Annotated in this window: 45 protein-coding genes (1 of these 45 running past the window's edge); 34 read left to right on the plus strand and 11 right to left on the minus strand. The window is 72.7% G+C overall.

Annotated elements, in window-relative coordinates; translation table 11 throughout:
- The 5 genes from ACFXMF_RS01750 to ACFXMF_RS01770 all read right to left on the minus strand — a co-directional run.
- Positions 1–1164: RNA polymerase sigma factor (locus tag ACFXMF_RS01750; protein WP_380020485.1), on the minus strand; the 1164-nt coding region annotated here is incomplete at its 3' end.
- A gap of 242 nt (positions 1165–1406) precedes the next feature.
- Complete coding sequence (locus ACFXMF_RS01755; RefSeq protein WP_360306317.1) at positions 1407–2135, minus strand: hypothetical protein; 729 nt, start codon at positions 2133–2135, stop codon at positions 1407–1409.
- A 151-nt stretch (positions 2136–2286) separates the two neighbouring features.
- Positions 2287–3228: a 5'-3' exonuclease gene (locus tag ACFXMF_RS01760; RefSeq protein ID WP_360306315.1), complete on the minus strand. Its 942-nt coding sequence runs from the start codon at positions 3226–3228 to the stop codon at positions 2287–2289.
- Positions 3229–3268: 40 nt separating this feature from the next.
- The gene (locus tag ACFXMF_RS01765) at positions 3269–3643 is read right to left on the minus strand and encodes an STAS domain-containing protein (protein ID WP_360306313.1); all 375 of its coding nucleotides are present in this window, start codon (positions 3641–3643) and stop codon (positions 3269–3271) included.
- 197 nt (positions 3644–3840) lie between these two features.
- The gene (locus ACFXMF_RS01770; RefSeq protein ID WP_379992270.1) at positions 3841–5091 is read right to left on the minus strand and encodes an amino acid deaminase/aldolase; all 1251 of its coding nucleotides are present in this window, start codon (positions 5089–5091) and stop codon (positions 3841–3843) included.
- Between the two features lie 145 nt (positions 5092–5236).
- Between ACFXMF_RS01770 and ACFXMF_RS01775 the strand changes: the two genes are divergently transcribed.
- The gene (locus ACFXMF_RS01775) at positions 5237–6811 is read left to right on the plus strand and encodes a carboxyl transferase domain-containing protein (protein ID WP_360306309.1); all 1575 of its coding nucleotides are present in this window, start codon (positions 5237–5239) and stop codon (positions 6809–6811) included.
- Positions 6812–7491: 680 nt separating this feature from the next.
- Positions 7492–8229 (plus strand): SseB family protein, encoded by a 738-nt coding sequence (locus tag ACFXMF_RS01780; RefSeq protein WP_380018050.1) that lies wholly within the window; start codon positions 7492–7494, stop codon positions 8227–8229.
- A gap of 548 nt (positions 8230–8777) precedes the next feature.
- Here the strand turns inward: ACFXMF_RS01780 and ACFXMF_RS01785 are convergent.
- Entirely contained in the window at positions 8778–9158 is a 381-nt protein-coding gene (locus tag ACFXMF_RS01785; RefSeq protein ID WP_379992087.1) for a DUF1844 domain-containing protein, read from the minus strand.
- Between the two features lie 372 nt (positions 9159–9530).
- On the opposite strand from ACFXMF_RS01785, the gene infC reads away from it, so the two are divergent.
- From infC to pheT, 7 genes are all read left to right on the plus strand, one after another.
- Complete coding sequence (gene infC, locus ACFXMF_RS01790; RefSeq protein WP_360306464.1) at positions 9531–10244, plus strand: translation initiation factor IF-3; 714 nt, start codon at positions 9531–9533, stop codon at positions 10242–10244.
- A gap of 96 nt (positions 10245–10340) precedes the next feature.
- Complete coding sequence (gene rpmI / locus ACFXMF_RS01795; protein WP_360306305.1) at positions 10341–10535, plus strand: 50S ribosomal protein L35; 195 nt, start codon at positions 10341–10343, stop codon at positions 10533–10535.
- Positions 10536–10655: 120 nt separating this feature from the next.
- Positions 10656–11048 (plus strand): 50S ribosomal protein L20, encoded by a 393-nt coding sequence (gene rplT, locus ACFXMF_RS01800; protein WP_020552013.1) that lies wholly within the window; start codon positions 10656–10658, stop codon positions 11046–11048.
- 73 nt (positions 11049–11121) lie between these two features.
- Positions 11122–11970, plus strand: a complete 849-nt coding sequence (locus ACFXMF_RS01805) for an RNA methyltransferase (RefSeq protein WP_360306303.1) — start codon at positions 11122–11124, stop codon at positions 11968–11970.
- Between the two features lie 136 nt (positions 11971–12106).
- Positions 12107–13156 carry an ATP-binding protein gene (locus ACFXMF_RS01810; protein ID WP_360306301.1) on the plus strand — a complete coding sequence of 350 codons (1050 nt, stop codon included), beginning with the start codon at positions 12107–12109 and terminating at the stop codon, positions 13154–13156.
- Between the two features lie 163 nt (positions 13157–13319).
- On the plus strand, positions 13320–14441 hold the full coding sequence (pheS, locus tag ACFXMF_RS01815; protein WP_360306299.1) for a phenylalanine--tRNA ligase subunit alpha: 1122 nt from the start codon (positions 13320–13322) through the stop codon (positions 14439–14441).
- Positions 14441–16948: a phenylalanine--tRNA ligase subunit beta gene (pheT, locus tag ACFXMF_RS01820; RefSeq protein WP_360306297.1), complete on the plus strand. Its 2508-nt coding sequence runs from the start codon at positions 14441–14443 to the stop codon at positions 16946–16948. Before pheS ends, pheT begins: the two co-directional genes overlap by 1 nt.
- A gap of 61 nt (positions 16949–17009) precedes the next feature.
- Here pheT and ACFXMF_RS01825 read toward each other — a convergent pair whose 3' ends face one another.
- Positions 17010–18872, minus strand: coding sequence for a hypothetical protein (locus ACFXMF_RS01825; protein ID WP_379989039.1), 1863 nt, complete (start codon positions 18870–18872; stop codon positions 17010–17012).
- A 91-nt stretch (positions 18873–18963) separates the two neighbouring features.
- Here ACFXMF_RS01825 and ACFXMF_RS01830 point away from each other — a divergent pair, with 91 nt between their 5' ends.
- Complete coding sequence (locus tag ACFXMF_RS01830; protein ID WP_360306293.1) at positions 18964–19638, plus strand: SDR family oxidoreductase; 675 nt, start codon at positions 18964–18966, stop codon at positions 19636–19638.
- Between the two features lie 33 nt (positions 19639–19671).
- On the opposite strand, the gene ACFXMF_RS01835 is transcribed toward ACFXMF_RS01830, so the two are convergent.
- Positions 19672–21531 carry a hypothetical protein gene (locus ACFXMF_RS01835; protein ID WP_360306291.1) on the minus strand — a complete coding sequence of 620 codons (1860 nt, stop codon included), beginning with the start codon at positions 21529–21531 and terminating at the stop codon, positions 19672–19674.
- Positions 21532–21610: 79 nt separating this feature from the next.
- Positions 21611–23497, minus strand: a complete 1887-nt coding sequence (locus ACFXMF_RS01840; protein ID WP_379989038.1) for a hypothetical protein — start codon at positions 23495–23497, stop codon at positions 21611–21613.
- Between the two features lie 261 nt (positions 23498–23758).
- Here ACFXMF_RS01840 and argC point away from each other — a divergent pair, with 261 nt between their 5' ends.
- From argC to ACFXMF_RS01955, 23 genes are all read left to right on the plus strand, one after another.
- The gene (gene argC / locus ACFXMF_RS01845) at positions 23759–24787 is read left to right on the plus strand and encodes an N-acetyl-gamma-glutamyl-phosphate reductase (RefSeq protein ID WP_379989037.1); all 1029 of its coding nucleotides are present in this window, start codon (positions 23759–23761) and stop codon (positions 24785–24787) included.
- Positions 24784–25938: a bifunctional glutamate N-acetyltransferase/amino-acid acetyltransferase ArgJ gene (gene argJ, locus ACFXMF_RS01850; protein WP_379989035.1), complete on the plus strand. Its 1155-nt coding sequence runs from the start codon at positions 24784–24786 to the stop codon at positions 25936–25938. The genes argC and argJ overlap by 4 nt, the downstream gene beginning before the upstream one ends.
- A 32-nt stretch (positions 25939–25970) precedes the next feature.
- Positions 25971–26927, plus strand: a complete 957-nt coding sequence (gene argB, locus ACFXMF_RS01855) for an acetylglutamate kinase (RefSeq protein ID WP_379989034.1) — start codon at positions 25971–25973, stop codon at positions 26925–26927.
- Complete coding sequence (locus ACFXMF_RS01860; RefSeq protein ID WP_379989033.1) at positions 26924–28132, plus strand: acetylornithine transaminase; 1209 nt, start codon at positions 26924–26926, stop codon at positions 28130–28132. Before argB ends, ACFXMF_RS01860 begins: the two co-directional genes overlap by 4 nt.
- Before the next feature lie 45 nt (positions 28133–28177).
- Positions 28178–28726 carry an arginine repressor gene (locus ACFXMF_RS01865; RefSeq protein ID WP_360306279.1) on the plus strand — a complete coding sequence of 183 codons (549 nt, stop codon included), beginning with the start codon at positions 28178–28180 and terminating at the stop codon, positions 28724–28726.
- 123 nt (positions 28727–28849) lie between these two features.
- The gene (locus tag ACFXMF_RS01870; RefSeq protein WP_360306277.1) at positions 28850–30049 is read left to right on the plus strand and encodes an argininosuccinate synthase; all 1200 of its coding nucleotides are present in this window, start codon (positions 28850–28852) and stop codon (positions 30047–30049) included.
- Entirely contained in the window at positions 30046–31464 is a 1419-nt protein-coding gene (argH, locus tag ACFXMF_RS01875; RefSeq protein ID WP_360306275.1) for an argininosuccinate lyase, read from the plus strand. Before ACFXMF_RS01870 ends, argH begins: the two co-directional genes overlap by 4 nt.
- 255 nt (positions 31465–31719) lie before the next feature.
- Positions 31720–32958, plus strand: coding sequence for a hypothetical protein (locus tag ACFXMF_RS01880; protein ID WP_360306273.1), 1239 nt, complete (start codon positions 31720–31722; stop codon positions 32956–32958).
- Positions 32955–34616: a wax ester/triacylglycerol synthase family O-acyltransferase gene (locus ACFXMF_RS01885; RefSeq protein WP_379989031.1), complete on the plus strand. Its 1662-nt coding sequence runs from the start codon at positions 32955–32957 to the stop codon at positions 34614–34616. The genes ACFXMF_RS01880 and ACFXMF_RS01885 overlap by 4 nt, the downstream gene beginning before the upstream one ends.
- The gene (locus ACFXMF_RS01890) at positions 34613–35443 is read left to right on the plus strand and encodes an SDR family NAD(P)-dependent oxidoreductase (RefSeq protein ID WP_360306269.1); all 831 of its coding nucleotides are present in this window, start codon (positions 34613–34615) and stop codon (positions 35441–35443) included. The genes ACFXMF_RS01885 and ACFXMF_RS01890 overlap by 4 nt, the downstream gene beginning before the upstream one ends.
- Before the next feature lie 261 nt (positions 35444–35704).
- Entirely contained in the window at positions 35705–36181 is a 477-nt protein-coding gene (locus ACFXMF_RS01895) for a GNAT family N-acetyltransferase (protein WP_360306267.1), read from the plus strand.
- Between the two features lie 391 nt (positions 36182–36572).
- On the plus strand, positions 36573–37634 hold the full coding sequence (locus ACFXMF_RS01900) for an ATP-binding cassette domain-containing protein (RefSeq protein WP_360306265.1): 1062 nt from the start codon (positions 36573–36575) through the stop codon (positions 37632–37634).
- 2 nt (positions 37635–37636) lie between these two features.
- Entirely contained in the window at positions 37637–38293 is a 657-nt protein-coding gene (locus ACFXMF_RS01905) for a methionine ABC transporter permease (protein WP_360306263.1), read from the plus strand.
- Between the two features lie 52 nt (positions 38294–38345).
- Positions 38346–39167 carry a MetQ/NlpA family ABC transporter substrate-binding protein gene (locus ACFXMF_RS01910; protein WP_360306261.1) on the plus strand — a complete coding sequence of 274 codons (822 nt, stop codon included), beginning with the start codon at positions 38346–38348 and terminating at the stop codon, positions 39165–39167.
- A 424-nt stretch (positions 39168–39591) separates the two neighbouring features.
- Complete coding sequence (locus ACFXMF_RS01915; RefSeq protein WP_379989030.1) at positions 39592–41664, plus strand: putative cobaltochelatase; 2073 nt, start codon at positions 39592–39594, stop codon at positions 41662–41664.
- A gap of 87 nt (positions 41665–41751) precedes the next feature.
- Positions 41752–42366, plus strand: a complete 615-nt coding sequence (cobO, locus tag ACFXMF_RS01920; RefSeq protein WP_360306257.1) for a cob(I)yrinic acid a,c-diamide adenosyltransferase — start codon at positions 41752–41754, stop codon at positions 42364–42366.
- Positions 42363–43811, plus strand: coding sequence for a cobyrinate a,c-diamide synthase (locus ACFXMF_RS01925; RefSeq protein WP_379989029.1), 1449 nt, complete (start codon positions 42363–42365; stop codon positions 43809–43811). Before cobO ends, ACFXMF_RS01925 begins: the two co-directional genes overlap by 4 nt.
- A 121-nt stretch (positions 43812–43932) precedes the next feature.
- Entirely contained in the window at positions 43933–45147 is a 1215-nt protein-coding gene (cbiE, locus tag ACFXMF_RS01930; RefSeq protein ID WP_360306253.1) for a precorrin-6y C5,15-methyltransferase (decarboxylating) subunit CbiE, read from the plus strand.
- Positions 45144–45671: a cobalamin biosynthesis protein gene (locus tag ACFXMF_RS01935; RefSeq protein ID WP_379989028.1), complete on the plus strand. Its 528-nt coding sequence runs from the start codon at positions 45144–45146 to the stop codon at positions 45669–45671. Before cbiE ends, ACFXMF_RS01935 begins: the two co-directional genes overlap by 4 nt.
- Positions 45672–45897: 226 nt before the next feature.
- Positions 45898–47001, plus strand: a complete 1104-nt coding sequence (gene cobC / locus ACFXMF_RS01940) for an Rv2231c family pyridoxal phosphate-dependent protein CobC (protein WP_360306249.1) — start codon at positions 45898–45900, stop codon at positions 46999–47001.
- On the plus strand, positions 46998–52061 hold the full coding sequence (gene cobT / locus ACFXMF_RS01945) for a nicotinate-nucleotide--dimethylbenzimidazole phosphoribosyltransferase (RefSeq protein WP_380020488.1): 5064 nt from the start codon (positions 46998–47000) through the stop codon (positions 52059–52061). The genes cobC and cobT overlap by 4 nt, the downstream gene beginning before the upstream one ends.
- 220 nt (positions 52062–52281) lie before the next feature.
- Positions 52282–53505 (plus strand): uroporphyrinogen-III C-methyltransferase, encoded by a 1224-nt coding sequence (gene cobA / locus ACFXMF_RS01950; protein ID WP_379990470.1) that lies wholly within the window; start codon positions 52282–52284, stop codon positions 53503–53505.
- 77 nt (positions 53506–53582) lie between these two features.
- Complete coding sequence (locus tag ACFXMF_RS01955) at positions 53583–54374, plus strand: TrmH family RNA methyltransferase (protein ID WP_379990479.1); 792 nt, start codon at positions 53583–53585, stop codon at positions 54372–54374.
- A gap of 48 nt (positions 54375–54422) precedes the next feature.
- Here ACFXMF_RS01955 and ACFXMF_RS01960 read toward each other — a convergent pair whose 3' ends face one another.
- Positions 54423–55316: a hypothetical protein gene (locus ACFXMF_RS01960; protein WP_379990469.1), complete on the minus strand. Its 894-nt coding sequence runs from the start codon at positions 55314–55316 to the stop codon at positions 54423–54425.
- A 412-nt stretch (positions 55317–55728) separates the two neighbouring features.
- Here ACFXMF_RS01960 and ACFXMF_RS01965 point away from each other — a divergent pair, with 412 nt between their 5' ends.
- Positions 55729–56847: a DUF2637 domain-containing protein gene (locus ACFXMF_RS01965; RefSeq protein WP_379990468.1), complete on the plus strand. Its 1119-nt coding sequence runs from the start codon at positions 55729–55731 to the stop codon at positions 56845–56847.
- A 199-nt stretch (positions 56848–57046) separates the two neighbouring features.
- Here ACFXMF_RS01965 and ACFXMF_RS01970 read toward each other — a convergent pair whose 3' ends face one another.
- Positions 57047–57671, minus strand: partial view of a protein kinase gene (locus ACFXMF_RS01970; RefSeq protein WP_380020490.1) — the final stretch only. The gene runs 1433 nt beyond the window's last position; only the last 625 of its 2058 coding nucleotides appear in the window; its start codon lies beyond the right edge, outside the window — the gene reads right to left on this strand; it ends in the stop codon at positions 57047–57049.

Raw genomic sequence — 57671 nt, forward strand, 5'->3', positions numbered from 1 at the left:
GGCCGCCGCGCTCCCGGCCGCGGCGGCGCCCGCAGCCACACCGCTCGCGACGCCGCTCGCGCCGGTGGCGCCCGCGGCCAGGCCCATGCCGCCGGCCACGGCCGCGGCCGCCGCGGTGGTGCCCGCGGCCACGGCCGTGCCGCTGAGGAAGATCGGCGCGGTGATGCCGATCAGCCCCAGCGCGATCGGCCCGTACCGGTCGCGGACGTCGACCATCTCGGCGTAGGTCTCGTTGCACCGGCTGCACTTCTTCAGGTGCGCGTCGATGCTTTCCCGGCGCTTTTCGGAGTCCATCCGGTTGCGGATGTGCCGGCCGTAGTGCCGGGTGAACTTCTTGCAGTTCTCGTCCTTGACGCCGCCGGTGGCGAACGCCACGAAGTAGTTGTCGCGCAGTTCCTGGCGGGCGCGCTCCAGGATCTTGCGCACGTTGTCCGGGTTCTCGCCGACCAGCGGGGCGACCTGCACGGCCTGCTCGCCCTCGATGTCCACGTGCCACAGCACCGTCCGGGACCGCTCGGGCAAGCCCTGGAAGGCCTGGAGTGCGAGCCGCGCGTCGTCGGCCTTCACGATCCGGTCCTGGTTCTCCCACGCGGACTCGAAGACGGTGAAATCCTCGGTGAGCCATTCGCGGCGGTCGCTCTTGGTCCAGTCGCCAGCGACGTGCCGCACGGTGGTGAGCAGGTAGGCCCGGAACGCCTCCTTCGGCCCCTGGCCCGAGCGCAGCGCCTGGAGCGTGCGGGCGAACGCCTCGGCGCACAGGTCGTCGGCGGCCTCGGGGGTGCGGGTGCAGGTGCGTGCGAAGCGGCGGACCGAGCCGACGTGGCGTTGGTAGAGCGGGCCGTAGGCGTCGCCGTCGCCGGCGCGCACCAGGTCGGCCAGTTCGCCGTCCGCCGGGCCCTCGAACGACACGGCCGCGGCGTCGGTGTGGCCGCCGCCCGGGTCGGTCGCGAAGGGGTGGGGCGTTGCGGTGTCGGGCGACCAGGGCTCGGCCGGTTGGGTTGCGGCCGGCTCGGGCCCGACGTCGCCGTCGCAGAACCGGGGGTGGTGTACGCCGCGTTGGCCGGGGACGAAGGGGGGACATGCGCCGGAGCCGGTCGCCTCGGCGGAGCCGCCGTTCGCGTCGCCGCTGGGGTCCGGGGTCGCCGCGTCGTCCTCGCGTGCCACCGTTTGCCCCCTTGTTCCCGTGCCGTACCCGATCGTTCGGACAGCATCGTGACCATCCGGACACGGTCTGTCCAGAAGCGGTGGGCCCCGGGAAGGCACCCGGAGTGCGCTCCGGCGCGGGTGGTGTGACACGGGCGCGAGGTCGGAACGCCCGCGCCCGTGCCGCGCGGCGGTCGGCGGTGGGCGTGACGCTGGGTCATTCGGGTGACGAGCATGTGTACGAAGAGCCGGTTCATCTCGGGTTACCGACCCGTCGTGCCCGGCGCGGTGGTCAAACGCACGCTCGAACGTGGGATGCGCGGGGCGCCACCGGGGACCCCGCCGGGACCGTCCAGCGGGTCCACGGGCGCCCGGCACAGGCGGTCCAGGCGGTCCGGCAATTCGGGGTCGTCGCCGTCGAGCAGGGCCATCAGTCGGCCGGGCGGCACCGCGTACGCCCGGTCGCCGAGCGCACGTTCCAGGTGGCGGGCGGTCAGCAGCAGGTGGCGCAGGTGGCCCCACATCAACGACTCGGGGACTTCCAGGCGCACCACGACGATCCGCACGTGCTCGCCCGCGGCGGCCCGCCGGCCCAGACCTTGTTGCAGGAGCGCGGCCGAGGGGAGTTCGGTGATCGGGTCGGTGCCGGGCGGCAGGGTGCCGGGCGGGATCGCCCGGGCGCGGGTGCTCAGGTAGGACTGCACGAGCGGGCCGGGCGCGCCCTGTGCGAGGCCGCACAGGAACAGCGCGTCCAGTTCGGCCAGTGCCACGTCCAGCGGGATCTCGGCGGCGGCCCGGTCCCGGGCCAGGGCCGGGCACGCGGACTGCATGTCGCCGTTGCGGACGAAGGCGTCCAGGCATTGCTCGACGGCGTCGCTGTGCCAGGCGACCCGGCCCGGCCAGCCGGCCCGCAAGGTCACCCGTTGCCACTCGCCGCGGAGCCGATCGCGGTCGGGTCGGGTGGTGATCGTGGTGTCACACTCGGTACGCATGCCCGGGGAGACATGGCTTCGCGGTGAACGTGACAGATTCTGCGGAACTTTCCGATGTGACCCGGGTCACATTGTCGCCCGTGCGCCCGGCGCGTTCGGGAGCGACCCTTTCGAGTGGCCGGCCGCCGTCCTCAGGCGAAGATTCCGGGCATCACCGACGGGGGGTGAGCACGTCGAGCAACCGGTGCACCGGACCGGTCAGGCCCCACTGCCGGCGCAGCGCGTCGAGCGCGACCGGATCGGCCGGCTCGGTGGGCAGCGGCCGATCCCACTCGGCCGCCGGCGGCAGCGGTACGTCCCGCACCACCCGCACCACGCCCGGGGCCACGTCCAGGTAGTCGCCCGCCTCCAGGATCCGGGCCCGCCGCGCCGGGGTCAGCCTGGCCGCCGGGTCGGCCGCCGCGGCCCGCACGCCGGCCAGGTCGCCGTACTCGCCGATCAACTGCGCCGCGGTCTTGTCCCCGATGCCCTTGACCCCGGGCAGGCCGTCGCTGGCGTCGCCGCGCAGCGTGGCGAAGTCCGCGTAGGCCGAGGCGGGCACGCCGTAGCGGGCGAGCACGGCGGCCTCGTCGATCACCTCGTGCGCGGCCACGCCCTTGACCGTGTAGAGCACCCGGATCGCGCGTGCGTCGTCGACGAGTTGGAACAGGTCCCGGTCGCCGGTGACGATGTCCACCGCGATGCCGGCCCGCTCGGCCAGGGTGGCGATCACGTCGTCCGCCTCGAAGCCCGGCACGCCCACCCGCGGGATGCCCAACGCGTCCAACACCTGCTCGATCACCGGCACCTGCGGGGCGAGCGTGTCCGGGATCTCCTCCTCGTCCGGCCCGGCCGCCTCGGCGACCCGGTGCGCCTTGTAGGAGGGGATCGCGTCGACCCGGAACTGCGGTCGCCAGTCCGCGTCCATGCATGCCACCAGCCGGGTGGGCCGGCGGTCCTCGACCAGGCGGGTGATGAAGTCGACCAGGCCGCGCACGGCGTTGACCGGCGTGCCGTCGGGAGCCTTGACCGATTCCGGGACGCCGAAGTAGGCGCGGAAGTACAGGGACGCGGTGTCGAGGAGCATCAGACGTTGAGTCACCCGCCCGATCATGCCGCACCGCACCGACGCGGGCCCGCGCGGCGACGCGGACTCAGTCGGAGAACTCGTCGAGTACTTCCTGCAGGGTGTCGCGCACGCCCAGCACGTCGATCAGGCCGGTCATCCGCAACGTCGCGCGGACGTTGCGATCGGGTGCGGCCAGGCGCAGTTCGCCGGAGAACGCGTGCATTGACTTGAACGCGTCTATCAGCACACCCAAACCGACCGAGTCGCAGAAGTTCAGCCCGGTGGCGTCCACGACCACCCGGCGACAACCGCCGTCGATCAGCTCGATCAGCGTGCGATGCAGCAACGGGGCGTTGTGCAGGTCCAGTTCGCCGGCCAGGTGGACCACCGCGCAACCGCGCCAGATCGTTACCCCGGTCACGGGGTGTTCCTGCCCGAGCGTGCCCAAGCGCGCGATCATGGCTGCGACCTTTCAGCGGCCGGACGTACTGCCGCGCCGATACGGCGCCGGCAATGGGCATTGTGGGCCATCCGCAGTGGTGCCGGACAGCCCCTCAACGGGTCGTTTTTTGTCGGGTGGGCCGAACGGGTGGGTCTTGTCCGGTTAACGGCCGGTCGGTTCCCGTCGTCGACGTGATTCGACCGGCCCCGCGGCGGTCACAGGAAGGTGTGTCCCTCGCCCCGATAGGTGGGCACGGTACGCACCACCCGATCGCCGTCCACCAGATGCAGCGCGTCGAAACGCTCGCACAGTTCGCCCGCCTTGGCGTGCCGGAACCACACCGAGTCACCGATCCGCAAGTCGTCCGCCAGCGCGCCGCGCAGCGGCGTCTGCACCTCGCCGGCCGCCTCCTGCGACTGGTACGACAGGCCCGGCGGCAGGTACGGCTGGGGCAGCCGGTCGGCCGCGGGCACCCCCGAGGCCGGATAGCCGCCACCGAGCACGGTCACGCAGCCGTGTCCGTTGCGGCGCACCACGGGCAGCGCGAACAGCGCGGCGGGGCGGCCCCGGAAACAGGTGTAGTGGTCGAACAGGCGCGGTTGGAAGAGCCCGGAGCCGGCCGCGACCTCGGTGATCGAGGATTCCGCGGCGGTGCGCTCCACGCTGCCGGTGCCGCCGCCGTTGACGAACTCCAGCGGGGCGATCGCGCGCACCGCGCGGACGATCTCGGCCCGGCGCCGGCTCAGTTCGGCGCCCGCCCGCGCCTGCATCGCGCGCAGGATCCGGCCGTACAGCGCGCGGCCCTCGGGCGCGTCGCCGACCCCGGCGATGTGCGCCTCGTAGGCCATCAGTCCCACGAGCCGGAAGCCCGGCCGTCGGGTCACCTCCTCGGCGACCGCGACCACCTGCTCCGGTGAGTGCAGCGGCGAGCGGTGCGCGCCGATGTGCACCCGGCCGCCCAGCGGTTGCCACGAGGTGTCGATGTCCACGCACACCCGCAGCTCGGCCCGGGGCCGCACGTCGGCGATCGCCCGCTCGATCAGGTCCAACTGGGCCGGGTCGTCGATCATGATCGTCACCCGTGCCGCTGCCTCGGCGTCCGCCGCCAGCCGGCGGTAGCCCGCCCGGTCCGTCGAGGGGTAGGCCACCAGCACGTCGGTGATCCCCTCGCCCGCCAGCCACAACCCCTCGGGCAGGGTGAACGCCATCACGCCCTGGAAGCCGTCCAGCGCCAACACCTCGTGCAGCAGCGGCAGGCAGCGCACCGACTTGCTCGCCACCCGCAGCGGTGTGCCACCCGCGCGCCGCACCAGGTCCGCCGCGTTGGCCCGGTAGGCGGCCAGGTCCACGATCGCGAACGGTGCGTCCAGGTGCGCGGTGGCCCGGTCGTAGCGGGAACGGTCGGCGCCGAGGGTGGGCGTCGCGGCGGGAGCGGACACGGGCGGGGCGGCGGTGAGAGGAGCCATTCCCGCAGCCTGCCAGATCGGCGTACCGACCGGTAGGACTCATCGCCGGCGACGCACCGGCATCGGTCGGCGGGTGTACGGGCGTCGGGTGGGTCGCACGCCGCGACGGGGTGAACGTTGCCGGGCGTGGCGCTAGCTTGATCGTATGAGTCACCCCGAGCGAGTGCGGGCGCTCGATCTGATCGAACGCGTCCTGGATCCGGGCAGTTTCCGCGCCTGGAACGACCCGCTGCCCACGCTCGCGGAGCCGGATCCGACGTACGCGGCCGAGTTGGCGGCGGCCCGCGCGCGCACCGGCCTGGACGAGGCGCTGGTCACCGGGGAGGGCCGGATCCACGACCGTCGGGTGGCGGTGGCCGCGTGCGAGTTCGACTTCCTGGCCGGCTCGATCGGAGTGGCGGGGGCCGAACGGCTGACCCTCGCGGTGGAGCGGGCCACCGCCGAGGGCCTGCCGCTGGTGGCCTCACCCACCTCCGGGGGCACCCGCATGCAGGAGGGCACCGTCGCGTTCCTGCAGATGGTCAAGATCTCCGCGGCGGTGGCCGCACACCGCGCGGCCGGCCTGCCCTATCTCGTCTATCTGCGACACCCCACCACCGGTGGCGTGTTCGCCTCGTGGGGCTCGCTCGGGCATGTCACGGCGGCCCAGCCCGGCGCGTTGATCGGGTTTCTCGGGCCGCGGGTGTACGAGGCGCTGCACGGGCACCCGTTCCCGACCGGTGTGCAGGTCGCGGAGAACCTGTACGAGCACGGCCTGATCGACGCGGTCGTGCCGCCCGGGGAACTGCGGCAGGTCGCGATCCGGGTCTTCGACGTGCTCGACTCGGGCTTTGCCGGGTCGGGGCCGGCGGCGGGCCCACCGGCCGATCCGGTGGCGGGGGCGCAGGTGGGGTCGCCGACGGGGTCGTCGGGTGTGGGCGAACCGCTGTTCGAGGACGTGCCGGCGTGGACTTCGGTGGAGCGTTCGCGTGATGCGCGCCGCCCGGGGTTGCGCGCGTTGTTGCGGCACGGTGCGCGCTCGGTCACCCCGCTGCGCGGGACCGGCGAGGGGGAGAGCGAGCCGGCGCTGCGCCTGGTGCTGGCCCGGTTCGGGGTCGGCCCGGGGCCCGGCGCGCCGTGCGTGGTGCTGGGCCACGATCGCACCCGGCAGAGCGAGCACGGTCCGTTCGGCCCGGCCGGGTTGCGTCAGGCCCGGCGGGGCATGCGGCTGGCCGCCGAGTTGGGCCTGCCGTTGGTCACGGTGGTGGACACCGCCGGCGCCGCGCTCTCGCGCGAGGCGGAGGAGGGTGGGTTGGCCGGCGAGATCGCCCGCTGCCTGGCCGAGTTGGTGCTGTTGCCCGCTCCGACGGTGTGTCTGTTGCTGGGTCAGGGCTCCGGCGGCGGCGCGCTCGCGCTGTTGCCCGCGGACCGGGTGATCTGTGCGCAGCACGGCTGGTTGTCGCCGCTGCCGCCGGAGGGTGCGGCGGCCATCCTGTTTCGCGGCACCGAGCGCGCCGCCGAGATCGCCGGACGACAGGGCATTCGTTCCGCCGACCTGTATCGGGACCGGATCGTGGACCGGGTGGTGCCCGAGCACCCGGACGCCGCCGAGGAACCCGAGGCGTTCGTGCGCCGGGTGGCGGGTGTGCTCGACCACGAACTCGGCACGCTGCGGGCGCTGGACGCGGAGGAGCGCCTGGCCGCGCGGAAGCTGCGCTATCGGCGCCTCGGCCTCTCCTGAGTGCTTCGGGAGTCACTCGAATGGGTGAGCTTTCTGGGAGTCCCGGACGGCAAATCCCGCCGCTTCCTACGCTGAACCCGGTTCGGGAACCGGACCGGTCACAGCCCACCCGTCCGAGCACGGGCCAGGACGGGCCGGCTCGGCCCGGCGCTCGGCCCGTTCGGACACGACGCCTCGATGATGCCGTCGTGGCTCGATCCGGTTCGAGCGAGCCGGACCTCGGTAGAGGTCGCGGGTCGGCAAGTGGTCGCCGAGCCGCGACCTTTGCCGTGGGCGGCCGGGGGTTTGGGGCGGCGGGGCCCTGTGTCTTGGCCGGGTGTGGGGCCGGGACACGCCCGGAGCTCGACGGATTGCCGGCGGTGGTCGCCGGTGTGGTGCGTCGTTGCCGGCGTTGGGCGGCCCGGACACGCCGATCGTGTCGCGTCGGTGCCGCTTCGTGCGGTGCGGGAGGGGCGCGGTCGTGCGGTGTCCTTTGCCGTACGGATCGTGCCGGGTGTCGTGGCGATGGGGGGGTGGGGCCGGGGTCGGGTGCCGCGTTCGGGGGTGGCGGACGGGGCGGCCGTTCGGGGCGTGGGGCGGGTCCGGTGCTCGGGGCGTGGGGTGTTTCGGGGGCGCGGACGGGGCCGGGGTGGGCGCCGTGCCGGGATGAGCTTCGTCGGGCACGGGACTAGAGTCGACGGGTGGATTTCAGCGGCAAGAGCATTCCCGACACCGGTTTTCCCGACGACGACGGCAGCGCGCATCCGGCTCTGGCCGAGGCCCTGGCGGCTCGGGAGGTGGACGACGAGGCGGTCTCGCTGGCGTTGCGCGAGGCGCGGCTGCTGGTACCGGTGGTGGCGATCCTGACCGAGGAGGAGGACGTCGCGCCGGGCGAATTGCGCCGGGAGAAGTCCAGTGACATGGCCGTGCCCACGATCCAGGGGCCGGACGGGCGCCGGGCGCTGCCCGCGTTCACCTCGGTGGCGGCGCTGGCCCGCTGGCGCGCGGACGCGCGGCCGATTCCGGTCGAGGCCGCGCGTGCCGCGCACGCCGCGTACGCGGAGGAGGCGGACACGCTGCTGCTGGACCTGGCCGGGCCGCACCCGTACGAGCTCAGCGGGAGCCGGTTGCGGGCGGTGGCCGAAGGGCGGGCGCACCTGGCGCCGCACCGGGATCCGGAGATCCTGGGCGCGGTCCGGGCGGCGGTGCTGCCGGAGGGGGCGGTCTCGGCGGTCTACCTGACCGAGGGCGGCGAGCAGGAGCTGACGCTGAGCCTGGTCGCGGCGGCGTCGCCGACCGAGGTCACCGAGGCCGCGCGGCGGATCGTGGGACGGCTGGCCGAGGACGACGTGGTGCGGGCGCGGTTGGATCGTGGCCTGGATCTGGCGATGTTGCCGCCCGGCAGCGCGCTCGACGTGGACCCGCTGTACGTGCGCTGAGCGCGGGCGGGTGAGGTCGCGCCGACCCACCTTGTTCTCGGACGCCGGACGGGCTGGATGGCCGACCGGGCCGGGGCGGCGCGAGCCGGACGGGCTTGCCGGGTCGGGGTGGGCCGGCCTGCGGCCCGCTCGTCCTCAAGCGCCGGACAGGCTGGATGGCTTGGGGAGGCCGGGACCGAGTCGGGTGGGGCTTGCCGGGTCGGGGTGGGCCGGCTTGCGGCCCGCTTGTCCTCAAGCGCCGGACAGGCTGGATGGCTTGGGCGGGCAAGGTGGGGCCGGCCGGGGCGGTGCGAGCCGGGTGGGGTCGGCCGGGAGGGGGTGGGCCGGCCTGCGGCCCGCTTGTCCTCAAGCGCCGGACGGGCTGGATGGCTTGGGGAGGCCGGGACCGAGTCGGGTGGGGCCGGGCGGGTCGGGGTGGGCCGGCGTGCGGCCTACTTGTGCTCAAGCGCCGGACGGGCTGGATCGTCGACCGGGGCGGGCGGTGGCTGCTTGGCTTCGGGTGCCGGGTGGCCGGGCGGGCCGGGGCGGCCCGGCCGGCCGGGGTGGGGTCAGGCGTGGACGGGGCCGGTGAGCTTTTCGCCGGGGCCCTTGCCGACCTGGTCGGGGTGTGTGGAGGCTTCGCGGAAGGCGAGTTGCAGGGTCTTGAGGCCGTCGCGCAGCGGGCCCGCGTGATAGGAGCCCACCTCGGGAGCCGCGGCGGTGACCAGGCCCGCGAGGGCGGTGATCAGCTTGCGGGCCTCGTCCAGGTCCTTGTGCGCCTCGCCGTCCTCGGCCAGACCCAGCTTGACCGCCGCCGCGCTCATCAGGTGCACGGACAAGGTGGTGATGACCTCGACCGCCGGCACGTCGGCGATGTCGCGGGTCATGGTCTCGACCCCGTCGAGGTCGTCGGAGGGGGCGGGTGACATAAGTGGGGCGCTCTCGCTCATGTGCCCAGTCTCGGGTATGCCCCGGAATCGGGGAACAACGGGGCCCTTCGGCATGTTCGAGCCAGTGGTAGAGTGGTGTATCGACCGACCGGGCATCTGCATGCCCGGCCTGCAAGCGGAGGCTCCGTCTCCCACCCGATCGACCTCACGGACGACGGGTACCGGTCCGGCGTGTCGCACCTCGCGTGCGTTCGTTTCGCGTTCGTCGCCCCCTGGGCGGCTTCGTTGCCGGTGGTGGAGCCTCGCATGCAACCGTGCGAGGCTTTTTCGCGTTGCCTGGATGGCTTCGCGCGGAACCTGGCTCGGGGGGAAGTTACACCGAGACACATGTGGCCGCTTCGCCCGCGGCCGCTTCAGGTATGAGGAGGCCCCATCAGCGCCGAGCCCCGCATCAACGACCGGATTCGCGTCCCCGAGGTGCGACTCGTTGGTCCTGGCGGCGAGCAGGTCGGAATCGTCCCGCTGGCCAAGGCCATGGAACTTGCCCAGGAGTACGACCTCGACCTCGTCGAGGTCGCGGCCAACGCCCGGCCGCCGGTCTGCAAGCTCATGGACTACGGCAAGTTCAAGTACGAGTCGGCCATGAAGGCCCGTGAAGCGCGCAAGAACCAGGCGCACACGGTCATCAAGGAGATGAAGCTCCGGCCGAAGATCGACCCGCACGACTATGACACCAAGAAGGGTCACGTCGAGCGGTTCCTGAAGCAGGGCGACAAGGTCAAGATCACGATCATGTTCCGTGGTCGCGAGCAGTCCCGGCCCGAGTTGGGCTACCGACTGCTGCAGCGTCTCGCGACGGACGTCCAGGATCTCGGGTTCATCGAGTCGAACCCGAAGCAGGACGGCCGCAACATGATCATGGTTCTGGGCCCGCACAAGAAGAAGACCGAGGCCATGGCCGAGGCCCGCGAGGCCCAGGCGGCTCGCAAGGACGCGCGCCGTGTGGCCGTCGAGGCCGGGGACGACCACCCCGACGAGACGGACGCCCCCGAGGCTCAGGCCGAGGCGGCCCCGGCCGAGGCCGCTCCGGCCGCCGAGGCACCCGTCGCGAGCGACGCGGAGCCGAAGGCCGAAGAGCAGGTCTGACCCGGAACGGGTCGCCCCGCGCCCGATATGCACACACATCTGTGCCTGCCCGGTGACCACCGGGCGGGTACGGCACGACGAGGAGACTGCGGCGACATGCCGAAGAACAAGACCCACAGCGGTGCCAGCAAGCGCTTCCGTATCACCGGCTCCGGCAAGGTGCTGCGTCAGCGTGCGGGTCGCCGTCACCTTCTCGAACACAAGCCCTCGACCGTGACCCGGCGCCTCGCCGGCACCGTCGAGGTGTCCCCGGCCGACGTCAAGAAGATCAAGAAGCTGCTCAAGAAGTAGTAGCAGCGAGCACGTCGTCGCACCGGCTGACGAGAACCCACCGGTCGGCGACAGGCGTCGGTCCCAGACTTACCCGGGTCGCGGTCGCACACCGCGGTCTGACATCAAGGAGTTCATCAAGTGGCACGCGTCAAGCGGTCAGTCAACGCCCACAAGAAGCGCCGCGTCATCCTCGAGCGGGCGTCCGGCTACCGCGGCCAGCGGTCCCGTCTGTACAGGAAGGCCAAGGAGCAGGTCACCCACTCCATGGTCTACAACTACAACGACCGCAAGAAGCGGAAGGGGGACTTCCGTCAGCTGTGGATCCAGCGCATCAACGCCGCTGCCCGCCTGAACGGGATGACCTACAACCGCTTCGTGCAGGGCCTCAAGGCCGCCGGTGTGGAGATCGACCGCAAGATGCTCGCCGAGCTCGCGGTCAACGACGCCCCGGCGTTCGCCGCCCTCGTCGAGGTAGCGCAGAAGGCCCTGCCGGCCGATGTCAACGCGAAGAAGGAAGACGCCGCGGCCTGATCGTCGACTCACGTCGTCGATGTCGCAGCATTTCCTACGTCGTTACAGGCCGAGAGCAGAGAACGGTAACGCGATGGCGAGCCCCGAGCTGACGTCCACCCGATCACCACGAGTGGCGGCGGCCCGGCGGCTCGCCAAACGCGCTTTCCGGGCCCGTGAACGGTTGTTCCTGGCCGAGGGCCCGCAGGCGGTGCGCGAGGCGGTGGCGCTGCCCGGGACGTTGCGCGAGTTGTACATCACCCCCGAGGTGGCCGAGCGCTACCCCGATCTGGTCACGGGCGCGGCAGCGGCCCGGGTTCCGGTGTTCACCGCCACCGACGAGGTGGTCGGGGCGATCAGCCAGACCGTGACGCCGCAGGGCGTGGTCGCGCTGTGCCGGTTCGTGGACGTACCGCTGGAGCAGGCGATGGCCGCGCGGCCGGACCTGGTGGCGGTGCTCGCGAACGTGCGCGACCCCGGCAACGCTGGCACCGTGCTGCGCGCGGCGGACGCGGCCGGCGCCGAGGCGGTCGTGCTCACCGACGCGTCGGTGGACCCGTACAACCCCAAGGCCGTGCGTGCCTCGGTGGGCAGCCTCTTCCACCTGCCGGTGGTGACCGGGTCCCGGATCGAGGACACCGTCGCCGCGCTGCGCGCCGCCGGGATGCGCGTCCTGGCCGCCGACGGCGCCGGGGACGCGGATCTGGACGGGGAGTTGGACGCGGGCGGGCTCGGCGGACCCACCGCGTGGATATTCGGCAACGAGGCGTGGGGGCTGCCCGAGGAGACCCGGGCGCTGGCCGACGCCGTGGTGCGCGTGCCGATCCACGGACGGGCCGAGAGTTTGAACCTGGCGACCGCCGCAGCCGTGTGTCTGTACGCGTCCGCTCGTGCGCAACGCGGGCCGGGGGGCTGTCGCTCGGGTGCGCGAAGCGAGCGATGACCCCGACGTACTCGGCTTGACGACCGGTGGTGGGGGAACGAGTCCGTTGCGTCCGGCGCATCCGGACGGCAGGTCGCGCGTTGGGATAGTGTGTCCGGCCCGGAACTCCCTCGGGCCCGAAACGGGAAGGGGGCCGATGGACGCCGACATGCTGCCCGACGGCCTGGTGATCGCGGACGAGAACGGCACGGTGGTCACGTTCAACACCGCCGCCGCCCGAATCACCGGGACGCGTCCCGAGGACGCGCTCGGCAAACACATCGCGGACGCGCTGCCGCTGGAGGATCTCGAGGGCAGGCGCTGGTGGGTGTGCACCGACCCGTACGGCGGCCTGGGCACCCGGACCCGGCAGCCGGAGCGCAATCTGCTCCTGGCCGGTCGGGAGATCCTGGTCACGGCGTCCTTCGTGCACGCGGACGGGCCGCACAGCCCGCTGGACAAGCTGGTGGTGTCGCTGCGCTGTACCGACGCGCGTCGGCGGATTGAGCGCGGCCACTCCGACCTGATCGCCACCGTCGCGCACGAGCTGCGCTCGCCGCTGACCTCGGTCAAGGGCTTCACCGCGACCCTGCTGGCCAAGTGGGAGCGGTTCACCGACGAGCAGAAGCGGCTGATGCTGGAGACGGTCGACGCGGACGCCGACCGGGTCACCCGGCTGATCACCGAACTCCTGGACATCTCCCGGATCGACGCGGGCCGGCTGCAACTCAACCGGCAGGTCGTCGACATGGAGGAGGCGGTGCACCGGCATCTGCGCGCGATGGAATGCAACGGATGGCCCGACGAGCGGTTCGTGGTCGCCGTGGACGGGCCGCTGCCGAGCATGTGGCTGGACGCCGACAAGCTCGACCAGATCCTCGGCAACCTGCTGGAAAACGCGGTGCGCCACGGCGCCGGAACCGTCACCATCGAGATGCGCGCGGTCTCCATCGGGTCCGCGCCCGGTGCGCAGGGGACGGAGATCACGGTGAGCGACGAGGGCCCGGGCATCCCGGACGAACTCCTCGACCGCGTCTTCACCCGTTTCTGGCGCGGCAACCGCCGCGGCGGCACCGGCCTGGGGCTGTACATCGTCAAGGGCCTGGTGCAGGCCCACGCGGGCAGCATCGGCGTGGATCGTGCCGAGTCCGGCGGAGCCCGATTTCGATTCACCCTGCCGGCCGCGATGCCGGACGTCCTGATGTAGCTCGCCGTCGACGCGGCAAGCCGGGACGCTCCACCGCAGTTCGTCGCGGTCCGGCCGACACACGCACGCCCATGCGGCGTCAGTAAACTCGGAGCGCGGACGTCGCAGGACGTCGTTGCCGCCTCCACCACCGGCGGATCCCCCACAGGAGCACTGGACACAGATGTCGGCACCGAACAAGTCGTACGACCCGGTCGAGGTCGAGGCGTTGAAACCAGAGGAAGTCGAGCGGGCCCGCGACGCGGCGCTCGCGGCGGTGGCCGCCGCGAGCGACCTGGCCGAGTTGCAGGAGGCGAAGGTCGCGCACACCGGCGACCGGTCGCCGCTTGCGCTCGCCAACCGCGAGATCGGCGCGCTCCCGCCGCAGGCCAAGGCCGAGGCCGGCAAGCGGGTCGGGCAGGCCCGCGGCGCGGTCAGGCAGGCCCTGGAGCGGCGCCAGGTCGAGCTGGAGGCCGAGCGCGACGCGCGCGTGCTGGTCGAGGAGGCCGTGGACGTCACGCTGCCGTGGGACCGCGCTCCGCGCGGCGCGCGGCACCCGCTGACCACGCTGTCCGAGCGGATCGAGGACCTCTTCGTCGCGATGGGCTACGAAGTCGCCGAGGGCCCGCAGGTCGAGGCGGAGTGGTACAACTTCGACGCCCTCAACATCCTGCCGGACCACCCCGCGCGGACCATGCAGGACACCTTCTTCGTGCGCGCCGAGGACGGCTCGGCGGACTCCGGCGTGGTGCTGCGCACGCACACCTCGCCCGTGCAGATCCGCACCATGCTGACCCGGACCCCGCCGATCTACGTGATCTGTCCGGGCCGGGTGTACCGCACCGACGAGCTGGACGCCACGCACACCCCGGTCTTCGGCCAGATCGAGGGTCTGGCCGTGGACAAGGGCCTGACCATGGGCGACCTCAAGGGCACCCTGGACCACTTCGTCCAGGCGATGTTCGGCGAGGGCATCGTCACCCGGTTGCGCCCGTCGTACTTCCCCTTCACCGAGCCCTCCGCCGAGCTCGACCTCAAGTGCTTCGTGTGTCGTGGCGCCTCGGTGGGCGACCCGGAGCATCCGTGCCGGACCTGCCGGTCCGAGGGCTGGATCGAGTGGGGCGGCTGCGGCATGGTCAACCCGCGCGTGCTGATCGCGTGCGGCATCGACCCCGAGGTGTACAGCGGTTTCGCGTTCGGCGTGGGCCTGGAGCGTGCGCTGATGTTCCGGCACAACGTCGAGGACATGCGAGACATGGTCGAGGGTGACGTTCGGTTCACCCTTCCGTTCGGGATGGAGATCTGATGCGGGTCCCGCTTTCCTGGCTGCGGGAGTACGTCGACCTCCCCGCCGGCGAGTCCGGGCGCGACGTCGCCGACAAGCTCGTGGCGCTGGGCCTGGAGGTCGAGACGGTCGAGCAGCTCGGCGCGGACCTCAAGGGTCCGCTCGTGGTCGGCCGGGTGTTGGAGATCGAGGAGCTGGAGGGCTTCAAGAAGCCGATCCGGTTCTGCAAGGTCGACGTCGGCGATGCCAACGGCACCGGTGAGCCGCAGGAGATCGTCTGTGGCGCGCGCAACTTCGAGGTCGACGACAAGGTCGTGGTGATCCTGCCGGGCGGCGTGTTGCCCGGCCCGTTCGAGATCGCCGAGCGCAAGACCTACGGCCGTGTCTCGCGCGGGATGATCTGCTCGGCCCGCGAGTTGGGCATGGGCGACGACCACGACGGCATCATCGTGCTGCCGATCGAGGCGCAGGTCGGTGCGGACGCGATCGAACTGCTCGGTCTGGTCGACGAGGTGCTCGACATCGCGGTGACCCCGGACCGGGGCTACTGCCTGTCGATGCGCGGCGTCGCCCGGGAGGCGGCGATCGCCTACGGGCAGCCGCTGCGCGACCCGGCGCTGCTGGACGTGCCGGACGCGAACTCGTACGGCTATCCGATCCTGGTCGAGGACGCGGCCGGGTGCGACCGGTTCGTGGCGCGCACCGTGGTCGGCATCGACCCCGAGGCGCCGTCCCCGCTGTGGTTGCAGCGCCGGGTGCAGATGGCCGGCATGCGGCCGATCTCGCTCGTCGTGGACGTCACCAACTACGTGATGCTCGAACTGGGCCAGCCGCTGCACGCCTACGACCGGGCCCGGTTGCAGGGTCCGATCGTGGTGCGCCGCGCGCACGAGGGCGAGACGCTGACCACGCTGGACGACGTGGAGCGCAGGCTCGACCGCGAGGATCTGCTGATCTGCGACAACCGCGGGCCGATCGGCCTGGCGGGGGTGATGGGCGGCGAGAGCACCGAGATCGGCGCGGAGACCGCCGACATCGTGATCGAGGCGGCGCACTTCGACCCGGTGGCGATCGCGCGCACCGCGCGCCGGCACAAGCTGGGTTCGGAGGCGTCGCGCCGGTTCGAGCGCGGTGTGGACCCGGAGGCGGCCCGGGCCGCGGCGCAGCGTGCGGTGGACCTGCTGGCCGTGCTCGGCGGCGAGCGGGCCCAGGCCGAGGCGGGCGTGACCGAGGTGGACGCGCCGCGCGAGGCGGTGCGGATCGTGCTCGCGGCGGACCACGCGGCGAAGGTCGCGGGCGTGCCGTACACCCGCGAGACGGTGGCCCAGCGGCTGCAGGAGGTGGGCTGCTCGGTCGAGGGCATCGACGAGCTGACCGTGCTGCCGCCGACCTGGCGGCCCGACCTGACCGACCCGAACGACCTGGCCGAAGAGGTCATCCGGTTGGAGGGCTACGAGCAGGTGCCCTCCACGCTGCCGCAGGTGCCGGCCGGTCGTGGGCTGACCGCGGACCAGCGGCGTCGGCGGCGGATCGGGCGGGCGCTCGCGGGCGCGGGCTTCGCCGAGGTGCTCGACTATCCGTTCGTGGGGCAGAGCGCGTTCGACGACCTCGGGCTGGCCGAGGACGACGCGCGGCGACGCACCGTCGTGTTGGTCAACCCGATCTCCGAGGAGGAGCCGGCGCTGCGCACGACGTTGCTGCCGGGGCTGCTCGGGACGCTGCGCCGCAACCTGGGGCGCGGTAACGGGGACCTGGCGCTGTTCGAGTCGGGAGTGGTCTTCCTGCCGAACGCGTCGACCCCGCGCGCGCCGCAGCTCGCCGTGGACCGGCGGCCGACCGACGCGGAACTGGCCCAGTTGGCCGCGGCGTTGCCGAACCAGCCGCAGCGGGTCGCGGTGGTGCTGGCCGGCGAGTGGGAGCACTCCGGCTGGTGGGGCAAGGGCCGGCCGCAGCTCTGGGCGGACGCGGTCGAGGCCGCGCGGGTGGTCGCGGATGCCGTCGGCGTCGAGCTGACGGTGCGTCAGGACCAGTACGAGCCGTGGCATCCCGGGCGCTGCGCGGCGCTCGTGGCGACCGCGCCGGACGGGACCGAGCGGGTCGTGGGGCACGCGGGCGAGCTGCACCCCCGGGTACTCAAGACGCTGCACCTGCCCGAGCGGGTGGCCGCGATGGAACTGGACCTGGATCTGCTGACCGCGGACCTGGACGGGGAACACCTGCCGCAGGCGGGCCACATCTCCTCGTACCCGGTGGCCACGCAGGACGTCGCGCTGGTCGTGGACGCCTCGGTGCCGGCCGCGAGCGTGGAGGCGGCGCTGGTCGAGGGCGCGGGCGCGTTGTTGGAGTCGGTGCGACTGTTCGACGTGTACACCGGTGCGCAGATCGCCGAGGGCGGCAAGTCGCTGGCCTACGCGCTGCGTTTCCGGGCGACGGACCGCACGCTGACGGTCGAGGAGGCGACGGCCGCGCGCGACGCGGCGGTGGCGCTGGCGACCGAGCGGACCGGGGCGGTACTGCGCGGGGCGTGACGCGCTCGTGGACGGTCGGATGCGGCCCGCACTCCTTCTGGGGTGCGGGCCGCCTCCGGGTTCAGGGCGGGGTCGTGGTCGCGGTCGGGGGTGGCGGGGTGGGGAGGACGCCCGGTTTCAGGACGTCGACGCCGCAGATGCGGCGGGCGGCGGCGATCGGGTCGTCGGGGAAGCGGAAGGCCGTGCGGTCCACCGCGCCGATCAGGTTGATGGTGAAGCGCCGCCAGGTCATCGGGGCGTGCACCGAGTCGCGCAGTCCCTTGAGTCGGCCGCGGTCGGTCGGGCCGCAGGTGAGGGTGTAGCGGGCGGCGGCGATCCGGATCGGGTCGATGCCCGGGGGTGCGGGCGCGGCCGGGTCGGCGTATTCGGCCAGCACCCATGCCGGGTCGATCCGCTTCTCGTGTCCGGGTCGGCCCCGGGTGGTCAGTCGGATGTGTGCGCCGAGCGGATAGGCCAGGCCGAGGTCGTCGAGCGCGATGCCGGTCACGGGGGTGGCGGCGCCGTTCATGCCCAGCGAGGGCCATATCGCCACGATCGACGCGCGCAGGTCCGGGCGCAGCGGGACCACGAAGGAGTGGGTCGGCGATCGGTCGACCAGGGTGTGTCGATATTCCGGATGCGGGCCTTGGATCATCGTCGGGAAGCCGGGGAAGCCGTTGACGAACGCGTCGGCGGTGACCGGGTTGGCGACGCCCAGGACGGACGTGTAGAAGCCGCGTTCGTCGGCGATGCCGCTCGGGCCGATGCCGGCGTAGGGCACCCGGAAGACGGTCGCGGTCAGCAGGGACCAGGCCAGCAGGGCGCCGACTGCGGGTGCCGCGAGTCGGCTCGCAGGGACCAGCAGGATCGGCAGGAGCAGCAGGAACAGGCCCGGGAGCAACATCCGGGCGTGCATGAAGTCGCCGCCGACGCGGACCACGTAGAGCAGCATCACCAGGCCGCACAACACGGGTGTGGCGTACAGGATGCGTCGGCTGCGATCGGCGGGTCGGTCGGGTCCGACGGGGCGCGGTCGGCCGACGGCGGCGGCTGCGGCGAGGCCGGCCAGTACCAGCGCGGGCAGCCACAGGTGGTACGGGTCGGTCAGGTCGCGGACGTAGGCCCAGCCCCGGGGCCAATCGGCGGCGGCGGCCTCCTTGGTGATCGCGGGGAGGGGGAGCAGGACGCCGTAGTAGCCCATCCGGAAGATCTCGTAGGCCAGTGGGAGCGCGCCGGCGGTGCCGAGCAGGGCGAGTGCGCGGCCTGCCCGGGGACGGTGCAGGAGGGCGAGCGCGATCAGGAAGCCGGCGCCGGCGACGGCCAGGTCGGGGCGGACCAGCGGGCCCAGGCCGGCGAGCAGGGCCAGGGCGTACGCGGTGCGGGCGCGGGGGTCGTGGGGGAGGCGGACCAGGAGCCACCAGCAGCCGGCGGTCCACAGGGTGGTCAGGCCGGTTTCCAGGCCGGAGGTGGCGAAGTCCCACACCGGCGGCAGCGCGAGCAGGATCAGCGCGCCGCACGGGAGCAGGAAGGCGCTGCCGGGCCTGGTCCGGTGCAGTCGGCGGGCGGCGTCGGCGGCCAGGAACCAGCCGATCACGCTGCACAGCAGGCCCAGCCGCACGGCCAGCGGCGCGGGGTCCTGGCCGGTGAGTCGGGTGCCGGCCACCAGCAGCCACTGCCACAGCGTGCCGGTGGCCGCCTCGGCGCGCTCGCCGGGATTGAACACGGGGCCGTTGCCGGCCAGGATCTGCCGGACCGGTCGGGTGAAGATCAGGCCGTCGTCGCACAGCCAACTGCGTCGGCCGCCCACCACGGCGACGAACACGGCGGGCAGCAGCACCATCGCGAGGTTCCAGCGGGTGGCCGCGGGTGCCGGCCGGTCGGGGTGCGGGGCGGCCGGATCGGCGGGGGGTGGGCCGTGTCCGGGGAGGGTGGTGGTCAGGGTCATCGGTCGGCGGGCTCCAGTCGGGCGGGTGAGGCCGCACGAGACCGGACGAGAACGTCGGTCCCGGTGCTCGCGCACCTCGTAGGGTGGCGGGATGAGTACTTACGTGATCACCGGTGCAGGCAGTGGTATCGGCGCGGAGATCGCCCGCCTGTTGCGGGAGGGCGGCCACGACCTGGTCGCGATCGTGCGGTCGCAGCGGCGGGCCGCGGAGTTGGCCGGGCCCGGGGTGCGGACCGTGGTCGCGGACCTGGAGCGTCCCGAGACGATCGCGGACGCGCTTGCGCCGCTTGCCGAGGAGACGTTCGCGGGCCTGGTGCACAGTGCGGGTATCGCGGAACTGGGCACGGTGGCGGAGACGGCCGCGGACGTGTGGTCGCGCACACTGACCGTCAACGTGGTCGCGGTGGCGGAGGTTACGCGGGTGTTGTTGCCGGCGTTGCGGCGCGGGCGGGCCGGCGTGGTTTTGCTCAACAGCGGGGCGGGGCTGCGGACGAACGCGGGCTGGGCGGCGTATTCGGCGAGCAAGCACGCGCTGAAGGCGTTGGCCGACGGGCTGCGGGAGGAGGAGCCGGCGCTGCGGGTGACCAGCGTGTATCCGGGGCGGACGGCGACGGCGATGCAGCGTGCGGTGCGGGAGCAGGAGGGCGCGGTGTTCGAGCGCGAGCGTTACAGCGATCCGGTGACGGTGGCCGGTGTCGTGTTGTCGACACTGATGTTGCCGGTGGATTCGCGGGTCGACGACGTGACGGTGCGGTCTCGGGGGTGAGCGGGGGGTGAGGCCGGCGCCGCGCGGGTGGGGTCAGCGGTTGGGGTTGTCCGCGGGGAGCACGTCCTTGGCGAGGACGTCGATGCCGCAGATTTCCTTGGCGGCATCGACCGGGTTGCTCGGGAAGCGGAACGAGGTGCGGTCGAGGGCGCCGGTGAAGTTCTTCTTGAAGCGGCTCCAGGACATCGGCTCGTGGACCGAGTCCTGGAGTTCCTTGAGCTTGCCCCGGTTGGCGTCGCCGCAGGTGAGGGCGTAGCGGGCGGCCTTGACCCGGATCGGGTCGATGCCCGGGGGCAGGATCGCGTCGGGGGCGGCGTACTGGGCGAAGACCCAGGCGATGTCGAGCGACTTCTCGTGGCCGGGGCGGCCGCGGGTGGTGAGTTCGACGTGTGCGGCGAGCGGATAGGCCAGGCCCAGGATGTCCACGGAGACGCCGTCGAGCGGGGTGTTGGCGCCGTTCATGCCCAGGTTGGACCACACGGTGGCGACCGGGGCGGGCAGGTTCGGGTCGAGCGCGGTGACGTAGAAGCCGTCGTACCAGGGGTAGACGATCACGTGCGTGTGGTCGGTGCGGGCGGCGTTCGCGGCGGCCGGGAAGCGCGGGTAGTTGGCCACGTAGGAGTACGCGGTGACCGGGTTGGCGACCTTGAGCGCGCTGACGTAGAAGGCGCGTTCGTCGGCGATGCCGCGGGGGCCGATGCCCTCGTAGGGCACCCGGAAGCTGATCGCGCAGACCGCGGCCCAGCCCACCAGGACGGTGGCCGCCGGGATCGCGAGCCGGTTCGCGGGGACCAGCAGGATCGGCAGGAGCAGCATGAACAGTCCCGGCAGCAACATCCGGGCGTGCATGAAGTCGCCGCCGACGCGGACCACGTAGAGCAGCATCGCCAGACCGCACAGCACGGGTACCGCGAACACGGTGATCCGGGCCCGGCCCGCGCGGTCGATCGCCCGCAGCCGGGCGCCCACGCCGGCGGGGTCGCGCAGGCGGGGCAGCGATCGGCCGATCGCCACGGCCACGAGCACGACCAGCGGGATCCACAGGTGGTACGGGTCGGTCAGGTCGCGGACGTAGTTCCAGCCGCGGGACCAGTCGGCCGCGGATGCCTCCTTGGTCACGGCGGGCAGCGGGAGCAGCACGCCGTAGTAGCCCATGCGGAAGATCTCGTACAGCAGCGGCACGGTGAACGCGGTGCCGAGCAGGCCCAGGGTGTGCGGGACGCGCGGGCGGCGGACGATGGCGAGCGCGATCAGGAAGCCGAGCGTGGCGATCGCCAGGTCGGGCCGCACCATCGGGCCCAGCCCGGCCAGGAAGGCCAGACCGTAGGTGACGCGGGCGCGGGGGTCGTGGGGGAGGCGGACCAGGAGCCACCAGCAGCCGGCGGTCCACAGGGTGGTCAGGCCGGTTTCCAGGCCGGAGGTGGCGAAGTCCCACACCGGCGGCAGCGCGAGCAGGGCGATCACGCCGAGCGGGACCAGCGGGACCGTCCGGGTGCTGCGGGTGTGCAGCCGGCGGGTGGTGTGCAGGGCCAGCGCGTAGCCGGCGGTGGTGCACAGCAGGCCCAGGTGGACCGCGAGCCGCCCCACGTCCATCTGGGTGATCCACGAGGTCAGGACCAGGAGCCACTGCCACAGCGTGCTCGTGGACGCCTCGGCGCGTTCGCCGACGTTGAACACGGGGCCGTGGCCGGCCAGGATCTGCCGGACCGTGCGGGTGAAGATCAGGCCGTCGTCGCTGATCCAGCGTCGATGCCAGCCCAGGACCAGCAGGATCAGCGTGGGCACCAGCACCATCGCGGTGTTCCAGCGGGTGATGCCGCGGGGCTGCGGGCCGTCCGTCGCGGGATCGGCCCGCGGCCCGGAGCGCCCGGACAGCACACTCACGAGGCTCATGGTTCGTTGACTCCAGACGGGGCGGGCGGGCCGACCACACCATAACCACTGTTGAACGCCCGCCGTGCCGATGGCGGGCTCAGGAGGACGCGCAGAATTTCTTCTCGGCCTCGATCGGGTCGGCCGGAATCCGCAGGTCGGTGCGGCCCGCGGCGCCGGTCAGGTTCTTCCAGAAGCGCGACGCGGACATCGGCTCGCTGACCGAGTCGACGAGCTCCGCCAGGTCGCCGCACCGCAACGCGGCCCGGGCGGCCCGGATCTGCTCGGCGGTCGCGGCCTTCTCCGGGACCAGCGCGTCGCCCGAGGGGTCGACGTAGAGCGCGACGTTCCAGGCGAACGGCAGCAGCTTCTTGTGACCCGCGGCGGTGTGTTGGGTCTCGGTGATGTGCGCGCCGACCGTGTTGGACAGACCCCACACGTCGACCACGACACCTCCGAGCGGGGTGATCGAGCCGCCCACGCCCAGGCGACCGATGACCAGGCCCTTGTCGAACGGCAGATTGCGACGCAGCGGCAGCGGTGGGATCTGCATGTAGTTCGGGTCCACGAACAACAGACGCTCTCCGGTCGCCTTCTCGTTGCGGAACGCCTCTTCTATCGTCGGCAGCGTCCGGATGTGCGCTTCCTCGGTGGTGGGGTTGTCGGTCCGGGTCCAGGCCGCGTAGGTGTCGCGTTCGTTCCAGACCTGGTTGCCGTGGCCGTTGGGGGCGGGCGTGGTGATCACGCCCGAGCGCAGTGTGGTGCCGCAGACCACGGCCCAGGCCGCGACGAGCACGATCGCCGGGGTGACCAGCCGGTCCAGCGGGGCGAGCAGGAACGGGAGCAGCACCAGGAGCAGGATCGGCAGCCACATCCGGCCGTGCATGAAGTCGCCGCCGACCTTGAGCACGTAGACGGTCTGGCCCAGGGCCGCGACCAGCGGGGTGGCGACGACGATCCAGGTGCGGCGGTCGGCGGGGCGGCGCCGGGTGAGGGCGAGGCCGACGGCGGCCAGGATCAGGATCATCGGGATCCACAGGTGGTACGGCCGCATGTAGTCGGTCAGGTAGTCCCAGCCGCGACCCCACAGCGAGCCCGACGCCTCCTTGGTGAGCGCGGGCATCGGGAAGATCAGGCCGTAGTAGCCCATCCGGAAGATCTCGTACGCGGCGGGCAGGAAGCCGGCGCACGCCAGCATCGCCAGGCCCTTGGGCCAGCGCGCGCCGATCAGCAGGAACTGGGCGACGAGCAGGATCACCATGGTCAGGCCCAGGTCGGGGCGGACCAGCGGGCCCAGGCCGAACCACAGGGACAGGGCCAGGGTGCGGCGGGTGGTGTGGGTGTCGACCGGGCGCAGCCAGGTGCCGATCAGGAACCACCAGGACAGGCCGATCCAGAACAGGATCAGGCCGGTCTCCATGCCCGCGGTGGCGAAGTCCCACACCGAGGGGACGGCGATGAACACGAGCACGCCGGCGGGCAGCAGCAGGCGGGTGACGGCCATGCCGCGGAAGAGTCGGCGGGTGCCGTCCAGGGACAGCCACAGGCCGGCGACGGCCAGGATCAGACCGGCGTAGACGGCGGTGGGGGCGTAGTCGAACGGGGTGAGCCGGCCGAGCAGCGCGAGCAGCCATTGCCACAGGGTGCTGGTGGACGTCTCGATGCGTTCGCCCGAGCTGTACACGGGGCCGTTGCCGGCCAGGATCTCGCGGACCGCGCGGGTGAAGATCAGGCCGTCGTCGGTGATCCAGCGCTGGTGCCATCCCATGATCGCGAACACCAGCGTGGGCAGTCCCAGCGCGAGCAGGTCCGGCAACGGGACGCGGGCGAGTCGAGGGCGCGCCGGGGACGTCTCGACCGAGCCGTCCGGGGATTGCGCCGGGTCCGCCTCGGGAGCCGATCGCGGCTCGCCGGTCGAGGACTGTAGGTCCGAGCCGGTGGCGCTGGCGGCGCCGGCGGGCCCGGAGGTGCCGGGGGGAGGGGTCACGTGGTCTCGTTCGTTTCCTGGGCGGGGGCGCCCGCCGTCTGCTGCGCGTCGCTGCCGTCCCGCCGGCGGTCGACTGCCCACTGGGGGGCGCGTATCCGAAGTCGGCTGATCCTAACGCACCGGCCTACGCCCTACTGGGGTGGCGCGACCGGCGGCAGGCTTGCCGGAACGACGCGGGGTGGGTCCGGCCGGGCGGTCACCCACCGTACTTGCATAGAGATTCGTAGTTCCGTATAGTCATGCTCCTCACGAGGAGGCGGTATGGGGGCCAAGGCGGCACTGGCCGGGGCGAGTGGCTACGCGGGCGGAGAAATCCTGCGCCTGTTGCTCGCGCACCCGGAGATCGAGATCGGCACGCTCACGGCGGGATCCAACGCGGGCCGACGCCTGGGCGAGTTGCAACCACACCTGCTGCCGCTGGCCGACCGCGTGCTCGCCGAGACCACCGCCGAGAACCTCGCCGGGCACGACGTGGTCTTCCTGGCCCTGCCGCACGGACAGTCCGGCGCGCTGGCCGCGCAACTGGGCGCGGACGTGCTCGTGGTGGACTGCGGTGCGGACTACCGCCTGCGGGAGGCGACGGACTGGGAAGAATTCTACGGATCCTCCCATGCCGGGACATGGCCGTACGGACTGCCCGAGCTGCCGGGCGGCCGGGCCGCGCTGGCGAACACCAAACGCATCGCGGTGCCGGGCTGCTACCCGACCGTGTCGCTGCTGTGCACGGTGCCCGCGCTGGCCGCCGACCTGGTCGAACCCGACTGGGTCGTGGTGGCCGCCTCGGGCACCTCCGGAGCGGGCAAGGCGCCCAAGACGCACCTGCTCGGCAGCGAGGTGATGGGCTCCGCGAGCGCCTACGGCGTGGGCGGCGTGCACCGGCACACCCCGGAGATCATCCAGGGCCTGCGCGCGGTCACCGACGCGGACGTCACGGTGTCCTTCACCCCGACCCTGGTGCCGATGCCGCGCGGCATCCTGGCCACCTGCACCGCCCGGCTCAAGCCCGGCGTGAGCGCCGAGGCGGTGCGCGCGGCGTACCGCGCGGCCTACGCCGACGAGCCCTTCGTACACCTGCTGGCCGAGGGACAGTGGCCGGCGACCGCGATGGTCTACGGCGCGAACACCGCCGTGTTGCAGGTCACCGTCGACGAGCGGGCCGGCCGGCTGGTCGTGGTCGGCGCGATCGACAACCTCGCCAAGGGCACCGCCGGCGGCGCGATTCAAAGCACCAACATCGCCCTCGGACTGGCCGAGGACCTGGGACTGACCAAGACGGGGGTAGCGCCGTGAGCGTCACCGCAGCAAAGGGCTTCCGGGCCTCGGGCGTGGCCGCGGGCCTCAAGAGCACCGGCCTGCCGGACGTGGCCCTGGTCGTCAACGACGGCCCCTCGATCGCCGGCGCGGCCGTGTTCACCTCGAACCGGGTCAAGGCCGCACCGGTGGTGTGGTCGGAGCAGGTGGTCAAGGCCGGCCAGGTGCAGGCGGTGGTGCTCAACTCCGGCGGCGCCAACGCGTGCACCGGCACCGAGGGCTTTCGCAACACGCACGCCACCGCCGAACGGGTCGCCGAGCTGCTCGGGCTCAACGCGGGCGAGATCGTGGTGGCCTCCACCGGGCTGATCGGCCTGCAACTGCCGATGGACAAGCTGCTGCCGGGCGTGGCCAAGGCCGCCGCGGCGCTGAGCGCGGACGGCGGCGAGGACGCGGCGATCGCGATCAAGACCACCGACACCGTGCACAAGCAGTCCGTCGTCACCGACCCCGCGGGCTGGACGGTCGGCGGCATGGCCAAGGGCGCGGGCATGCTCGCGCCGGGCCTGGCCACGATGCTCGTGGTGCTCACCACCGACGCCGCGGTCGACGCCGAGGCGCTGGACGCGGTGCTCCGCGGCGCCACGCACACCACGTTCGACCGGATCGACTCCGACGGCTGCATGTCCACCAACGACACCGTGCTGCTGATGGCCTCCGGGGCCAGCGGCGTCGAGCCCGACCCGGCCGCGTTCGCCGAGGCGGTGCGCACGGTCGCCGGGGATCTGGCCCGGCAGCTCATCGGCGACGCCGAAGGCGCGAGCAAGGACATCCGGATCGACGTCGTGGACGCCGCGACCGAGGCGGACGCGCTGGAGGTGGCCCGTTCGATCGCCCGGAACAACCTGTTCAAGTGCGCCGTGCACGGTGAGGACGCCAACTGGGGCCGGGTGTTGGCCGCGATCGGCACCACCGCGGCGGCCTTCGACCCGGATGGGCTCGACGTCGCGTTCAACGGCGTATGGGTGTGCCGGGACGGCTTCGTGGGCGAGGACCGCGAGTTGGTCGACATGACCCCGCGCGAGACGCACATCGTGGCCAGGCTGAACGCGGGCGAGGCCGCGGTGACCGTGTGGACCAACGACCTCACGGCCGACTACGTCCACGAGAACTCGGCCTACTCGTCATGACCGGTACGGGCAGCCAGACGAGGGGGAGCGGGATGCGGACGGAATCGGCCGGCAAACAGGGGCGCAACAACGCGGCACTGACCAAGGCGCGCACGCTGATCGAGGCGCTGCCGTGGTTGGAGCGCTTCTACGGCAAGACCGTGGTGATCAAGTTCGGCGGCAACGCCATGATCGACGACGCCCTCAAGCGCGCCTTCGCGCAGGACCTGGTGTTCCTGCGCTTCGCCGGGCTGCGCCCGGTGATCGTGCACGGCGGCGGCCCGCAGATCAGCGCGCAGTTGGACCGACTCGGCATCGAGTCCTCGTTCGCGGGCGGCCTGCGGGTGACCACGCCCGAGGCGATGGACGTGGTGCGCATGGTGCTCGCGGGCCAGGTACAGCGCGAGATAGTCGGCCTGATCAACGACCACGGCCCGTTCGCGGTCGGCATGACCGGCGAGGACGCGCACACGATGACCGCCGAGAAGCGGCACGCGATCGTGGACGGCGAAGCGGTCGACATCGGCCTGGTCGGCGACATCGTCGAGGTCGACCCCGGCGCGATCAAGGCGCTGCTGCAGGACAACCGCATCCCGGTGATCTCCTCGATCGCCCGCGGCGCCGACGGGCACGTCTACAACGTCAACGCGGACACCGCGGCCTCCGCGCTGGCGGTCGCGCTGGGCGCGGAGAAACTGGTCGTGCTCACCGACGTCGAGGGCCTGTACGCGAACTGGCCCACCAGCGACGAGGTGATATCGCGCCTGGACGCCGACGAGTTGGCGACGCTGATGCCGACGTTGTCCAGCGGCATGCTCCCCAAGATGGAGGCATGCCTGCGGGCGGTGCGGGCCGGGGTGCCCGCCGCGCACGTCCTGGACGGGCGGGTCGCGCACTCGCTGTTGCTGGAAGTGTTCACCGACGAGGGGATCGGGACCATGGTGGTCCCGGCCCGGCAGGCCGGCGCCTTCGCCGGACAGGACGACCACCAGGCGGAGGGGACGGCATGACGACCACCGGGACCGGCGCACTGACGCGGCGGTGGAACGAGTCGCTGATGAACAACTACGGCACACCCCCGATCGAGCTGGTCAGCGGCTTTGGGGCGCGGGTCGTGGACAGCGAGGGCAACACCTACGTCGACTTCCTCGGCGGCATCGCGGTCAACTCGCTCGGCCACGCCCACCCGGCGATCGCCGCCGCGGTGAGCGAGCAGCTCGGCCGGCTGGGCCACGTGTCCAACCTCTACATCGCCGAGCCGCCGGTCGCGCTCGCCGAACGGCTGCTCGGCCTGTTCGGCCGCCCCGGCCGGGTCTACTTCGGCAACTCGGGCGCCGAGGCCAACGAGGCCGCGTTCAAGCTCGCCCGGCGCACCGGCCGGCCGCAGATCATCGCGGCCGAGGGCGGCTTCCACGGCCGCACCATGGGCGCGCTGGCGATGACCGGCCAGCCGGCCAAGCGCGAGCCGTTCGCCCCGCTGCCCGGCGGTGTCGACTTCGTGCCCTACGGCGACATCGAGGCGCTGCGCGCCGCGGTCGGTCCGCAGACGGCCGCGGTGATCCTGGAGCCCATCCAGGGCGAGAACGGCGTGGTCATGCCCGGTGAGGGCTACCTGGTCGCGGCCCGGGAGATCACCGCCGCGCACGGCGCGTTGCTGATCCTGGACGAGATCCAGACCGGCATAGCCCGCACCGGCGCCTGGTTCGCGCACCAGCCGCTGGGCATCGAGCCGGATGTGGTCACCCTGGCCAAGGGCCTGGGCGGCGGCCTGCCGATCGGCGCCTGTGTGGCGTTCGGCGCGGCGGCGGAGCTGTTTCGGCCCGGCCAACACGGCACCACGTTCGGCGGCAATCCGGTGTGCTGCGCCGCGGCGCTCGCGGTGCTGGACACCATCGAGGACCAGGACCTGTGCGGGCGTTCGGCGCGCCTGGGCGAGCAAGTTCGGGCGGGGATCGAAAAGATCGCCCATCCGCTGGTCGCCCGGGTCAGCGGAGCCGGCCTGTTGATCGGTATCGTGCTCACCGCACCGGTGGCGCCGGTCGTGCAAAAGGCGGCGCAGGACGCGGGCTTCCTCGTCAACGCCGCCGTGCCCACCCGGGTCAGGCTCGCCCCGCCGCTCGTCGTCGACGACGCGGACGTGGACGCGCTGCTCGGAGCCCTGCCCGCCATCCTGGACGCCGGCCTCGCCGCCGCACCCGCCGGAGGAACACCGTGACCGACATCCGACGACGACGAGTCCGACGCTAGGCGAGGTCGTCCCATGAGCAGCGAGCAGAGCAGTGAAGCGACCCCGGTCGAGGGCGTGTACGCGGTGCCCAGCACCCGGATCGCCCGACACCGGCGGATCGTCGACATCCTGACCCGGAACGGGGTCCGGTCGCAGAACCAACTCGCCCGACTGCTCGCCGAGGACGGCCTGGCCGTCACCCAGGCCACGCTCTCCCGGGACCTGGACGAGCTCGGCGCGGTCAAGATCCGCGACGGCGAGGGCTCGCTCATCTACGCCGTACCGGCGGAAGGCGGCGACCGCACCCCCCGCGCGCCGCTCGAGGAGTCCGCGGTCGAGGGACGGTTGTCCCGGCTGGCCGGCGAACTGCTGGTGTCGGCCGAGGCGTCGGGCAACCTCGTGGTGGTGCGCACCCCTCCCGGGGCGGCCCAGTTCCTGGCCTCGGCGATGGATCACGCCGAGTCCCGGCTGATCCTGGGCACCATCGCCGGCGACGACACCATCCTGATGGTCTCGCGCGACCCCGAGGGAGGCGCGGCGCTGGCCGCCCACCTGCTGGCGCTCGCCGAGAACAAGGCGTAGCCGGCCCAAACCCGGCCCACCCGTACCTGTGCACTCCCGTACTTCCGCACCCCGCTCGAGCGCTCGGCTCCGGCGAAACACCGCAGCACATCTGCCCGACCACTCATTCGAAGGAGCACGCTCGTGACCGAGCGCGTCGTACTCGCCTACTCCGGAGGTCTCGACACCTCCGTGTGTATCCAGTGGATTGCCGAGGAGACCGGCGCCGAGGTCATCGCGGTGGCCGTCGACGTCGGCCAGAACGGCGAGGATCTGGACATCATCCGCAAGCGGGCGCTGGCCTGTGGCGCGGTCGAGGCCGAGGTCGCGGACGCCCGCGACGAGTTCGCCGAGGGCTACTGCCTGCCGGCGATCCGGGCCAACGCCCTGTACATGGACCGCTACCCGCTGGTGTCCTCGCTCTCGCGCCCGGTGATCGTCAAGCACCTGGTCGCCGCCGCGCGCAAGCACGGCGCCGGCACGGTCGCGCACGGCTGCACCGGCAAGGGCAACGACCAGGTCCGGTTCGAGGTCGGCATCTCCTCGCTGGCGCCCGACCTCACGTGCATCGCCCCCGTCCGCGACTACGCGATGACCCGGGACAAGGCGATCGCCTTCGCCGAGGCGAAGAACCTGCCGATCGCCACCAGCAAGAAGTCGCCGTACTCGATCGACCAGAACGTCTTCGGGCGGGCCGTGGAGACCGGCTTCCTGGAGGACATCTGGAACGCGCCGATCGAGGACGTGTACGAGTACACCCAGAACCCGGCCACCCCGCGCGAGGCGGACGAGGTCGTGATCACCTTCGAGCACGGCGTGCCGGTCGCCATCGACGGTCGCGCGGTCGGCATGCTCCAGGCGATCGAGGAGCTGAACCGGCGGGCCGGCTTCCAGGGCATCGGCCGGATCGACATGGTCGAGGACCGGCTCGTGGGCATCAAGAGCCGCGAGGTCTACGAGGCGCCGGGCGCGATCGCGCTGATCACCGCGCACCAGGAGCTGGAGAACGTCACCGTCGAGCGCGAACTGGCCCGCTACAAGCGGACCGTCGAGCAGCGCTGGGCCGAGCTGGTCTACGACGGCCTGTGGTTCTCCCCGCTCAAGCGGGCCCTGGACGGCTTCATCGCCGAGGCCAACCGGCACGTGTCCGGCGACATCCGGATGACCCTGCACGGTGGGCGGGCCGTGGTCACCGGTCGGCGCAGCGACCAGTCGCTCTACGACTTCGACCTGGCCACCTACGACACCGGCGACACGTTCGACCAGTCGCAGGCCAAGGGCTTCATCGAACTGTTCGGCCTGTCCAGCAAGATCGCCGCACGACGGGACAACGATCACTCGTGACCAACAACCCCGATCGGGTGAGCCTGTGGGGTGGCCGTTTCTCCGGCGGCCCCTCCGAAGCCCTCGCCCTGCTCTCCGCCAGCGTGCACTTCGACTGGCGGCTCGCGCCGTACGACATCGCCGGCTCGCGCGCGCACGCCCGGGTGCTGCACGCGGCCGAGTTGCTCACCGACGACGAGCTGACCCGGATGCTCGCCGGCCTGGACACGCTGGAAGCCAAGGTCGAGTCCGGTGACCTGGTCGCCACCATCGCGGACGAGGACGTGCACACCGCGCTGGAGCGCGGCCTGCTCGAAATCCTGGGCCCGGACCTGGGCGGCAAGTTGCGCGCGGGCCGCTCGCGCAACGACCAGATCGCCACCCTGGGCCGGATGTACCTGCGTGAGCACGCCCGGATCCTGGGCCGGTTGCTGGCCGACCTCCAGGAGGCGCTGGTCGAACAGGCCGCCGCGCACCCGGACGCCGTCATGCCGGGCCGCACCCACCTCCAGCACGCCCAGCCGGTGTTGCTCGCGCACCACCTGCTCGCGCACGTGCAGGCGTTCGCTCGCGACGCCGACCGGCTGCGCGACTGGGACCGGCGCGCGGACGTGTCCGCGTACGGCTCGGGTGCGCTCGCGGGTTCCTCGCTCGGCCTCAGCCCCGAATCGGTGGCCCGCGACCTGGGTTTCTCCGCGTCCGCGGCGAACTCGATCGACGGCACCGCCTCGCGCGACTTCGCGGCCGAGTTCGCGTTCGTCACCGCGATGCTCGGGGTGAACCTGTCCCGGCTGGCCGAGGAGATCATCATCTGGAACACGAAGGAGTTCTCCTTCGTGACCCTGGACGACGCCTTCTCCACCGGGTCCTCGATCATGCCGCAGAAGAAGAACCCGGACATCGCCGAGCTCGCGCGCGGCAAGTCCGGGCGGCTGATCGGCAACCTGACCGGGCTGATGGCCACGCTCAAGGCGTTGCCGCTGGCCTACAACCGCGACCTCCAGGAGGACAAGGAGCCGGTCTTCGACTCGTGCGACACGCTCGAGGTCCTGCTCCCGGCGTTCACCGGGATGATCGCCACGCTGACCTTCCACCGGGAGCGGCTGGCGGAGTTGGCTCCGGCCGGGTTCTCGCTCGCCACCGACATCGCCGAGTGGCTGGTTCGTCAAGGCACGCCGTTCCGGGTCGCGCACGACGTGGCGGGCGCCTGTGTGAAGTACTGCGAGCCGCGTGGGCTCGAACTGTGGGACCTGACGGATGAGCAACTCGCGGAGATTTCGCCGGAGTTGACCCCGCAGGTGCGCTCGGTGCTGACCGTGGCCGGTTCGGTGGCCTCGCGGGACGGGCGCGGTGGCACCGCCCCGGTCCGGGTCGCCGAGCAACTCGCGGAGATTCGGCTGGACTTGGCCGCCCAGCGCAAGTGGGCCGGCGTGTAACACCACGGCGCCGCGTTCGAGCTGAGACGATGGGCCCGCATTCTCCGGGGGGAGGAAGCGGGCCCATCGGCATGTCGGGAATCGGCGGTCGTGCCCGGGGACGAATTGCAGTCGGTTTCGCGCCTGTTGCGCGGATGTGAGCGGAAGTCGAGGTTCCAGTCCCATATGTGAAATCGCTGTTACCAAACGCGATTGACCGTGTTCGCTCCGTGCGTCGCGTACTAGGGTCGGCCCTGATCGAGGGGAGGGATCGGCGTGCTCGATCACCTGCGCCGCATACGTTTCGAGGCTGCGAAGTCCGCTTCCATGCTCTCGGAGCTGCCGATCGGCGGGCTGCTGCGCAGCGTGCCGCAATCCGTGGGATTCGGCGTGCGCTCGTATGTGCGCTCGCTGCGGGCCGAACGCCGCCACTATCCGGACATGCCGACCGTGTTTCCCACGCCGGGGCTGGTCTACGCGGCCTTCCTGGACGAGGTCGTGGTCGCGCTGCTGGCGACCGGTCGGCTCTCGCCGGATCCCGACGACGCCCGGCGCATCCGCGAGGAAATTACCGACGCGGTGCACAAGTTCCGCGCCGAGACCTATCTGGACGACCCGACCCTGTTCCATCCCCGGCCGCCGGCGCTGATCGATCCGGTGGTGCGGGGCAGGCTCTACGGCACGATCGGGTACGAACAGCTTGCCTTCGACAGCGAATACGTGCCCTGGGCGGGCGTGCCGGGCGCCACCCGGTGGCAGGCGGCGGGCGCGAACCAGCGGGTGTGGGCGTATGTGCTGCGCCACCCCGGCAAGCCGCGGCCGTGGCTGGTGAACCTGCACGGCTTCGGCATGGGGCGTCCGGGCGACCTGACCGCGTTCCACTCGCTGCGGTTGCACCGCGAACTGGGCGTCAACGTGATCCACCCGGTGTTGCCGATGCACGGGCCGCGCAAGTCCGCGCGGGCCCAGGACACGCCGTTCATCTCGTTCGACTACCTCGGCAACGTGCACGGCCTGGGCCAGGCCGTGTGGGACGTGCGCCGCTGCCTGGACTGGATCCGCCGGCAGGGGGACACCCCGATCGCGGTACACGGCCTCTCGCTCGGCGCGTACGTCGCCGCCCTGGTCGCGGGCCTGGAGGAACTCGACTGCGTGATCGTCGGCGTCCCCTCGGTCGACATGGCGTGGGTGATGTCGCATCACGCGCCCGAGGACATCAGGCGCGAGGTGCGCGCGGCGGGCCTGCTCGGCGACGAGGCCGAGACGGTCCACCGGGTGGTCTCGCCGCTGGCGATCACCCCTCGGGTGCCGTTGGAGCGCCGCTTCGTCTACGCCGGCCTGGCCGATCGCATGGCCACCCCGCAGCAGGCGTATCGGCTCTGGAAGCACTGGGAGGAACCATCCGTCTGCTGGTACCGCGGCTCGCACCTGGGAGCCGTGTGGAACCGGGAGGCGCGCCGCTTCATCGAGGATGCCCTGACCTCGTCGGGCATCGGGAGGAGGAATACCTGGTGAAGCTCTCCGGTCTGGATTCGGCTTTTCTGGCCCTGGAGTCGCAGGAGTGGCCGGCGCACGTGGTCTGCCTGACCATCGTCGACGCCTCCGACACCGGGGGCCGGGTCGACCACGCGGCCTTCGAACGCACGTTGGCCGCGCGGCTGCCCCGGCTGCCGCTGCTGGGACGCAAACTGGTTCAGGGCCCGTGGGGGCTGGCCCGACCGCACTGGGTCGAGGACCCCGACTTCGAGCCGGCGAACCACCTGCGCCGGGCCACCCTGGAGGCCCCGGGCGGCCGGCGTGAACTCACCGCCATGGCCGAGGAGATCTACCGACACCGGCTGCCGCGGGATCGACCGTTGTGGGAGTGGTGGATCATCGAGGGCCTGGAGCACGGGCGGGTGGCGCATCTGTGGAAGGTGCATCACGCGTGCATCGACGGCCGTTCCGGCGCGGCCATGCAGGAGATCTTCTTCGACGCGGATCCGCACGCGCCGGTCGACGTGGACCCGGTTCCGGTGGGCACGCCGATCGAGGTGATCGAACCGCCGCAGGGTTGGCAGGCGGTGCGCGAGGGCGCGCTCTCGCTGGCCGGCACCCCGGTCCGGGTGGGTCGGCAACTCGGGCGGCTGGGGCAGGGTGTCGTGCAGGCCGCGCTGACCGGGCGGCTGGCACAGGCGTTGCCGCTGAACGTGCCCAGGACCCGGTACAACGAGCCGATCGGCAAACGGCGTTCGTACGGGTTCTGCACCGTGTCGTTGCCCGACGTCAAGCTGGTCAAGAACGTCTTCGGGGTCAAGGTCAACGATGTCGTGCTCGCGATCGTGGCCGGAGCGCTACGCGAACAGCTCGACGGGCTGGGCGAGTTGCCCGAGCGGGAGCTGATCGCCACGGTGCCCGTGGACGCCACGCACGGTGGCGAACGGGCGGGCGGCAACCTGATCACCGGCATGCTCGTGGGGTTGGCCACCGATGTCGCGGAGCCCGCCGAGCGGCTGCTGTGCATCCACGAGAACTCCGACGCGGCCAAGGCCGTACAGAGCGCGATGGGCAGCGAGTTGCTCACCGGCCTGGCCGAGACCCCGCCGCCGGCCCTGCTGGGCCTGCTGGGCGGTCTGTACCGGGACGCGCGACTGGCGTCCGTGCTGCCCGCGTTGTGCAACGTCACCGTGTCGAACGTGCCCGGTCCGCGCACGCCCCTGTATGCCCACGGGCAGAAGGTGGAGGCATTTCATTCGATGGGAATCATCGCCGACGGCTTCGGATTGTTCATCGGTGGCATGAGTTACCACGACCGGATCGACATCGGCGTGCTCGCGGACAAGGAGGCGCTGCCGGACCCGTTCGCGCTGGCCGACAGCATCGTCGAGCAGCTCAACCTGCTGCTGAAGGCGGCCGACGAGATCGCGCCGGCACGGCACGCGCACGATCTCCCGGTCGAGCCCGAGCCCGAGCCCGAGCCCGAGACCGAAGCCGAAGGCGAAGTCGAGCCGGCCGTGGTCAAGGTGCTCCCGCCGCGGCGCGGCCGGGTGGCCGGGGCGTCGGATGCGGGCTCGCCCACACGGGCCGGCAAGGGCGCGAGCATGAGCGCCGCGGCCAAGCCGGTCCAAGGCGCCGGCGCGCGCCGCGGGCAGCCGAGATCGCGTGCCGCCGGCGTCGAGGCGGGTCGCGCGTGAGCAGAACGGCACTGGTCACCGGGGCCAACTCGGGCCTGGGGCTGGCCACCGTGCTCGCGTTCGCCGCGGCGGGCGTGCGCACGGTGGGCACGGTGCGCACGGCGGCGAAGGCGGAGGCGGTCGCCGAGGCGGCGGCCGCGGCCGGCGTCGAGGTGCGCACCGTGCTTTTGGACATCACCGACGCGGCGGGCGGCAAGGACGTGATCGAGGAGGTGCGCCCCGACATCCTGGTGAACAACGCGGGCGGCACCTCCTTCGCGCCGGTGCTGGACGTGTCCGAGGAGGACGCCCGACACCAGATGGAGACCGCGCTGTTCGGCCCGATGCGGCTGGCCCGACTGGCCATTCCGCACATGCGCGGGCGCGGCTGGGGCCGGGTGATCCAGATCTCCTCGCTCGCCGGACAGATCAACTACCCGCTGCTGGGCTGGTATCAGGCCGGGAAGCACGCGATGGAGGCGGTCTCCGACGCGCTGCGGGTGGAGGTGGCGGGCGCCGGGGTCGACGTCGTGGTGGTCTCGCCCGGCGGCTTCCGCAGCGGTGTCACCGACGAGATGGCCGAGGCCGTCGAGCGGCACCGCGGCGGGGCGTTCGCGACCGCCTTCCAGCGGATGGACCTGGGCTTTTCGATCATGAAGCCGCTGTGGAGCGAGCCGGAGACGGTGGCCGCCACGATCGTCGAGGCGGCCACCGTCAAGTCGCCCAGATCGCGATACGTGGTGGGCGCCGACGCGCACCTGACCCTGCTGGTGCACCGGGTCACCGAGCCGTTCTCGACCGTGCGGGCGCTCAAGGAGGGCGTCGTGCGTCGGGTCACCGGCCTGTAGCGGATCGACCGAGCGACCCGCCGATCACTCGATCGAGGGCAGTTGGCCGAAGCGGTTGCCTGAACGGCGGATTGCGCGTAGGTGAGGGCCGGGTAGAAGACCGGGAAAAGCCGTGTGGAACAGTGACGAATGCAGTGTTCGAGCGAGTGCTCAAGCGAGCGTTCGAAAGGGGACAACCCTCCCCCTTTGCGAAGGCACTGTGACAGGACGCTGCGGCACACACATCCGCACGGTGATCAGGGCGATCAGGGGAGCAATCCGATGGGGCAGAACGTAGGCATCGGCACGGCGGACGTATCCGACGCCGAGCAGATCCTCAAGCTTCAGTACCTCTGTTACCAGGGCGAAGCAGCCCTGTACAACGACTACGGCATCGAGCCGCTGACGCAGAGCCTGGAGAGCCTGCGCACCGAGTTCGACACGCACACCATCCTGGTGGCACGCCTGGGCGACGAGGTCGTCGGCTCGGTGCGCGGCACCGTCGAGGACGGCGTGGCCCGGATCGGCAAACTGGTCGTGCACCCCCGGCTGCAGCGGCACATGCTCGGGACCCGCCTGCTGCGCGCGATCGAGGAGAAGCTCGCCGACGCGGCCGAGTACGAGTTGTTCACCGGTCACCGCAGCGAGAACAACCTGCGCCTGTACGAGCGCCTCGGCTACGTCTCCGGCCGGATCGAGAAGATCAGCCCCCGGCTGAGCCTGGTCTACCTGCGCAAGACGGCCGTGCTCGCGGCCTGATCGACCCGCGCCGCGCGAAGCGACGCGCGGCGGCCCCGAAGCCCCGGTGACCTTGGAATCCATGGCCGCCGGGGCTTCGCCGGTTCCGGTCGCAGGCAGCCCGGCGGGATGACATTTCCATTGCCGGGTGGGTGTCTGCTTTAATCGGATCATGTTCACGACGGCTCACACATCCGACACCGCGGCTGACGCCATGGGTTGTCGTCGCATGTGCCGTTCGTGTCGGACCTGTCGAATGTGTGGCTGTTGAGGATTTGAGGGCCTGATCCCTCACCCGGGCCGAGCGCTTCGCGCCCCCGGTGTCATCCCCGCCACGCCCCCCTGTGTGACGAAATCGCGCGGCCCCTGATCGGGCCCGATTCGGCACGCGCATCCACCCGAGGACTTCACGGTGATCCGTACCACTGCCCTGAGCAAGGTCTATCGCAGCCGAGAACGGCAGGTGACCGCGCTCGACCACGTCGACCTGCAGGTGCGGGAAGGCGAGATCTTCGGCGTGCTCGGCCGCAGCGGCGCCGGCAAGAGCACCCTGATCCGCTGCCTGAACCTGCTTGAGCGCCCCACGTCGGGCGTGGTCGAGGTGGGCGGGCGCGACCTGACCGCGCTGTCCGCGAGCGCGCTGCGCGCCGAACGGCGCGGCATCGGGATGATCTTCCAGCACTTCAACCTGCTCTCCAGTCGTACCGTCGCCGGGAACGTCGCGGTGCCGCTGGAGATCGCCGGCATCCCGCGCCGGGACCGGGCCCGCCGGGTCGGCGAACTGCTCGATCTGGTCGGGCTGGCCGAGCACGCCAAGGCGTACCCCGCGCAACTGTCCGGCGGGCAGAAGCAGCGGGTGGGCATCGCCCGTGCGCTGGCCGCCGAGCCGCGGGTGTTGTTGTCCGACGAGGCCACCTCGGCGCTCGACCCGGAGACCACCCGCTCGATCCTGGCGCTGCTGCGCGACCTGCGCGACCGGCTCGGCCTGACCATCCTGCTGATCACCCACGAGATGGACGTGGTCAAGAACATCTGCGACTCGGCGGCCCTGATGGAGGGCGGCCGGATCATCGAGTCCGGGACGGTGGCTGAACTGCTGGGCCGTTCCGACTCGCGGCTGGCCCGGGAGATGTTCCCGCTGGGCCCGCCCGGCGTGCCGGCGGGCCGCACCGTGGTGGACATCACCTTCCGCGGCGAGGAGACGGCGCAGCCGTTCATCTCCACCCTCGCGCGCACCTACAACGTGGACGTCAACGTGCTGGGCGCGGCCGTGGAGAGCGTCGGTGGCCGGCAGATCGGCCGGATGCGGATCTCGCTGGACGGCACGTTCGAGAACAACGTGGTGCCGATCGGCTACCTGCGCGAGCAGGGCCTGCAGGTCGACGTGCTCGACGAGGGCCCGGCCACCCCCATCGAGTCGGACGCCGACGTCGCCGCCGCCGACGGCGTGGCGCTCGCGGGCAAGGAGATCTGAAGATGACCTGGTCCGAGATGCGGCCGCTGCTGGAGACCGCGACCCAGGAGACGTTGTACATGGTCGGCGTCGCGACGCTGATCACCGTGCTGATCGGATTGCCGATCGGGCTCCTGCTCGTGCTCACCGACCGGGGCGGTCCGCTCGCGTTCGCGCCGGCGAACAAGTTGCTCGGCCTGGTGGTCAACGTGGGCCGTTCGGTCCCGTTCCTGATCCTGCTGGTCGCGCTGATCCCGTTCACCCGCTGGGTGACCGGCACCACGATCGGCACCGACGCCGCCATCGTGCCGCTCACCGTGGGCGCCATCCCGTTCTTCGCGCGGCTGGTGGAGACCGCGGTGCGCGAGGTGGACCGGGGACTGATCGAGGCCGCGCAGTCGATGGGCGCGAGCACGATCACCATCGTGCGCAAGGTGCTCGTGCGCGAGGCGGTGCCCTCGATCATCTCCGCGATCACGGTGACCATCGTCGCGATCGTCGGCTACTCCGCGATGGCGGGCGTGGTCGGCGGCGGCGGCCTCGGCGACCTGGCCATCCGCTACGGCTACCAACGCTTCGAGACGAACCTGATGCTCGTCACCATCGCGGTGCTCGTCGTCCTGGTTCAACTCGTGCAATTCCTCGGCGATCTGCTCTCCCGCAGGCTCGCCCACCGTTAGGACGCGAGGCATTCCGCCCGCGTACACCGCACCACCCGGAAAGGCACTCTTCGTGCGTATCGACAAGTTCGTCGCCCTCTCCGCCGTCGCCGCCCTCGGACTCGGTCTCGCCGCCTGCGGCAGCGACGACAAGAAGGGCTCGTCCGCCTCCGACCCGCTCAAGGTCGCCGCCTCCGCCGTCCCGCACGCGCAGATCCTGAAGTACATCAAGGACAACCTCGCGGCGAAGGAGGGCCTGAAGCTGGACGTCAAGGAATTCGCCGACTACACCCAGCAGAACCCGGCCCTGGACGAGGGCAACGTCGACGCCAACTTCTTCCAGCACAAGCCGTATCTGGAGGAGTTCAACAAGGAGAAGAAGACCACCCTGGTCCCGGTCGTGCCGGTGCACCTGGAGCCGCTGGCCCTCTACTCCAAGAACGTCAAGTCGCTCGCCGACCTCAAGGAGGGCGCGACCATCGCGTTCCCCAACGACGCCACCAACGGTGGTCGCGCGCTCAAGCTGCTCGCCGACAACGGTGTGATCAAGCTCAAGGACGGCGCGGGCACCACGGCGACCGAGAAGGACATTGCGGACAACCCGAAGAAGCTCAAGTTCAAGGCGATCGAGGCGGCCCAACTGCCCCGCGCGCTGGACGACGTGGACGGCGCGGTGATCAACGGCAACTACGCGCTGACCGCCAAGCTGACCCCGGGCAAGGACGGCATCGCGGTGGAGAAGGCGGAGAACAACCCCTACGCGAACGTCCTGGTGGTCAAGAAGGGCAAGGAGAACGACCCGCGCGTGCAGAAGCTGGCCAAGCTGCTGAACTCGCCCGAGGTGAAGAAGTACATCGCCGACGAGTACAAGGGCAACGTGCTCCCGGCGTTCTGATCCGACCCGCGCCCGGGACGTCTCCCGAGCACACTCGCGGCCACCGCGGCCCCCGTCCTCGGGCGGGGGCCGCGGCGCGTTTTCGGGCGTATGAGAGGCTGTCGCCGACAGCAGGGAAGGAATCCGGCGTATCGCGCGGAGCACCTTCGGGCCCGGTGTCGAGGTATGTGCGTGCTCCACGAGGGTTCGGGCACACCTCGACACCGGTACGTCCGAGAGAGGCGGCGCGGTGCGGCAACCCGGAGCGGTCCCGCCACTGTGAACGCGCGCCGTCGGGCGGGCGTGAGCCAGAGACTTGCCGCTGTCCGGGGCCCGGTTCGCGGGTTCCGCAACCGACCAGGGCGTGGACACCCGAGGGAGGCCGACGGCGCATGCCTGCGTGCTTTGTGACAACTGACGGCATATCCGGCGCGGGAGCCCGCCGGTGAGCGCCGCGTACCCGTTCTCCGCGATCGTGGGCCTGGCCGATCTGCGGCTGGCGCTCGTCCTCAACGCGGTCTCGCCCGCGGTCGGTGGCGTGCTCGTGCGCGGCGAGAAGGGCACCGCCAAGTCGACCATGGTGCGGGCCCTCGCCGGCCAACTGCCCGAGGTCGCGGTGGTGCCCGGTTGCCGCTTCTCCTGTGATCCGGACGCCCCGGACCCGCACTGCCCGGACGGCCCGCACGACGCGGCGAGCGGCGGGAGCGCCCGCGCCGCGCGCCTGGTCGAACTGCCGGTCGGCGCCAGCGAGGACCGACTGGCCGGCTCGCTGGACATCGAGCGCGCCCTGACCGAGGGCGTCAAGGCGTACGAGCCCGGCCTGTTGGCCGCGGCCCACCGGGGCGTGCTGTACGTCGACGAGGTCAACCTGCTGCACGACCACCTGGTGGACCTGCTCCTGGACGCGGCCGCGATGGGCACCTCGCACGTCGAACGCGAGGGGGTGTCGGTGCGGCACGCCGCGCGGTTCCTGCTCGTGGGCACGATGAACCCGGAAGAGGGCGAGCTGCGACCGCAGTTGCTCGACCGGTTCGGGCTGACCGTGGAGGTCGCGGCCAGCCGGGAGCCGCGCGAGCGGGCCGAGGTGGTGCGCCGACGGTTGGCGTACGAGGCCGACCCCGACGCGTTCGCGGCGCGCTGGGCGGGCGAGGACGCCGAGTTGGCCGAGCGCATCCTGCGTGCCCGCACGGCGCTGGCCCATGTGGTGCTTCCGGACGCCGAGTTGGAGCGGATCGCGCGGGTGTGCGCGTCGTTCGAGGTGGACGGGATGCGTGCGGACCTGGTCACGGCGCGCACCTCGATCGCGCTGGCCGCCTGGCACGGGCGGACCGAGGTGACGGCGCAGGACGTGCGCCGGGCGGCGCTGCTCGCGTTGCCGCACCGGCGGCGGCGCAACCCCTTCGACGCCCCGGGGTTGGACGAGGAACTGCTCGACGAGGCGCTGCGCGACCCGGACGAGCCGGAGCCGGAACCCGAGCCGGAACCGGAGGGGGACGGGCCGGACGACGGTGGGCCGGACGGTGGCGGGTCGCCGCCGTCGGACGCCGACGGCCCGGACGGGTCGAACGGCTCCGACGGGTCGGGGAACGCGACACAGGCGCCGAAGTCGACCGAGGCGGCGCCCGGTTCGACGCCCGGTACCGAGGACGCGTCCGTCGAGGGTGCGCCCGCCCCCTCCGGCACGGGACGCGAGCAGGCCGCCGTCGCCGCGGCCGAGCCGTACCGCACCCGGCTGTTCTCGGTGCCCGGGGTGGGCCAGGGAGCGGCCGGGCGCCGCTCGCGCGCACGGACCGCGAGCGGGCGCACCACCGGGGCCCAGGTCGCGGCCGGCCGGGTGACCCGACTGCACGTCGCGGCCACCGTGCGGGCGGCGGCGCTGCACCAGAAGGCGCGCGGCCGCACCGGCGCGGGGCTGGTGTTGCGGCGCGCGGATCTGCGCGAGGCGGTCCGGGAGGGCCGCGAGGGCAACCTGGTGTTGTTCGTGGTGGACGCGTCCGGGTCGATGGCGGCGCGCAAGCGCATGAGCGCGGTCAAGGGCGCGGTGTTGTCGCTGCTCCTGGACGCCTACCAGCGGCGGGACAAGGTCGGCCTGGTCACCTTCCGCGGCGCGGACGCCGCGCTGGTCCTGCCGCCGACCTCCTCGGTCGAGATCGGCGCGGCCCGGCTGGCCGCGCTGCCCACCGGCGGGCGTACCCCGGTGGGGGCCGGACTGCTGCGTGCCCACGAGACGTTGCGGGTGGAGCGGCTGCGCGATCCGCTGCGCCGGGCGCTGGTGGTGGTGGTCACCGACGGGCGGGCGACGGGCGGCCGGGACGCGCTGGGCGAGAGCCGGCGGGCGGCTCGGCTGCTGGCCGCGACGGGGGTCGCGTCGTTGGTGGTGGACTGCGAGAGCGGGCCGGTTCGGCTCGGGTTGGCGGCGCGGCTGGCCGGGGATCTGGGCGCTCCGGTGGTCACGTTGCAGGAACTGGCGGCGGACGGTCTGGCGGGGCTGGTGCGGGATGTGCGTTCGGTGGCCTGACGCCCGGCCCGCCGGTCGGTGTCACGCTCGTGTTTTCGTCAACGTGCCCGGTCAGGGCCGACGTTCCACATAACAAGGGAGATCATCATGCCGCAGGGCGTTCCCACGCACGTGCCCGCCGACGGGCTGACCACGCGTCAGCGTCGCAATCGGGCCCTGGTCGTCGTGCACACCGGGCCCGGCAAGGGCAAGTCCACCGCGGCGTTCGGGCTGGCCCTGCGCGGCTGGAATCAGGGCTGGCCGATCGGGGTGTTCCAGTTCGTGAAGTCGGCGAAGTGGAAGGTCGGCGAGGAGAACGTGTTGCGCACGCTCGGGCGGCTGCACACCGAGACCGGCGAGGGCGGCCCGGTCACCTGGCACAAGATGGGCGAGGGCTGGTCCTGGATCCAGCGCGAGGGCACCCAGGACGATCACGCCGAGGCGGCCCGCCAGGGCTGGGAGCAGATCAAGCGCGACCTGGCCGCCGAGACCCATCGGGTGTACGTGCTCGACGAGTTCACCTATCCGATGAAGTGGGGCTGGGTGGACGTGGACGAGGTGGTCGCGGTGTTGCGCGATCGGCCCGGCAGCCAGCACGTGGTGATCACCGGCCGCGACGCGGACCCGCGCCTGATCGAGGCGGCCGATCTGGTCACCGAGATGACCAAGATCAAGCACCCGATGGACGCGGGGCAAAAGGGCCAGCGAGGCATCGAGTGGTGAGTGCTTCGGCGCTGCCGCGCGTGGTGATCGCCGCGCCGGCCTCCGGGCACGGCAAGACCACCGTCGCCACCGGGCTGATCGCGGCCTTCACCCGACGCGGCGACGTCGTGTCGCCGCACAAGGTGGGGCCGGATTACATCGATCCCGGCTATCACGCGCTCGCGGCCGGCAGGCCCGGGCGCAACCTGGATCCGTTCCTGGTCGGCGAGGAGCGGATCGCGCCGCTGTTCGCGCACGGCGCGCGCGGCGCGGATCTGGCCGTGGTCGAGGGCGTGATGGGCATGTTCGACGGTGCGGCCGGGCGCGGTGGATACGCCTCCACCGCGCACGTCGCGCGGCTGCTCGCGGCGCCGGTGGTCCTGGTCGTGGACGCGCGGGCGCAGAGCCGCTCGGTGGCCGCGTTGGTGCGCGGATTCGACGCGTTCGATCCGGACGTGGGCGTGGCCGGGGTGATCCTGAACCGGGTCGGCTCGGACCGGCACGAGAGCATGTTGCGCGAGGCACTGGACGAGATCGGCATGCCGGTGCTGGGTGTGCTGCGCCGGCACGAAGCGATCGCCAAACCGGCCCGGCACCTGGGCCTGGTCCCGGTCGCCGAACGGCACGCGGACGCCGTGCGCACGGTGGACGCGCTCGGCGAACTGATCGCGCGCAGCGTGGACCTGGCCCGGGTGCGGCGGATCGCGGCGGGTGCGGGTCCGCTGCCGGACGCGCCGTGGGACCCGGTGCGCGAGGTGGCCGGCCCGATTCCGGGGCGGCCCACCATCGCGCTCGCGGGCGGTTCGGCGTTCACCTTCGCCTATGCGGAGACCGCCGAACTGCTCGGCGCGGCCGGGGCCGAGGTGGTCACCGTGGACCCGCTGCGGGACGAACGGCTGCCGGCGGGCACGGCGGGCCTGGTGCTGGGCGGCGGCTTTCCGGAGGTGTACGCGGCCGAGTTGTCCGCCAATTCGGCGCTGCGCGCGGACGTGCTGGCGTTGGCCGCGCGCGGCGGCCCGATCGCGGCCGAGTGCGCGGGTCTGCTGTACCTGGCCCGGACGTTGGACGGTGCGCCGATGTGCGGTGTGCTGGACGCGGACGCGCGGATGACCGAGCGGCTGACCCTGGGCTATCGGGAGGCGACGGCCGCGCACGACTCGGTGCTCGCCCCGACCGGTCGGGTGGTGCGCGGACACGAGTTTCACCGCACGACGTTGACGCCGCGGGCCGGGCGCCGGGCGGCGTGGAGTCTGGGCGACTCGGGTCTGGAAGGGCACATCGCCGGATCGGTGCACGCGTCGTATCTGCACGCGCACTGGGCCGGCGCGCCCGATCTGGCCCGGCGGTTCGCCCGGTCGTGCGCGCTCGCGGCGGACCCGGCGGGCGCGGGTGGCGCGGATCCGGGTGCGGACGCGCGGGCGTGGCCGATTACCGACCGCGCGCGGGAGCGCACGCTCGGGCGGTGATCGCCGCAACCTCGGACGGGGGAGTCGACGTCGTGACGGGTACGGGCTCCCCTTCGGGGGCGCCGCCGCGTGACCACGCGCCGAACCTCCCCCGGGATTCGGCGCGGCGAGGGGGATGGCCATGGCTGATCGGGTGATCGTGATCGGGTACGACGGCGCGCCGCTGTCGGCCGCGGCGGTGCAGGCGTTGCGGACGGCGACCCTGGTGGCGGGCCCGGAACGGCTGTTGGCCGCCGTCGCGGTGCCCGAGGGCGCCGAGCGGATGGTGCTGGGCAACGTGCACGTGGCCGCGCAACGCATCGGCGCGCATCGCGGCGTCGCGGTGGTGTTGGCCGTCGGCGACCCCGGGTTCTTCGGGATCGTGCGGTTGTTGCGCCGGGCCGAGTACGGCCTGGAACTGGAGATCGTGCCGGCGGTGTCCTCGGTGGCGCTGGCGTTCGCGCGGGCCTCGATGCCGTGGGACGACGCGCGGGTGGTCAACGCCCTGGGGCGGGACGTGCGGCGCGCGGCGAACGTGTGTCGGGCGTTCGGCAAGGTCGCGGTGCTCACCGGTCCGGGCGCGGGTCCGGCCGAACTCGCCGCGCTGCTCCCGGATGTGCCGCGCACCTTCGTGGTGTGCGAGCGCCTGGGCACCGATCGGGAGGAGATCTCCATGGTCTCCGCCGAGCACGCGATCGAGCACGAGTGGTCCGATGTGGACGTGGTGATCGTGATCGGGCCGGCCCTGCGGGCGGGCGCGACGGCGGGTTGGCTGGCGGGCGAACGCCCCGGCTTTCCGGGGTCGGTGCGCGGCTGGGCGGTGGCGGAGGACGTGTACGCGCATCGGGCGGGCGCGATCACCCGGGCCGAGGTGCGCGCGCTGGCGGTGGCCCGACTCGGGCCGCGGCTGGGCGACCTGGTCTGGGACATAGGGGCGGGCAGCGGGTCGGTGGGCATCGAGTGCGCGCGGCACGGCGCGGCGGTGGTGGCGGTCGAGCAGGAGGCGTTCGGGTGCGACCTGATCGCCGAGAACGCCGGCCGGTTCGGGGTCGAGGTGCGGGTGGTGCACGGGAAGGCCCCCGAGGTGTTGTCCCGATTGCCGTTGCCGGACGTGGTGTTCGTCGGGGGCGGCGGGCCCTCGACGGTGGCCGCGTGTGCGGCGCGTCGGCCGGAGCGGATCGTGGCCGCGATGTCCGAGGTGGATCGGGTGGCCGAGTCGCGCGCGGTGCTGGAGCGTGCGGGTTACACCGTGGAGGGCTGTCTGTTGCAGGCTTCGCGGCTGGCGCCGGTCTCCGGTGGCGCCCAGCGACTGGAACCGGCGCATCCGGTGTTCGTGGTGTGGGGGGACCGGACTTGACGGCGGATCGGGTGTCGGGCGGGCGGGCGACTGCCGCCCGGGCGGCGGGAGTCGAGGTGTCGGGCGCCGCGCGGGGGCTGGATTCGGCCACGGTCGACGCGGCGTCGATGGTGCCGGATCTGGTGGTGGGGGTCGGGGCGGCGCGTGGGGTGGACGCCAGGGAGGTGTGCGCCAGCGTGTGCGCCGTGCTCGCGCGGGCCGGTCTGGCGCGTTCGGCGGTGTGGGCGCTGGTGACCGTGACGGCCCGGGTCGACGAGCCGGGTCTGGTCGGGGGAGCGGCGCTGCTCGGACTGCCGTTGTTCGCGCGGGCGGCACAGGAACTCGCCGCGGTGCCGGTGCCGCATCCGAGCGAGCGGGTGCGGGCGGCGGTCGGCACGCCGGGCGTGGCCGAGGCCGCCGCGCTGCTGGGGCCGGTACCGGGCCTGCCGTTGGGCGAGTTGCTGGTGGCCAAGACGCGCGGCGTGGGTGCGCGTCCGCGCTGTACGGTCGCGGTGGCCCGCCGGCGGCCGGTCGCCGGCGGGTGAACGTGACGGCGAGCCGGGAAGCGGAACAACAAACGCCGTGATCGGTACCGGAATGGGCGGATTCGGCGATGTGGCAGTCGATTTCGTACCGCGAACCGATCGGGAAGTGCCGGCTCACGGTCAACGCCGGGACCCCGGCCGTCGGACCGGGCACCATCACCACCATCATGGACACGAACGACACGGGCGGGGCAGGGGCACCGGGCAGGGGTACGGAACCACGGACATGGGCAGTGACGCGATGACGGAACTCGACGGGCCCAATCCCGACGAACGGGACGGCGCACCGGGCGCGGACGTCGCACCGGACGTGGATCTGCGCCACCACGGCGACGCGGAGATCGGGCCGGGACTGGTGGACCTGGCGGTCAACGTCCGGCTCGCGGCCCCGCCGCCGTGGCTCGTGCGCCGCCTCACCGCGAGCCTGGCCGACCTGGCCGCCTACCCCGACACCGGTCGGGCCCGGGCGGCCATCGCGGCGCGACATCGGCGCCCGGTCGCCGAGGTGTTGCCCACGGCGGGCGCCGCCGAGGCGTTCGTGTTGCTCGCCCGCACCCTGACCCCTCGGCACGCGGTGGTCGTGCACCCGCAGTTCACCGAGCCCGAGGCCGCGTTGCGGGCCGCCGGGCACACCGTGCATCGGGTGCTGCTGGACGAGCACGACGGCTTCGCCCTCGACCCGGCCCGGATTCCCGACGAGGCCGACCTGGTCGTCCTGGGCAACCCGACCAATCCCACCTCGGTGCTGCACCCGGCGGCCACGATCGCCGCACTCGCGCGCCCCGGCCGAATCCTGGTGGTCGACGAGGCGTTCGCCGACACCATTCCGGGCGAGCCCGAAAGCGTGGCCGAGCGACGCGATCTGCCCGGGCTCGTGGTTGTGCGAAGTCTCACGAAAACCTGGGCGTTGGCCGGACTTCGAATCGGTTACGTCCTGGCTTCCCCGGATCTGGTGCGCATCCTCACGGACGCTCAGCCGTTGTGGTCGGTGTCGACACCGGCGTTGATCGCCGCCGAGGCGTGCTGCACGCCGGAGGCGCTCGCGCAGGCGGAGGCGTTGGCCGTTACGCTCGCGGCTGACCGTTCGTACCTCGTGGAGAGGCTGCGCACGGTTTCGGGGATTCGGCTACCGGTCGTTCCCCGTTCCTCGTTCGTGCTCGCGCGGATCGAGGGGGGCCCAGAGATCCGCGAGCAGCTGAGGGAGCGAGGCTACGCGGTTCGGCGGGCCGACACTTTTCCGGGCCTCGGCCCGGATTGGCTTCGGATCGCGGTGCGGGATCGTGCCACGACGCTGGCCTTCGCGGCTGCCCTGGAAGGAGTAGTTACATGAGCGAAGCCGACGAGCGCCGACCTGCTGGGGAGGGCGTGGGCCCTGCCCCCGCCAGGCACGCCGCCGGCACCGGTCCGGTGGGGGAACCGGCCGGTCCATACCCGTACGACGATCTGGACGACGAGGACTCGCTGTTGATGCCGGGGCCACAGGCCGGCTGGGCCGACCCGAACGTGCCGATGCCGGCCGCACCGGGGATGTCCCTGGCCGATCGCATGGCCGCGGCCGGCGACGACGCCTCGGGACAGGTACCGGTGTCGCCGATCGAGCAGGCGTACGACGCCGTACCCGGCCCGCAGTCCGGCATGTTCGCCGCGATGATCATCGACGAGCCGGAATCGCCGGAGACCTATGCCGCGCCGATGACGGCCGGTCAGATCCCGTATCCGCCCGGCCCGATGACGCCGCATCAGGAAGTCCCGCAGCCGGTCCAGGGGTTCGGCCCCGGGGAGTACGGCGCACCGCAGGGCGTGGCCGAGCCGTATCCGGCGCCGGCCCAGGGTGTGCCCGTGCAGGGTGTGCCCGGGCAAGGCGTGCCCGGGCAAGGCGTGCCGGCCCAGGCCGTGCCCGCTCCCGCCGCGCCGCCCCCGCAGGCGGTGCCCGTCGTACCGCCGCCCGCCGCGCCGCGGTTCGTGCCGACGATCGTCGGGCAGCCGGGCGCCGAGTACGGCACGGACGTGCCACCGGCCGCACCCGCGGCCGGGCCCGAGGCGCCGTCGGGTGCCGTGCCCGACCCGGCGGCCGGCGCGTTCGTCGAGCAGCCCGGGATCACCGGCGGTCGGCTGCGCCAACGTGTGCGCGTGGCGCAGACCGTGGACCAGCCGCAGCAGACCGAGCAGTCGCCGGCACCGCAGCCGCCGGCACCCGCGCAGCCGAGTGCCCCGGCCGGTGGGAATCCGGCGGACACCCCGCCGTTCCCGGTCGCCGCCGCGGTGCCGCAGCGCACCACCCTGCCGCCGCGTCGGCAGCGCCGGGTCGGCCGCGGCCCGGTGCCGCAGCAGGCCGGGCCGCACAGCGGGGCACATCCCGTGGGGGACGCGGTGAACACCGGTATTCCGGCGCAGCCCACGCCGATGCAGGCGGTGCCGGTGGTACCGCCGCCGGCCGCGCCGCAGCCGGTCGAGTCGGTGCCGGTCGCGGCAGCCGCACCGGTCGAGGCGGTCGCGCCCGCCGCGCCGGTCGCCGAGCAGCCCGCGCCGCCGGCTCCGCCGGTCGCCGAGCAGCCCGCGCCGCCGGCTCCGCCGGTGGTCGAGCACGCGCAGGGGGTCACCGCGCCGGCCATACCGCAGCCGTTGCCGGGTGTGCCGCCGCAGTCCGCGCATCCCAGGTTCGTGCAGGCCGCGCCGGACGCGGTCGTCGACGCGCTGACCGGACCGCCCGCCGCGCCCGTCGCGGGCCCGATCGACAGCCCGGAAGCGGCCGCTTCCGTGCCGCCGCCGGCCGTGATCGAGGCGGGCGGGGTCGATCCGGCGGTGCCGGCGGTCGCGGCCGTGCCCGAAGCCGAACCGACGGTCGCGCCGGCGCCGGTCGAGGCCGCTCCGGCGGTGGCCGAGGCCGTCGTCGAATCCGCGCCGCCGGCCGTCGCGGAGCAGCCGGGCGTCGCGCCCGCGGTGCCGGCCGAGCAGGCGCCGCCGGCCGGGTCCGCCGTGCCGGAAGGCACGGGCGGGCGGCGACGCAAGCCCGAGACCGGCTCGGAGTCGGCCGATTCGGGTGAGCACGAGGCGATTCCGGTCGGAACGCAGCTCGGGCCGGTACCACCGCCCGAGCCGGTGGCCGTGCAGGTCGCCGAGGAGGCCGCGGTCGCCGAGCCGGCGGCCGAGCCGGTCGCGCCCGTCGCCGCTGCGGTCGCGGCACCGCAAGCGCCGGTGGCGACCGCGGGTCCGACGGTGGCGGAGGTGCCGGCGCAGCGTGCGCCGGTCGCACCGCCCGTACCGGCGGAGCCCGTTGCGGCCGATCAGCCATCCCATGATGCGAACGCCGCGCCGTCGGTCGTGGCCGCTGCGCCACCGGCCGCGCCGGCGACCGAGCCGCAGGCCGAGTCCGTCGCGGTCGCGCCGGAGGCCGTCGCGGCCGTGGCGCCCGCCGACGGCGGGGCGGGCGAAGCGGCGGTTCCGGAGCAGGGTGTGGCTCCGGTGGCGCCGAGTGCGCCCACCGAGGCGGCGGAGCCGGCCGCGCCGGCCCCGACCGTGCCGACCACCGAGGCGGCCGTACCGCTCGCGCAGGCCGCTCCGGCGCAACCGGCCGCGCCGGTCGGGCAGGCCACGCCGGTGGTGCCGGCCGAGGCGGCGGTGCAGGCCGAGTCGGCCGCGCAGCCGACTCCGGTGGCGCAGTCCGCACCCGCGGCCCAGCCGGTGCCGCCGGTGGTGCCCGTCGCGCCCGGGCCCGTGGAGCAGGCCGGGTCGGCTGCTCAAGGTGCGCCGGTCACGCCGACCGGGCCACCGGCGACGGCCGCGCCCGTCGAGCAGGCCGCGCCGCCCGCGCCGCCCGCGCCGCCCGCCGAGGAGGTGGCCGACGCACGACCCGTCGCCGAGGCCGTCCCGGTCCCGGCGCCCGCCGAGCAGCCGGCCCCGAGCGGTTCCGGCCCCGAGTCGGTCGCCGAGGCCGTGCCGGCCGCGGTCGAAGCGGGCGACGCGTCCGTCGAGGCGACACCTGTCGCGCCGGCCGGCGACGCGTCGGCCGAGGTCGCCCCGGCCCGGCCCGGCAACCCGGCGCCCGCCGTCGCGGTCCCGGCCGGACCCACCACGCAGTCCATCGCGGCGGAACTCCTCGCCGAGGAGATCCCCACCGCACCGACCGCCGAGCACCCCGCGACGGCTGCCGAGTCCGTCCCGGCAGCCGCCGCCCCGGCCGCGCCGCCCACCGGGCCGGTCGAGGTCGGCCCGGCGGATCCCCGTACATCCGAAGAAAGCACTGCCATGCACGGCCCCCAGAGCACCACCGGCGCCGAGTCCGAGCCGCAGCCGCAGCCCGCGGTCGCCGGCGGAAGCGGCGAGATCCCCAGGATTCCGCCGCCGCCGGCCGAGCCGGTCGGCACCCTGGCGGCGGACCGGGCCCAGGGCGGGCAGGCCGACGCGGTCGCACCCCGGGTGCCCGCGCCCGCCGAGCCCGAGGGCGAGCCCGTCTCGGCGACCGCGGTCACCGTGCTGCTGCCCGCCTCCGAGCCGGTGGCCGCCGAGCCGCCGGCGCCCGCCGACCCCGCGCCGTCGGCCGAGGAACCGGCGCCCGAGGCACCCGAAGCGCCCGCGGCCGAGTCCACGCCCACCCCCGGGGACGACGCGACGCCGGAGGCGGAGGCGGAGCCCGAGCCCGAGATCGAGCGCGGCCCCGCCGCTCCCGGTTACGACGACGCGGCGCGCGAGGCGGTGCATCGGGTGATGCGCGAGCGCCGGGACGTCCGAGCCGGCTTCCGGCCCGACCCGGTGCCGGACGACGTCCTGGTCCGGGTGTTGGAGGCCGCGCACGCGGCGCCCAGCGTCGGCTACTCGCAGCCGTGGGACTTCGTGGTGATCCGCTCCGAGGAAACCAGGGTCACCGTCCAGGAACTGGCCCAGCGGCAGCGCGAGGCGTACGCCACCTCGCTGCCCAAGGCCCGGGCCAAGCAGTTCCTGGAGATCAAGGTCGAGGCGATCCTGGAGACCCCGGTCAACATCGTGGTCACCGTGGACTCCACCCGCGGCGGCCGGCACACGCTGGGCCGGCACACCCAACCGCAGATGGGCCCCTACTCCAGCGCGCTCGCGGTGGAGAACCTGTGGCTGGCCGCCCGGGCCGAGGGTCTCGGGGTCGGCTGGGTGAGCTTCTTCGACGAGCGCGAGCTGGCCACGGCACTGGGTCTGCCCGAACACATCGACGTGGTCGCCTACCTGTGCGTGGGCTACGTGGACGCGTTCCCCGACGAGCCGGAGCTGGCCACCTCGGGCTGGGCCAAGGCCCGACCGCTGTCCTGGGTGGTGCACGAGGAGACCTACGGTCGCCGCGGTCTGCCCGGCGAGGAGCCGGTCAGCCTGCTCGACGAGACGTTGCAATCGGTGCGTCCGCTCGACGCCAAGGCGTTGGGCGCGGCGTGGGAGCACCAGCGCAACATGACCAAGCCGCCCGGCTCGCTGGGCATCCTGGAGACGATCGGCGCGCAGTTGTCCGGGCTGGCCCGGACCTTCCCGCCGCCGATCCCGGAGCCCGCCGCGGTCGCGGTGTTCGCCGCCGACCACGGGGTGCACGCGCAGGGCGTGTCGCCGTGGCCGCAGGAGGTCACCGCCCAGATGGTGGGCAACTTCCTCGCCGGCGGCGCGGTGGTCAACGCGTTCGCCAAGCAGATCGGTGTCGAGGTGTGCGTCGTCGACGTCGGCGTCGCGACCGAGCTGCCGAACGCGACCGGACTGCTGCCGCGCCGGATCCGGCCGGGCACCGCGGACATGACCCAGGGCCCCGCGATGACCCGCGAGGAGGCGATCGCGGCCATCGAGGTCGGCATCGAGACCGCCCGGGACCTGGTCACCGCCGGCAACCGGGGTCTGCTCACCGGCGACATGGGGATCGCGAACACCACCGCGTCCGCCGCGCTGATCTCGGTGTTCACCGGGATGGAGCCGGCCGAGATCACCGGTCGCGGGACGGGCATCGACGATGCCACGCACCGGCGCAAGATCGAGGTGGTCAAGGCGGCGCTGGCGCGGCACGAACCCGATCCCGGTGACCCGATCGGCGTACTGGCCGCGATCGGCGGTCTGGAGCACGCGGCGCTCGCCGGCTACATCATCGGCGCGGCGGCGCTGCGCGTACCGGTCGTGCTCGACGGGGTGATCGCCGGTGCGGCGGCCCTGGTCGCGCAGGCCATCGCGCCGGAGTCGATCCAGGCGTGCGTCGCGGGTCACCGGTCGGCCGAACCCGGCCACGCGGCGGCCCTGGCGAAGTTGTCGCTGCGTCCGCTGGTCGAGTTGGAGATGCGGCTCGGCGAGGGCACCGGCGCGGTGCTCGCCCTGCCCCTGGTGCAGAGTGCGGTCCGCGTACTGCACGATGTGGCCACGTTCGACGCGGCGGGAGTCAGCGGCAAAACCGACTGATTTCCACCCCCGCCCGCAGCAGCCGAAGGGCACCTCCGCCACGATGGAGTGGCAGAGGTGCCCTTTCCGCGCGGAAAAACCGCCCAGGCGACGGCCGACGCGACACCGGAGCGATACCGGGATCGTGGGGACCGCCGCCGAGGCAGCAACCGTCCGTGCACCGAAAGATCAAGAAACACCGTACGCAGCGCACCCCGCGCCACCCGGAAAAGTGAGAACGATGTCCCGACTCCCTGGTCCTCCCGCCTATCCCGCCGGCCTGCGTCTGGAAGGACGCCGGGTCGTCGTGGTCGGCGCCGGTACGGTCGCCCAGCGCCGACTGCCCGCCCTGCTCGACGCGGGCGCGGACGTGCTCGTGGTCGCCCCCGAGGCGACGCCGGCGGTCGAGGGCATGGCGACCGGCGGCGAACTGCGTTGGTTGCCGCGCGCCTACGCGCCCGGTGACCTGGACGGCGCGTGGTACGCGCTGGCCGCCACCGACGTGGCCGAGGTCAACGAGGCGGTGGCCGCCGACGCCGAGGCGCTGCGGGTGTTCTGCGTGCGCTGCGACGACGCGTCGCACGCCAGCGCGTGGACGCCGGCGAGCGGGCGACACGACGGTTTGACCGTGGCCGTGCTCGCGGGCGGCGACCCGCGGCGCGCCGCGGGCGTGCGCGATCGCATCGTCGAGGGCCTGCACGACGGTTCGCTGGCCGCTCGTGGGGAGCGCCCGATCGGCGCGTTGCCCGGAGTGGCCCTGGTCGGTGGCGGACCCGGCGACCCGGACCTGATCACCGTGCGCGGGCGGCGACTGCTCGCCGAGGCCGACGTGGTGATCGCCGACCGGCTGGGCCCGCGCGCGCTGCTGGGCGAGTTGCCGCCGCATGTCGAGGTGATCGACGCGGCGAAGATCCCGTACGGACGGGCGATGGCCCAGGAGGCGATCAACGCCGCGATGATCGAGCACGCCAAGGCGGGCCGGTTCGTGGTCCGGCTCAAGGGCGGCGACAACTATGTCTTCGGTCGGGGCTTCGAGGAGGCACTCGCGTGTGCCGAGGCCGGGGTGCCGTGCCTGGTGGTGCCCGGGATCACCAGCGCGATCTCGGTGCCCGCGATAGCCGGCATCCCGGTCACCCACCGGGGTGTGGCGCACGAGTTCGTGGTGGTTTCCGGGCATGTCGCGCCGGAGGATCCGCGCTCGCTGGTGGACTGGGCGGCGCTGGCCGGGCTGCGCGGCACGTTGGTGCTGCTGATGGCGGTGGAGCGACTCGGGCCGATCACCTCGGCGCTGCTGGCGCACGGGCGGGCGGGGACGACTCCGGCGGCGGTGATCCAGGAGGGCACCATGGCCACCCAGCGGGTGTTGCGCACGACGTTGGCCTCGGCCGCCGCCGATGTGGTGGCGCAGGGGATTCGGCCGCCGGCGATCGTGGTGGTCGGCGACGTGGTGGCGCTGTCGGGCTGACCGCGAGCCGGCCGCGGTCCGAGGGCGGTCCCGGGTGGCCGGGCCGCGGCTGGGACACTGGGGCGGTGCCCGTGATCATGCTCGACGACCCCGCCGACGCGCGCCTCGTCGACTACACCGACCTGACCGACGTGGAATTGCGCCGCCGCCGCGAACCGGCCGAGGGGCTGTTCATGGCGGAGGGCGAGAAGGTGATCCGCCGCGCGTTGGCGGCGGGATACCCGATGCGCTCGATGCTGCTCTCGCAGCGCTGGATCGAGACCATGGCGCAGGTGATCGAGACCGCCGACGTGCCGGTGTACGTGGGCAGTCCGGACGTGGTCGAGCGGGTGACGGGCTATCAGGTACATCGTGGCGCGCTCGCCTCGATGGGCCGCAAGCCGCTGCCGGCGGCCGCCGACGTGGTGGCGGGGGCGCGTCGGGTCGCGGTCCTGGAGGGCGTCAACGATCACACCAACGTGGGCGCGATCTTCCGCGGTGCGGCGGCTCTGGGCATGGACGCCGTGTTGTTGTCGCCCGATTGTGCGGATCCGTTGTATCGGCGTTCGGTCAAGGTTTCGATGGGTGCCGTGTTCTCGGTGCCCTACGCCCGCCTGGAGCCGTGGCCCGGTGGGCTGGACGCGCTGCGCGGGGCCGGTCTGACCCTGCTCGCGCTGACTCCCGCGCCGGGGTCGGTCGCGCTGAACGAACTGCCGGCGGCCGACCTGGAACGGTGTGCGCTGATGCTCGGCGCAGAGGGTCCCGGGTTGACCGCGAAGGCGCTCGCCGCGGCCGATCGACTCGTGCGGATCCCGATGTCGCACGGGGTCGACTCGCTCAATGTGGGTGCCGCGGCGGCGGTCGCCTTCTACGCGGTGAGCTACGGGTGAGCCGCGGCGGCCCCGGGCGCACGGGTCGGCGGCGCGCCTGTCGCGGGCTCATTCGTCGACGGGGATGTTCGCCAGGCGTTCGAACGGGGTCTTGCCCGATCGCTGGATCTCGTTGATCGAGTGGGTCCGGTAGAGCGCGGGCCGACGCGTGACCCGTCGGCCGCGCATGCGCTCCTTGCGGATCTCGGTGCCGCGCACCCAGATGTGCCGGCGGACCGCGTCCTCGGCGTAGTAGCCCCGACCGGTGAACCGATCCGGTGGCACCGGCAGTGCCTCGATTTCGCGGCGGGCGGTGCGCGCCGCGCTGACCCGGCGTCGGTAGTCGTGGAAGATCTGGAACGCGTACCGGTGCAGGTACTCGTAGGCCACCGGCGCCCCGCCGGACACCGTCAGGCTCGCGATCGACACCGCGTCGTGCAGCAGCGTCCCGGTGGTTCCGGGCAGTACCAACAGACCGTCGCGCACGGTGTGGTGCGGCTTGCGCTTGTGCTGGTGCTCGCGCTCCCGATTCACCGGGGGCGCCGGGTGCTTGCGCTGCCAGGCGGCGCGGTCGGCCAGTGCGGTGGTCAACCCGTGGGTGTGCCAACGCACGGTGGCGGTCGGTGTGCCCAGGGTGAGCAACACCCGGCGCAGATCGCGCGCGGCGCGGCCACCGAACGGCGTGCGCTCGGTCGCGAACAGCACGATGGGCAGCGAGGGTTCCGCCTCGAAGGGGGTCGGGTCCAGGAACCGCCGGTCGATGACCACGACGGTGTTCTGGTGCCGCCCGTAGGCCAGGCCCCACGACAGCCGGGCGAACAGCAGGGCGCCGGCCCGGTCGGAGAGCACGTGCCAGGAGTCGTGGAAGTGGTTGACGGCGAACCGGGTCGTGGTCGACGGTCGCAAGGTGATCAGCGTGTAGGGTCGTCCGTCCAGGTAAGCGACGGTCCGGTGCAGTTTCATCCGATCGTTCGCGTCCTGATTCGCGCCCGAAAGTGAGCGTTTGCGCGATTGGTTGGCAGTGATCCGCTTCCCTCTTTCTTGCGTTTCTTGAGACGTTTCTTCCGATCAATCGGAAATGGGCGTCAAGACCTTCCCTGATTTCTCCCACGACATGCCGATCGTGTCATGCCAATTTCGATCGAATGTGATCTTGGACTAGCGTGTGCGCGGAAGTGCAGTACGGTCGAGCGTCGCCCCGATTGGCGCAGTGGCCTGTTGGGGTCGCACGGGCGGCCGAAAATGTGGTTGTGCAGGGGAATGTCCTGTCACCCACACGCGGGATATTCGGTGGATTCGACCCGCACCAGGCGAAATTCCGCCAGTATGGGACGCCGCGCAATCGGATCAGGAACGGGAAGCGAGGCAAAGCTCGTTGGAGATCATGGGTGTACCCCTGGCCTGGGCCCTCGTCGGCTTGGCGGAACTGGTCGCCCTTATGGCGCTTGTGGCGTATCTGGTCGTCCGACGCCGCAAGGTCGACGCGACGGATACCGGGGAAGGATCCGACAACTGGGAGCGTGAGCAGGACCGCCGGCGGCGCAAGGAACTGATGTACGGGGTCGCCTCGTACACCCTGCTGTTCGTCTGTGCCGGTGTCGCGGCCGCCCTGTCGTTCCACGGCCTGGTCGGCTTCGGCCGGGAGAACCTCGGCTTGGCCAACGGCTGGGAATACCTGGTGCCCTTCGGGCTCGACGGTGCGGCGATGTTCTGCTCCGTGCTCGCCGTGCGCGAGGCCAGCCACGGTGACGCGGCGCTCGGTTCGCGGATACTCGTCTGGACGTTCGCCGGTGCCTCGGCCTGGTTCAACTGGGTGCACGCGCCGCGTGGCGACATGCACGCCGGTGCGCCGCAGTTCTTCGCCGGTATGTCGCTCTCCGCCGCCGTCCTGTTCGACCGCGCGCTCAAGCAGACCCGCCGGGCCGCGTTGCGCGAACAGGGCTTGGTCCCACGTCCGTTGCCGCAGATCCGGATCGTGCGTTGGTTGCGTGCGCCGCACGAGACGTTCAACGCGTGGTCGCTCATGCTGCTCGAAGGCGTGCGCACCCTCGACGAGGCCGTCGAGGAGGTCCGCGAGGACAAGCGGGCCAAGCAGGACGATCGCGAGCGTCGGCGGATCGACGGCAAGCGGGAGCGGGCGCAGCTCAAGGCGCTCAGTCGTGGTGAGGGCGGTGGCGGGCACTTCGGCCGCCGCGGCGCCGCGCGTCAGGAAATGGCTGCTCTGCCGGGAGGTGGCGGCTCCGAAGCACTCTCGGAGCCTGCTATAGCCGGAAACGACGTTTCCGGCCACGGCGGCTCAGCCGACTCGAACAACCCTTCCGGCCGTCCGGCTCTTGCCCCCTCCGCGCGAGCGAGCGAGCTCCCTGCGACGGCCGGCACCGGTGGCGAGCGGCGCGACGTCATCGACCTCACCGCCGAGGACGACACCATGACGTTGCCCCGGCTCGACTCGCTGGAGCGCAAACTGAAGGACCTGGAGCGCCAGTTCGGCTGACCGGACCGCGCGATCCGACGCGACGAGATGTGATCGCCACGAGGAGGGGCACCCGGCTTCGGCCGGGTGCCCCTCCTCGTGCGTCGGGTGGCTACGTCCCGCTCGTTGTCCTGTCGTGCCCCGAGTGGGGAACCGCCCTCGCCCGGTGTGGGGTTCGGCCGGGTCGGGGACCGGTGGGCTTTCCCTCCGGGCTTGCCGCTCAGACCCCGGCCGGGACCAGTACGCCGTCGGGGCCGACCACGTAGCGGGTCGTCACGTCGGCGACGTCCACGTAGGACTGGATGCGCACGATCGCGCCGTCCACCACCGTCCACCGGGTGGCGACCGCCTGCAGGTCGGCGGCCGTGGCCAGCGCCGCGACCGCGACCGGGGTGCCGTCGGCGAACCGGTAGAGCTCGACCAGATGGGTCGGCGGGCCGCCCGCCCCGGGGGAGCGGGTGAGCACCACGATCACGGCCGGCGCGCCGTCCAGGCTCGCCGGGACCACGTCGCCGAGGGTGACCCGGTCACTGCCGACCACCGCCGAGCCGTCGGTGAGGGTGACGGTGGCGCCGCCGGCGGAAGGGTCCGCGTAGGTGCGGTCGGACCAGCCGACGATCGGGATGGAGCCGTGTGCCGGACCGATCCGGAACGCGCCCGGGCCCGGCGGTGGCGGCGCGGGTTGGGCGACCGTCGAGGTCTTGGTGTCGTCCTTGTCGTCGCCGTCGTCGTTCTGGAACGCGGCGATGGCGAACGCGGCGATCGCGGTCACCACGACGAACACGATCAACTGCTGGATCAGCAACCGCCGTCGGTCCTCGGGCCGGCGTCGGTGCGGGGGGCCG

The sequence above is a fragment of the Embleya sp. NPDC059213 genome, assembly GCF_042754445.1.
Classification (GTDB): Bacteria; Actinomycetota; Actinomycetes; order Streptomycetales; family Streptomycetaceae; genus Embleya.

What these genes read in the sequence shown, in the direction of transcription:
- ACFXMF_RS01755 (WP_360306317.1), bottom strand. Translation starts at nt 2,135, where the DNA reads ATGCGTACCGAGTGTGACACCACGATCACCACCCGACCCGACCGCGAT.
- ACFXMF_RS01760 (WP_360306315.1), bottom strand. Translation starts at nt 3,228, where the DNA reads ATGATCGGGCGGGTGACTCAACGTCTGATGCTCCTCGACACCGCGTCC.
- ACFXMF_RS01765 (WP_360306313.1), bottom strand. Translation starts at nt 3,643, where the DNA reads ATGATCGCGCGCTTGGGCACGCTCGGGCAGGAACACCCCGTGACCGGG.
- ACFXMF_RS01770 (WP_379992270.1), bottom strand. Translation starts at nt 5,091, where the DNA reads ATGGCTCCTCTCACCGCCGCCCCGCCCGTGTCCGCTCCCGCCGCGACG.
- ACFXMF_RS01775 (WP_360306309.1), top strand. Translation starts at nt 5,237, where the DNA reads ATGAGTCACCCCGAGCGAGTGCGGGCGCTCGATCTGATCGAACGCGTC.
- ACFXMF_RS01785 (WP_379992087.1), bottom strand. Translation starts at nt 9,158, where the DNA reads ATGAGCGAGAGCGCCCCACTTATGTCACCCGCCCCCTCCGACGACCTC.
- rpmI (WP_360306305.1), top strand. Translation starts at nt 10,341, where the DNA reads ATGCCGAAGAACAAGACCCACAGCGGTGCCAGCAAGCGCTTCCGTATC.
- ACFXMF_RS01805 (WP_360306303.1), top strand. Translation starts at nt 11,122, where the DNA reads ATGGCGAGCCCCGAGCTGACGTCCACCCGATCACCACGAGTGGCGGCG.
- ACFXMF_RS01810 (WP_360306301.1), top strand. Translation starts at nt 12,107, where the DNA reads ATGGACGCCGACATGCTGCCCGACGGCCTGGTGATCGCGGACGAGAAC.
- pheS (WP_360306299.1), top strand. Translation starts at nt 13,320, where the DNA reads ATGTCGGCACCGAACAAGTCGTACGACCCGGTCGAGGTCGAGGCGTTG.
- pheT (WP_360306297.1), top strand. Translation starts at nt 14,441, where the DNA reads ATGCGGGTCCCGCTTTCCTGGCTGCGGGAGTACGTCGACCTCCCCGCC.
- ACFXMF_RS01825 (WP_379989039.1), bottom strand. Translation starts at nt 18,872, where the DNA reads ATGACCCTGACCACCACCCTCCCCGGACACGGCCCACCCCCCGCCGAT.
- ACFXMF_RS01830 (WP_360306293.1), top strand. Translation starts at nt 18,964, where the DNA reads ATGAGTACTTACGTGATCACCGGTGCAGGCAGTGGTATCGGCGCGGAG.
- ACFXMF_RS01835 (WP_360306291.1), bottom strand. Translation starts at nt 21,531, where the DNA reads ATGAGCCTCGTGAGTGTGCTGTCCGGGCGCTCCGGGCCGCGGGCCGAT.
- argC (WP_379989037.1), top strand. Translation starts at nt 23,759, where the DNA reads ATGGGGGCCAAGGCGGCACTGGCCGGGGCGAGTGGCTACGCGGGCGGA.
- argB (WP_379989034.1), top strand. Translation starts at nt 25,971, where the DNA reads ATGCGGACGGAATCGGCCGGCAAACAGGGGCGCAACAACGCGGCACTG.
- ACFXMF_RS01860 (WP_379989033.1), top strand. Translation starts at nt 26,924, where the DNA reads ATGACGACCACCGGGACCGGCGCACTGACGCGGCGGTGGAACGAGTCG.
- ACFXMF_RS01865 (WP_360306279.1), top strand. Translation starts at nt 28,178, where the DNA reads ATGAGCAGCGAGCAGAGCAGTGAAGCGACCCCGGTCGAGGGCGTGTAC.
- ACFXMF_RS01895 (WP_360306267.1), top strand. Translation starts at nt 35,705, where the DNA reads ATGGGGCAGAACGTAGGCATCGGCACGGCGGACGTATCCGACGCCGAG.
- ACFXMF_RS01905 (WP_360306263.1), top strand. Translation starts at nt 37,637, where the DNA reads ATGACCTGGTCCGAGATGCGGCCGCTGCTGGAGACCGCGACCCAGGAG.
- cobO (WP_360306257.1), top strand. Translation starts at nt 41,752, where the DNA reads ATGCCGCAGGGCGTTCCCACGCACGTGCCCGCCGACGGGCTGACCACG.
- cbiE (WP_360306253.1), top strand. Translation starts at nt 43,933, where the DNA reads ATGGCTGATCGGGTGATCGTGATCGGGTACGACGGCGCGCCGCTGTCG.
- cobC (WP_360306249.1), top strand. Translation starts at nt 45,898, where the DNA reads ATGGGCAGTGACGCGATGACGGAACTCGACGGGCCCAATCCCGACGAA.
- cobT (WP_380020488.1), top strand. Translation starts at nt 46,998, where the DNA reads ATGAGCGAAGCCGACGAGCGCCGACCTGCTGGGGAGGGCGTGGGCCCT.
- cobA (WP_379990470.1), top strand. Translation starts at nt 52,282, where the DNA reads ATGTCCCGACTCCCTGGTCCTCCCGCCTATCCCGCCGGCCTGCGTCTG.
- ACFXMF_RS01955 (WP_379990479.1), top strand. Translation starts at nt 53,583, where the DNA reads ATGCTCGACGACCCCGCCGACGCGCGCCTCGTCGACTACACCGACCTG.
- ACFXMF_RS01960 (WP_379990469.1), bottom strand. Translation starts at nt 55,316, where the DNA reads ATGAAACTGCACCGGACCGTCGCTTACCTGGACGGACGACCCTACACG.